The organism is Streptomyces sp. NPDC048002, from assembly GCF_040653275.1.
In the GTDB taxonomy this organism is placed as follows: Bacteria; Actinomycetota; Actinomycetes; order Streptomycetales; family Streptomycetaceae; genus Streptomyces.
Genome location: NZ_JBEZNL010000009.1, coordinates 170,544 through 227,816, shown reverse-complemented (window position 1 = coordinate 227,816; position 57,273 = coordinate 170,544). Strand labels below are relative to the sequence as shown.

Here is a 57,273-nt window from a genome sequence, read left to right as displayed (position 1 = left end):
CTCGGCTTCCTGGCCCTGGTGGTCCTGGTCGCGGTGTGCGCGCCGCTGCTGGCTCCGCACGATCCGCTGGAGCAGTTGCCCCCGGTGGACGGCACCGGGCACCCCTCGGCCGCGCACTGGATGGGGCAGGACAGCCTGGGCCGGGACATCCTCAGCCGGCTGATGTACGGCGCCCGCTGGTCCCTGGCGATCGGCCTCGGCGCCACCTCGCTGGCGCTGCTGGCGGGCGCCCTGATCGGCGCGGTCGCCGCGACCTCCCGCAAGGCGCTGGACGAGACGCTGATGCGCTGCCTGGACGTGGTGATGGCGTTCCCCGGTATCGCGCTGGCGGCCGTCCTGGTCGCGGTGTTCGGCGGCGGGATCACCGTGCTGATCTGCGCCATCGCGTTCCTGTTCACCCCGCCGGTGGCCCGGGTGGTGCGGGCCAACATCCTCGACCAGTACGGCGAGGACTACGTGACGGCGGAACGGGTGATCGGCGCGCGCACCCCGCACATCGTCGGGCGACACGTGGCCGTCAACTGTGCCGCGCCCGTGCTGGTCTTCTGCACGGTGCAGGTCGCCGAGGCGATCGTGTTCGAGGCGTCGCTGTCCTTCATCGGCGCGGGGGTGCGGCCCCCCGACCCGTCCTGGGGCAGTGTGATCGCCGACGGCAAGAACATGGTGCTGACCGGGGGTTGGTGGGCGACCGTCTTCCCCGGGCTGGTGATCCTGTTCACGGTGCTCTCGCTGAACATCCTCTCCGAGGGCGTGTCGGACGCCTGGGCCGCACCGGCCGCCCGGGAGGTGGAGGTGCCCGCGGAGGCCGGACCGGCGCGGGCGGTGGCGACCGGGGACGGCGAGGTGGTGGCCGGGACCGGGGACGGCGAGGTGGTGGCGCTGCCCGGTCTCGCCGAGGCCGCCCGTCGGCTGCGGGAGCGGGCCCGCCCGCTCCCCTCGGGGCCGCCGGTGCTGGCGGTGGAGGACCTCGCCGTCGGCTTCGAGGGCCGGCACGGGGGCGTGGACATCGTCGACGGGGTCGGTTTCGAGGTGCGGCCCGGTGAGGTCCTGGGCCTGGTCGGGGAGTCCGGCTGCGGCAAGTCGCTGACCGCGCTGACCGTCATGGGCCTGCCGCCGCGGGGCGCCCGGCTGCGCGGCCGGGTCCTCTTCCGGGGACGGGACCTGCTCACCGAGCCGCCCCGGGCCCGGCGCCGGCTGCTCGGGCACGAGATGGCGATGGTCTTCCAGGACGCCCTGTCGTCCCTGAACCCGGCGATGACCGTCCGCGCCCAGCTCCGGCAGGTCGTGCGGCGCGGCGGCCGCCGCAGCCCCGGGGAACTGCTCGCGCTGGTCGGGCTCGACCCGGAGCGGACCCTGCGGAGCTATCCGCACGAGCTGTCCGGAGGCCAGCGCCAGCGGGTGCTCATCGCCATGGCGCTCTCCCGGGACCCGAGTCTGATCGTCGCCGACGAGCCGACGACCGCGCTGGACGTGACCGTGCAGGCGCAGGTCATGGCGCTGCTGCTGCGGCTGCGCGAGGAGCTGGGGTTCGCGCTGATCCTGGTCTCGCACGACCTGGCGCTGGTCGCGGACGTCACCGACCGGGTGGTGGTGATGTACGGCGGACAGGTCGTCGAGGCCGGGGTGACCGCCGACGTGCTCCGGGCGCCGGCCCACCACTACACGCGCGGACTGCTGGGCAGCGTGCTGTCGCTGGAGGGGGCGGCCGAGCGGCTGACCCAGATCAGGGGCGTGGTCCCGGCCCCGGCCGACTTCCCCGGGGGCTGCCGCTTCGCCGACCGCTGTCCGCGCGCCGCCGAGGACTGCCGTACGGTCCGGCCGGTCCCGGCGGGGCCCCCGGAACACCTGGTGGCCTGCCATCATCCGGCCGTCGAACCGGTGCCGACGGAGGCCGTGCGGTGAACGCGATCGTGGAGCTGCGCGACGTCCATGTCGTCCACCGGGCCCGCGGCGGCGGGCTGTTCCCCCGGGACCGGGTGCACGCGCTGACCGCGGCGGACCTGACCGTGGCGCCGGGTGAGACCGTCGGCGTGGTGGGCGAGTCGGGGTGCGGGAAGTCGACGCTGGCGAAGGTGCTCGTCGGGGTGGAGCGCCCCGCCGCCGGCACGGTGCGTCACCTCGGGCGGGACCTGTGGGCCATGGCGCCGGAGGAGCGCCGGGCCACCGTGGGCCGCTCCATCGGCATGGTCTTCCAGGACCCCGCCACGGCCCTGAACCGGCGGCTGCCGGTGCGGCGGATCCTGCGGGACCCGATGGACGTGCACGGGGAGGGCACCCGGAGCGGGCGCGAGGACCACGTACGCGAGGTGATGTCCCTGGTCGGGCTGCACCGGGGGCTCGCCGACGCCCTGCCGGGGCAGTTGTCCGGCGGTCAGCGGCAGCGCGTCGCCATCGCCCGCGCGCTGGTCCTCGACCCGGACCTGGTGGTGGCGGACGAGCCGACCAGCGCGCTCGACGTCTCGGTCCGCGCCCAGATCCTCAACCTGCTGCTGGACCTGCGGGAGCGCCTGGGCCTGGCGATGGTCTTCGTGTCGCACGACATCCAGACCGTCCGGCGGATGAGCGACCGGGTGATCACCATGTACCTGGGGCGGATCGTGGAGGAGGCGCCCGCCGACCGGGTGACCGAGCACTCCCGGCACCCCTACACCCGCGCCCTGTTCTCCGCCGCGCCCGGTCTGCTGCGTGCCGTCGACCCGATTCCGCTGGTCGGACCGGTTCCGTCGGCGGTCCGGCCGCCGAGCGGCTGCCCCTTCCGGACCCGCTGCTGGAAAGCGACAGAAGTGTGCGCGCGGGAGATGCCGGAATTTTCCGACGCGTCCACACCGGGGCACCGGTACCGCTGCCACCATCCTGTCGAGGAGGACCGGTCGACCCACGACCTGGCACAGTCCGCGAGGGAGCCTTCATGAACACGCTCACCGGTGTCGTCCCGCCCGTGTGCACGCCCCTGACACCGGAACGCGAGATCGACGTCCCCTCGCTGACGAGACTCGTCGACCATCTGACGGACGGCGGGGTGCACGGCCTGTTCGTGCTCGGCTCGACGTCGGAGGCGGCCTTTCTGACGGACCGCCAGCGTCGCCTCGTCGTCGAGACGGTGACCCGGCACGTGGACGGCCGGCTGCCGGTGCTGGCCGGGATCATCGACATGACGACGCCCCGGATGCTGGACCAGGCGCACGCGGCGGCCACGGCCGGCGCGGACGCGGTGGTGGCGACGGCCCCGTTCTACGCGGCCACCCACCCCGCCGAGATCGCCCGCCACTACCGGCTGCTCGCCGCCGGGAGCCCGGTCCCCGTCGTCGCCTACGACATCCCGGCCGCCGTGCACACCAAGCTGCCCGCCGCCGTGCTCCTGGAGCTGGCCGCCGAGGGCGTACTGGCCGGGCTGAAAGACTCCAGCGGCGATCTGGCGGGCTTCCGCGAGGTGGTCGCGGGCGTCCGCGCCGACCCCGGCATCACCGGGTTCAGCCTGCTCACCGGCTCCGAGCTGTTCGTCGACGCGGCCCTGGCGCTGGGCGCGGACGGGGCGGTGCCCGGCCTCGCCAACGTCGACCCGCACGGCTACGTCCGTCTCGACCGCCTCCACCGGTCCGGTGAGCTCGGCCGGGCCCGCGCCGAACAGGAGCGGCTGTGCGCCCTGTTCGGCATGGTCCGGGTCGGCGACCCCGCCCGGACGGGCCCGAGCGCGTCGGCGCTCGGTGCCTTCAAGGCGGCCCTGCACCTGCGCGGAGTCATCGACTGCCCGGTCACGGCACACCCCCAGACACCGCTCGCGCCGGGCGAGGTCGAGCAGGTGGGCAAGTTCCTGGCCTCGGCGGGGCTGCTCTGAGGTACCCGCCGGTGGACCGCGGGTGAAGTACGTACAACCATTCGGTTTCATCGAGGGTCCTGTGGTGCGTGAGGGGCGGATCTGACGCCCTGTCACAGATTCGCACCCCGAGCAGGAGGCCCTGTGCGACAGCGCACACTTCGTACGACGGTGGCCGTCGCCGTCGCCATGGCGGCGTCGGCCGCCCTCGCGCCCGTGGCGCAGGCCGCCCCGGCCGCGGCGGCCGCCTCCACCGGCCTCGCCGAGGCCGACTTCAACGGCGACGGTGTCCCCGACACGGCAGCGGCCGCGCCCGACGGCACGGTCAGCGGTCACCAGCGCGCCGGGTACGTCGCCGTGACGTACGGCAGCCGCACCCTGGCCCTGAAGGACCAGACCCGCAAGGTCTACCAGCAGAACACCGCCGGGGTACCGGGCACGGCCGAGTCCCAGGACCGGTTCGGCTCCTCCGTGACCGCCACGGACCTGGACGGCGACGGTTTCACCGACCTGGTCGTCGGCTCGTCCGGCGAGGCCGTCGGAACGCTCGACGGGGCGGGCTCGCTGACCGTCCTGTGGGGCGGCGCGGGCGGCCTCTCCGGCGGCACCGTCGTCAAGGGCACGTCCTACCGTGAGAACCTCGGCGCGATGCTGACCGCCGGGGACTTCGACCAGGACGGCCACCAGGACCTGGCCACCGGCAGCACCGTCTCCTACGGCCCGTTCGGCCGGTCCACCGGTGCCGCCCGCACCGAGACGATGGACCTCCTGGGCGAGCACGCGGACGAATACACCCAGGGCTGGAACCCGTGGGACAACCCCGCGCTGTCCACGGGAGACGTCAACGGCGACGGCATCAGCGACGTCGTGGGCGTCGTCTCGACCGGTTCGGGCGAGATCGCCGACCACGGTCCCCGCGTGGTGCGCTGGTTCGCGGGCGGGCGGGACGGGCTGCAGCCCGGGACGACCCTCAAGGACGCGAGGACCGGCGAGCTCCTGGACGGCGGTACCGACGTCGCCGTGGGCGACCTCGACCGGGACGGCTACGCCGACATCGTGCTCGGCCGGAGCGACGCGCAGGACCGGCCCGGCGTCCGGGACGTCAACGAGGTGGGCGGCGGCGTCGAGATCGTGCGCGGCGGCGCGTCCGGCCCGGACACGGCGGGCCCGCGCGTCCTGCTCCACCAGGACAGCGCGGGCGTCCCCGGCACCGCCGAGAAGGGCGACGGCTTCGGGACCACCGTCACCCTCGGCGACGTCAACGGCGACGGCCGTCCCGACCTCGCGATCGGCGTCCCCCGCGAGGACGTCGGCACCCTGACCGACGCCGGTCTGGTGACCGTCCTGCTCGGCGGCGCCCACGGGCTCACCACGTCGGGCGCGCGCTCCTTCACCCAGGACACCGCCTCGGTGCCCGGTACCGCGGAGAAGGGCGACGCCTTCGGCACCGCCGTGCACCTGGCCGACACCACCGGCGACGGTCGCGCGGAGCTGTTCACCGGCGCGGCCGGCGAGAACGGCTCCTCCGGCGGCGTCTGGGTCCTCAAGGGCACCTCCGCCCAGGTGACCGGCGCGGGCTCGGTCTCCTTCGGCCCGTCGAAGTTCGGCCTGACCGCCGCGCCGGGCCGGCTGGGCGCGTCCTTCGACCGCTGACACCCGACGGCTGCCGGTCCGGCCGGAAGGTCACTGCTGGAGCTGCCCGGCCGGCAGCCGGCGGAACTCGATCGTCTCGTAGGGGTTCGCCGTGCCCGTCTCGTACAGGACGCCGACCGTCTCCTGATCGACCCGGACCAGGTCGGAGTAGGCGGCGCGGTCGGTGGAGAGGGTCACCGCCCTGGTGAAGGTCACCCCGCCGTCGTCGCTGCGCCACAGCGCCATCGACTGCCGGGCGGTGGGCACGGACGGGCCCGAGAAGAGCAGGGGGGCGCCCGCGCCGGGGAGTTGCAGGACGCTCGCCTGGACCACCGGGACCTCGTCGAGCGTGGGCTGGACCTCGTAGGGGCGGGTCAGGGACCGGCCGCCGTCGGCGGACCAGCTGTCGAGGCGGGTGCCGGAGCTGCTGCCGTGCTGGTCACGGGAGTTGAAGTAGATCCTGCCGTCGGGGAGTTCGGCGGCGGTGGTCTCGTTGGCGTTGTTCCGGCCGTCGTAGGCGTCGTCGACGAAACCGAGGTGCCAGGTGGTGCCGCCGTCGTCGCTGTAGATGGCGTGCCCGCCGTAGTACCGGGACTCCTGGCCGGTGTCGGCGGAGCCGGGCGGCGGGGCGGCCGAGTGGTTGGAGGGCACCACGAGCCGTCCGGCGTGCGGGCCCTGCCGCAGGGCGACGGCGTGCCCGGGACCGGTGGCGTACCAGCGCCAGTCGGGCCGCTTCACCTGCCCGGTGATGTCCTGCGGCGCGCTGAAGGTCCGGCCGTCGTCCCAGCTGCGCTGGACGAAGACCCGGCGGCTCTGCTCCGGTGTCACCTCGCCCCGCATGATCTGACCCTCGGTCACCGCCCCGCTGTTGTAGGAGGTGACCAGCACGATCGCGCCCGTAGCGGGATCGACCACCGGGGCCGGATTGCCCCGGGTGTCCCCGTCCCCGGCGGCCACCACGGTCAGCGGGCCCCAGGTGCAGCCGCCGTCGGCGGAGCGCCTGAGGACGACGTCGATGTTCCCGGTGTCGCCCGCGCCGTCGTGCCGGCCCTCGGCGAAGGCCAGCAGGGTGCCGCGGCCGGTGGTGACCGCCGCCGGGATGCGGTACGTGTCGTAGCCGCCCTCCCCCGAGACGAACGGGACGGAGGACGCGCAGTCGGCGACGGCGGCGGCCCGGCCGGTCGCGGTGAGCGGGGTCAGGAGGACCGCGGTGACGAGCAGGGTGCGGCTCAGAAGGGCCATGGGACTCCCTTGACGGAGTGTCGGACGGGGACCGATCCGTCACATGGTTCCCGGAGCCACCAGACCCGACTCGTACGCCACGATCACCAGCTGGGCCCGGTCCCGCGCTCCCAGCTTGCCCATGATCCGGCTGACGTGGGTCTTCGCGGTGAGCGGGCTGAGCCCCAACGCCTCGGCGATCTCTGCGTTGTTGAGCCCGCGGGCGACCAGGGAGAGCACCCCGCGCTCCCGCTCGGACAGGCCCTCGGGACCGCCCAGCGGGGGTACCGAGGGGCTGCGCAGAAATCGCGCGATCAGCCGTGCCGTGGCGCCGGGCGACAGCAGCGCCTCCCCGGCGGCGACCGTGCGGATCGCGTCCAGCAGTTCGGCCGGACGGGTGTCCTTGACCAGGAAGCCGGACGCCCCGGCCCGCAGCGCCTCCACGATGTGCTCGTCGGTGTCGTACGTCGTCAGCACCAGGACCCTGACCCCCGCGAGGTCCTCGTCGGCGGCGATCAGGCGGGTCGCCTCGATGCCGTCGAGGTCGGGCATGCGGATGTCCATCACGACCAGGTCGGCCCGCTCGGTGCGGGCCAGTTCCAGCGCCTGGCGGCCGGTGCCGGCCTGTCCGACGACCTCCATGTCGGGCGCGGACTCGACGAGCATGGCGAACGCGGCCCGGACCAGGGTCTGGTCGTCGGCGAGCAGGACGCGGATGGTCACGTGGCTTCTCCCAGGGGCGGTACGACGGTCGGGGGCGGCGTGCCCGGCGGCGGTACGGCGGCGTGGGTACCGCCCGTCGGCGGCGGGACGGTGGCCGGGATGCCACCCGTCGGCGGCGGGGCGGTGGTCGGGGTGGCGGCCAGCGACGGCGGGACGATCGCCGGGGTGGCGGCCAGCGACGGCGGGACGATCGCCGGGGTGGCGGCCAGCGACGGCGGGACGGTCGCCGGGGTGGCGGCCAGCGGGAGTACGGCGGTCACCCGGAAGCCGCCCCGTTCGTGCGGCCCGGCGTCGAGTGTGCCGCCCACGCTGCGGGCGCGCTCACGCATGCCGACCAGTCCGAACCCCGGCGCGTGTCCGGCGGCCCCCGCGGCCGGTCCGGTGCCGTCGTCGGTGACGGCGAGGTGCAGGGCGCCGTCCGTCTCGTGCAGTTCGACCCGGACAGCCGGTTCGGGTCCCGCGTGCCGTACGGCGTTGGTGAGCGCCTCCTGGACGATGCGGTAGGCGGCGGCGCCGACGGCCGGGGACGCCTGCCGGATCCGTACCGTCTGCTCGACCCGGGCGCCCGCGATACGGGCCGCCTCCACCAGGCCCGGCAGGGAGTCCAGGCCGGGCAGTGGGGCGCGGGCGTCGGCCGGCCCGTCCTCGCGCAGCACCTCCAGCGTGGTGCGCAGTTCGCCGCGCGCGGTGCGGCAGGTCTCGGCGATGTCGTCGAGGGCCTTGGCGACCGTCTCGCGGTCCAGCCGCTCGGGGTCGGCGGCCAGCACATGGGCGGCGACCGAGGTCTGCACACCGATCAGGGTGATGCTGTGGGCGAGCAGGTCGTGCAGGTCGCGGGCGATCCGCAGACGTTCCTCGGCGACCCGGCGGCGGGCCTCCTCCTCGCGGGTGCGTTCGGCGCGCTCGGCGCGTTCGAAGACCGCGGCGATGTACCGGCGGTAGTAGCGGACGTCGATGCCGACGAAGATGACGGCGAAGACCCAGCCGTAGATGCGCAGCAGTTCGACGGCCTGCTTGTCGCCGCCGAAGCTGAGCATTCCGGCCAGCGAGAGCGCGAGTCCCGCGGCGGACACCACGAGGGTGCGGACGGGGCGTTGGGTGACGGTGACCGTGTACAGCGCGATGAACGAGGCGGGCACGGGCGCGGTGTGGTTGTTGTCGAGCACGTGGTACGGCAGGACGCACGCGATCACCACCGCGAACACCAGCAGGGGCCGGCGCCGCCGCCACACCAGCGCCGCGTGGGCGGCGGTCAGCAGCGTCCAGCCGACCGCGTCGGGCCGGCGGCCGGCGTCGGTGACCAGGCCCAGGCACAGGGCCAGGAGGGCCGCCACGGTGGTGAGCAGGACGTCGTTGCGGGTGCCGTGGGGCGCGGTCGTCGGGTCCCGGTTGATCGCGGCCATGATCCGCTCACCGATCCGGGGCCGCACCGCTGTGTCGGTTGGCTGCACGGGTTCATCTTCCGATGGAGGGGCGCCCCTCCGGGAGACCGCGAAGGAGCGCCGGTTCGGTCAGTGCGCGTCCGCGGTGACGCGCTCCGGTTCCTTCGGCGGTACGGGGGCGACGGGCTCCCGGGACAGGGCTCCCGGCCACCACACCTTGCGGCGCAGGGCGACGCTCGCGCTGGTCACGAGGTAGGTGCGGACCAGGAAGGTGTCGAGGAGGACACCGACGGCGATGACGAAGCCCAGCTCGACGAGCTGCACCATCGGCATGCTGGTGAGCACCGCGAAGGTGGCGGCGAGCACCAGTCCCGCGGAGGCGATGACCCCGCCGGTGGTGCGCAGCGCGGTGAGGGCGGCGGCGACGGGTTCGGCGCCGTTGAGGGACTCCTCGCGCATCCGGTGCATCAGGAAGATGCCGTAGTCGACGCCGAGGGCGACCAGGAAGACGAAGGAGAGCAGTCCGAGTCCCGGATCGGTGCCCTCGAAGCCGAACACCGGCCCGAAGACCAGGCCGCCGATGCCGAGGGAGGCGCCCCAGACGGCGACCACCGCGGCCACCAGGAGCAGCGGCGCGACCAGGGAGCGCAGCAGGGCGACCAGGATGAGCAGCACGGACAGCAGCACGATCGGCACCACGATCAGCCGGTCGCGTGCGTTGGTGTCCTTCAGGTCGATCTGTTCGGCGCTCGGTCCGCCGACGTAGGAGCCGTCGAGCCGGTCGCGCAGGTCCTCGATGGTGGCGGTCTCCCCCGCCGACTGCGGGGCCGAGGTGGCGAGTACGGAGATCTCGGTCCAGCCGTCGCCGGTGCGGCCCGCCTCGGCGCTGTCGACGCCCCGGGTGTCGCGGATCTCGGCGAGGGTGGCGTCGGCGCGGTCGGCCGGGGTGATGACGGTGACGGCCTGGGTGCCGCGTTCGGGGTAGGCGGCCGCGAGGGTCTGCAGGGCGGCGACCGCGTCGGGCCTGCTGGTGAAGGAGTCCTCCTGCTTGAGGTCGCCGGGCAGGTTGAACATGCCGAGCGCGAGCGTGCCGAGCAGCAGGCCGCCGCCGAGGAGGACGGCCACCGGACGGCGTCCCGCGGAGCTGCCCATCGCGGCGAACAGGGACCGGCGGGCCTTGGGGGTGCTGCCGTACCGCGGGATCAGCGGCCAGAACACGCGCCGTCCGAGCAGCACCAGGACCACGGGCAGCAGGGTCAGCATGGCGAGCAGCGCGCACAGCACGCCGACGGTGCCGAGCGGGCCCATGCCGCGGCTGGAGTTGAGGTCGGCGGCGAGCAGGCAGAGCAGCCCCGCGGCGACGGTCCCGGAGGAGGCGAGGACGGCGGGCCCGCAGCCGCGCAGGGCGGCCGTCATGGCGTCGTAGGGGCGTTCGACGCGGCGCAGTTCCTCGCGGTAGCGGGAGACCAGCAGCAGGGCGTAGTCGGTGCCGGCGCCGAAGACGAGGATGGTCATGATGCCGGAGCTCTGGCCGGACACGGAGGTGCCGAACCCCTGGTTGAGCCCGTAGGCGACGGCCATGGACAGGTAGTTGGCGACGCCCGCGACGGCCAGCGGGACCAGCCACAGGAACGGGCTGCGGTAGATGACGATCAGCAGCAGGGCGACCACGGCGACCGTGGTGTAGAGCAGCGGTCCGTCGAGCGAGTTGTAGACCTCGGAGGCGTCGGTGGCCAGCGCCCCCTCGCCGCCGACCTCCACGCTCAGCCCGTCGCCGCCGCGTGCGACGTCCCGGACCTCGTGGACGAGTTCGTCGCGGGCGTCCTCGTCCGTGCCGGGCTCGTTGCTGGCCACCGGGTACATCAGGGTGGTGCCGTCCTTCGACGGGATCCCGGCCGGGTCGGCGGTGAGCCGGTGGGCGCCGGCGATCTCGGCGATCTGCTCCTCGGCGGTGGCCCGGTCGGCCGCGGTCAGCCCGCCGTCGCGGTGGTAGACGACGACCATCTGCGTGGTCTCACCGCCGGGCAGCCGATCCTGGATCCTGGCGACCTGCGTCGAGTCGGCGCCGGCGGGCAGGTAGTCGACGGCCCGGTCCCGCTGCACGTCGGCGAGTTTCGAGGCGAACGGCGAGGCGATCACCAGCACGACGATCCACAGCCCGAGCACCCCCCAGGGCACGGCGATCCGGCGTCGCCGGTCAGATGTCCTTGCGGCCCCCATGAGACGGGCCTCCCTCCGCTTCGGTTGTCCGGTACGGGTTCCAGACTTCCGGCAGAAGGGAGGGTGTTCGTCGGGCGGAAGGGCGAGCCGGGCGCTACTACCGGGGGCGACCGGCGGGGCCGGTTACTCCCGCGGGAGTACTGAGGCGTGTTCGGAAAGTCCCGCCTGCCCTACGACGGCGTACGGGCCGCCGCGAGGAGGCGGGTGACGTCCTCGCCGCAGATCGTCAGCGCGGCGCCGACCGTGCTGAGGACCTCCCGTTCGGCCGGGGTGTACGGGCCGTCGGCGAGGGCGATGCGGGCGCCCTGGAGGAGGATCGACTCGCGGCCCGCCGGGGCGAGGTGGGGGGCCAGGGGGTCGAGGGCCTCGTGGAGCTCTATGGCGAGGCCCGCTCCGCAGGGCTCGCCCAGGACGCGGCCGGTGTCGGCGGCGAGGGCCTCCACGAGGGCGTCGAGCCCTTCCTCGGTGCAGTCGTCGAAGCCGGACGCGCGGACGGCCGCGGCGGCGGTCTCCAGGGCCGCTCGGGCACAGGTGCCCCCGGCGGCGAGGACCGCGAGGGCGACGGTGTGGACGGCGTCGCGGAGCATCGCGGAGAAGCGGGTGGTGGTGGGGTGGTCCAGGACGTCGGTGCCGAAGTGGCGGCGGCAGGCCGCGCATTCCACCACCGGCCCGGTCTCGCCGCGCGGCAGCACCGGTACGCCCAGGAGGGTGAAGCGGCGGTGGCCGGTCAGCCGCTGGTAGTTGCGGTCGCCCCCGCAGCCCGGGCAGAAGAACTCGCCGTCCCCGACCGCCGTCCACGCGGTGCGCGTGCCCAGGATGCGGGCAGGCCTCGCGGCACGGCCGTTTCGTCCCCGTCCTGGCAGCACGTCGCACCTCCGCGTGACCTCGCGGCAACATCGCCGCGCTTGCGTGATGTTAGCCACATCACCCAGGCCTAGTCAGCACCTTGGACGAGACCTTTCCGTGACCTCCACGAGGAATGGCCGGTATACGACGATCCCCGCCCCCTGAAGAACAGGAGGCGGGGACACCCACCCAGGGCTCGCCCAGGGGCGCGGGGAACTGCGCGACAAGCCACGACGACGCAGCACCGGACCACCCCACGGCCAGCCCCACTCACCCAGGGGCGCGGGGAACTGCGCGACAAGCCACGGCGCACGCGCGGCCGACACACAGCCCCCGCGGGCACCCCCGTGGTCGAAAGACCTACCGCGCGGCCCGGTTGACCGCCGAGACGACCGCCTTCAGCGAGGCACGCGTGGTGTTCGCGTCGATGCCGATCCCCCACAGCACCTTGCCGTCGATCGCGCACTCGATGTACGAGGCGGCCTGCGCGGAGGCCCCCTCGCTCATGGTGTGCTCCTGGTAGTCCAGCAGGCGTACGTCGATGCCGATGGACTGCAGGGCGTCGAAGAAGGCCGAGATCGGACCGTTGCCGGTACCCGACAGCACGGTGTCCTCGCCGTCGACGGTGGCCTCCACGCGCAGCGAGTCCACGCCGTCGGTGTCGGTGGTCGACTGACCGTTGCGGACCTGGATGCGGCCCCAGGCGTTGTCCGGGTTGGGCAGGTACTCGTCCTGGAAGACGGACCAGATGGCGGCGCCGGTGACCTCGCCGCCCTCGGCGTCGGTCTTGGCCTGGATCAGCTTCGAGAACTCGATCTGCATCCGGCGCGGCAGGTCCAGCTTGTGGTCGTTCTTCAGGACGTAGGCGATACCGCCCTTGCCGGACTGGGAGTTGACCCGGATGACCGCCTCGTAGGAGCGGCCGACGTCCTTGGGGTCGATCGGCAGGTAGGGGACCGCCCACTCGATGTCGTCGACGGTGACGCCCTTCGCGGCCGCGTCGGCCTCCATGGCGTCGAAGCCCTTCTTGATGGCGTCCTGGTGGGAGCCGGAGAAGGACGTGTAGACCAGGTCGCCCACGTACGGGTGGCGCGGGTGGACCTCCATCTGGTTGCAGTACTCCCACGTACGACGGATCTCGTCGATGTCGGAGAAGTCGATCTGCGGGTCGACGCCCTGGGAGAACAGGTTCATGCCCAGGGTGACCAGGTCGACGTTGCCGGTGCGCTCGCCCTGGCCGAACAGGCAGCCCTCGACGCGGTCGCCGCCGGCCATGACGGCCAGTTCGGCGGCGGCCACCGCGGTGCCGCGGTCGTTGTGCGGGTGGATGGACAGGCACACGTACTCACGGCGCGACAGGTTGCGGCTCATCCACTCGAAGCGGTCCGCGTGCGTGGACGGCGTCGAACGCTCCACCGTGGCGGGCAGGTTCAGGATGATCTCGCGGCCGGGACCGGGCTGCCAGACGTCCATGACCGCCTCGCAGACCTCCAGCGCGAAGTCCAGCTCGGTGTCGGTGAAGATCTCGGGGCTGTACTGGTATCCGAACTCGGTCTCGGGGTCCAGCAGCTTCTCCGCGTACTCCATCACCAGGCGGGTGCCGTCGACGGCGATCTGCTTGATGTCGTCCTTGGAGCCGCGGAAGACCACCCGGCGGAAGACCGGCGCGGTGGCGTTGTACAGGTGCACGGTGGCCCGCTTGGCGCCCTTCAGGGACTCCACGGTGCGCTCGATCAGGTCCTCGCGGGCCTGGGTCAGTACGGAGATGGTGACGTCGTCGGGGATCGCGCCGGGCTCTTCGATGATCGACCGTACGAAATCGAAGTCGGTCTGGCCGGAGGCGGGGAAGCCGACCTCGATCTCCTTGTAGCCCATCTTGACCAGCTGGTCGAACATCCGGCGCTTGCGCTCGGGCGACATGGGGTCGATCAGGGCCTGGTTGCCGTCCCGCAGATCGGTGGACAGCCAGCGGGGTGCCTGCGTGATGCGGCGGTCCGGCCAGGTGCGGTCCGGGATGTCGACCTGGTCGTAGCGACCGTACTTGTGGATCGGCATGGAAGTGGGCTGCTGGCGGTTTGCCATGATGCTTCGGGCTCCTCAAGGTGTCCGGAAGGACGGCCGACGACGCAACGCCAAGCACCGCGGGGAGGGGGTCGGCCTCGACTACAGGCCCTCGCCGCGGCAGCTAAGGAGAAGCAGCCCGAAAAGCATGATGCTCCGCATGCTAGCCGAGACGCCCACGATGCGACGGTGCGTATCAGTATGCGGGACCGTGCGGACGAAACGGGCGAAACGTGTGCCATACCACTTCACGGACGCCCCGCGGGCGGCTTGTCGTCCTATTTCACCAATCATGGTGGCGGGTAGTGACAGCGGCATAACGCAGTGCGAGGGTGCCGGGCATGACGAACCACGGGGGCCCTGTGCCCGTCTTCTGCACCGTCGTACCGCCGCACGTCCTCGACAAGCTCGCCCAGGCCGACGACCCCGCCCTGGCCGACCCCGCTCGCCGGACCCTCCAGCGCGACGCCTACGAGCGCACCCACCGCCGGCTGACCACCGTCCTCGGCGCGCCCGCCGTCGCCCCGCCCGCCGGCGCCGAGCCCGGCCGGCCGCGGCGCACGGTCCACGACGCCGGACACGGCACCGACCTGCCCGGCGAGCAGGTCCGCGGGGAGGGCGAGGAGCCCGGCAAGGACGCGACCGTCAACCGGGCGTACGCGGGCCTCGGCGCCACCTTCGAGCTGTTCCTGAAGGCGTTCGGGCGCGACTCGATCGACGGGAGCGGCCTGCCGCTCGACGCCACCGTGCACTACGAGCGGGACTACAACAACGCCTTCTGGAACGGCGAGCAGATGGTGTTCGGCGACGGCGACGGCGAGATCTTCCTCGACTTCACCATCCCCATCGACGTCATCGGCCACGAACTCGCCCACGGCGTCACGCAGTACACCGCGAACCTCACCTACTTCGGGCAGCCGGGCGCCCTCAACGAGTCGATGTCGGACGTCTTCGGCGCGCTCATCAAGCAGTACACGCTCGGCCAGACCGCCGCCGAGGCCGACTGGCTGATCGGCGCCGGGCTGCTCGCCCCGCGGGTGACCGGCAAGGCGCTGCGCTCCATGAAGGAGCCGGGCACGGCCTACGACGACGACGTCCTCGGCAAGGACCCGCAGCCGGGGTCCATGGACGACTTCGTGCGCACCGGCCGCGACAACGGCGGCGTCCACATCAACTCCGGCATCCCCAACCGCGCGTTCCACCTGGCCGCCACCGCCCTCGGCGGGTACGCCTGGGAGCGCGCCGGGCAGATCTGGTACGACGTGCTGACCGGCGGCGAGCTGTCCTCGCAGGCCCTGTTCACCGACTTCGCGGCCCTGACGGTCGCCGCCGCGGGGGCCCGCTACGGCGACGGCGGCGAGGAGTTCCAGGCGGTGCAGAAGGCCTGGGAACAGGTCGGGGTGCGCTCCCTGTAGATCCGTACTAGACAGGTCCCCATGCGGATTCAGGTGAGACGGACCGGCGGCTTCGCGGGCATCGAGCGGTCCGCCGAGGTGGAGACCTCGGGACGGCCCGACGCCCGGGAGTGGCGGTCGCTGGCCGAACGGGCGGTCGCCGACGGCCGGGACGAGCCGCCCGTCGGGGTGCCCGACGGCTTCGGCTACGAGATCACGGTGGACGGACGGACCGTGTACTGCGCCGATCCCCGGCTGACCGGAGAACAGCGCGAACTGGTCAGCAGAGTACTGAAGGAAGGCGCGTAACGGCGTGTTCACGCCCGGCCGTTGACTTGGCCCGCGCCGGGTCCGAAGATCCGGCGCATGGCGACGCAACCGATACCTCAGTTCCCGGCGGGCTTCCTGTGGGGCGTGTCGACGTCCGCCCATCAGATCGAGGGCGCGGCCGACCTGCGCGAGCCGTCCGTGTGGGACGTCTTCGGCGGCCGGCCGGGGCGGATCAAGGACGGCTCGACGGCGGCGGTGGCCTGCGACCACTACCACCGCTACCGCGAGGACGTGGCCCTGCTGGCCGGGCTCGGGGTGGGCGCGTACCGCTTCTCCGTCTCCTGGCCTCGGGTGAACTCCCCCGGCGGCCTGGACTTCTACGACCGCCTCGTGGACGAGCTGTGCGCGGCCGGCGTCCGCCCGGTCCCCACCCTCTTCCACTGGGACCTGCCGGTGGGCCTTGACTGGCTGGAGCGGGACACCGCCGCCCGGTTCGCCGAGCACGCCGGGCGGGTCGCCGAGCGGCTCGGTGACCGCGTGCACAAGTGGATCACGCTGAACGAACCCGCCGAGCACACCCTGCTGGGGCACGCCCTCGGTGTCCACGCGCCCGGCGGGCAGCTGCTGTTCGACGCCCTGCCGGTCGCCCACCACCAACTCCTCGCGCACGGCCTGGCGGTTCGGGCGCTGCGCGCGGCCGGGGTGGCGGACATCGGCATCGCCAACTCGCACGGGCCGACCTGGCCGGCTTCCCCGGACCCGGCCGACGTGGAGGCGGCGGAGTTCTACGACGTCCTGCTCAACCGGCTGTTCGCGGACCCCGTCCTGCTGGGCGCATACCCCGCGGGGCTGGGCGAGTTGATGCCCGGCGACGTCGAGGCCGACCTGAAGGTGATCGGCGAGCCGGTCGACTGGTACGGCGTCAACTACTACGCCCCGACGAAGGTGGGCGCCCCGCAGGGCGCCGAGATCGAGTTCGGCGGGGTCACCATGCCCGCCGACCTCCCCTTCTCGGTGCGGGAGATCGAAGGTGTGCCGGTCACCGACTTCGGCTGGCCGGTCGTTCCCGAGGCGCTCACCGAACTGCTCACCGGCTTCCGCGAGCGCTACGGCGACCGGCTCCCGCCCGTCGTCATCACCGAGAACGGCTGCTCCTACGAGGGCCTCGACGACCAGGACCGGATCGCCTACCTGGACGGCCATCTGCGCGCCCTGCACCGGGCGACGGAGGCCGGGGTGGACGTGCGCGGCTACTTCGTCTGGTCGCTGCTGGACAACTTCGAGTGGGCCGAGGGGTACGCGCGCCGGTTCGGCCTGGTACACGTGGACTTCGACACCCTGGAACGGACCCCGAAGGCCTCGTACCACTGGCTGCGGGACGTGCTGCGGGCCCAGGGATGACGACGACGGCCTCCGCCCTGGCGGAGCCCGCCGACCGGGTCGGCCGGGGCTGGACGACGGCGCTGGCGGTCGCCAACTGGGCGATCTGGGTGGGCTGGTACGGCCCGCTGCAGATCCTGCTGCCCGAGCAGGCGGAGGACTTCGCGCCCGGCACCGGTATGTCCAAGGAGACCCTGCTGGCCTGGGTGACCGGCGTCGGCGCGGTCGTCTCGCTGCTGGCGAACCCGTTCTTCGGCGCCCTGTCGGACCGGACGACGGCCCGCTGGGGGCGGCGCAGGCCGTGGATCGTGGCCGGGGCGGCCGGAGGCACGCTGTCCTTGCTGCTGCTGGCCGGCGCGGGCGGACTGTGGACGATGCTGGCCGGATGGTGCCTGGTGCAGCTCACCCTGAACGCCGCGTTCGCCGCCGTGACGGCCGCCGTGCCGGACCGGGTGCCGCGGCTGCAACGCGGCTCGGTCGGCGGCTGGCTGGGCGCGGCCCAGATCCTCGGGGCGGTCGCCGGGACGGGGCTCGCGACGGCGCTCGGCGGGGTCGCGGCGGGATACGCGGCGTGCGCGGTGTTCGTGCTGCTGGGCGTCGCGCCGTACGTGCTCGGGTCGGGTGACCAGCGGCTGCCGGCCGCGGACCGGCCGGTGTGGTCGGGGCGGGAGTTCGTCCAGGGGTTCTGGGTGAGCCCGCGCCGGTATCCGGACTTCGGCTGGGCGTGGCTGACCCGCTTCCTGATCAACCTCAGCAACGCCCTGGTGATCCTCTACCTGCTCTACTACCTGCGCGACCGGCTGGAGCGCGCCGAGCCGGAGGAGGGCGTGCTGGTGCTGACCGCGGTCAACAGCGCGACCCTGCTGGCCACGGTCGTGGTGGCCGGGGTCTGGTCGGACCGGGTGGGCCGGCGCAAGCCGTTCGTACGCTGGTCCGGGGCGCTGATGGCGGCGGCGACCGCGCTGCTGGCCCTCTGGCAGACCTGGCCCGGCGCGATCGTGGTGGCGGCGCTGCTCGGGATCGGGCTCGGGGTGTTCATGTCGGTCGACTTCGCGCTGATGACCGATGTGCTGCCCGAGGCCCGCGACCGGGGCAAGGACCTCGGCGTGATCAACGTGGCGAACACCCTCCCCCAGGTCGCCGCCCCCGCGCTGGCCGCCCCGGTCGTCACCCACTTCGGCGGCTACCGAGTGCTGTACCTGGCGGCGGCGCTGATCGCGGTGGCGGGGGCGGTGCTGGTGGGGCGGATCAGGAGCGTGGACTGAGCCGCGCCGGGCGAGCGGCCCGGCCGGGGCTCAGAAGCCCAGGCGGCGCAGCTGCTTGGGGTCGCGCTGCCAGTCCTTGGCGACCTTGACGTGCAGGTCGAGGAAGACCGGGGTGCCCAGCAGGGCCTCGATCTGCTTGCGGGACTTGATGCCGACCTCCTTCAGGCGCTTGCCCTTGGGGCCGATGATGATGCCCTTCTGGCTCGGGCGCTCGATGTAGACGAAGGCGTGGATGTCCAGCAGCGGCCTGTCGGCGGGCCGGTCCTCGCGGGGCAGCATCTCCTCCACCACCACGGCGATGGAGTGCGGCAGCTCGTCGCGGACGCCCTCCAGGGCCGCCTCACGGATCAGCTCCGCGATCATGACCTGCTCGGGCTCGTCGGTGAGGTCGCCCTCCGGGTAGAGCGCCGGGCCCTCGGGGAGCATCGGGATCAGCAGGTCCGCGAGCAGGTCGACCTGCTTGTTCGCGGTCGCCGACACCGGCACGATCTGCGCCCACTCGATGCCCAGCTCCTTGCCGAGCTGGTCGATGGCGATCAGCTGCTCGGCGAGGCGCTTGGAGTCGACGAGGTCGGTCTTGGTGACGATGGCGATCTTCGGGGACTTCTTGATCCCGGCCAGCTCCTTGGCGATGAAGCGGTCGCCGGGGCCGATCTTCTCGTTGGCGGGCAGACAGAAGCCGATCACGTCGACCTCGGCCCAGGTGGTCCGCACGACGTCGTTGAGGCGTTCGCCGAGCAGGGTGCGCGGCTTGTGCAGGCCGGGGGTGTCCACCAGGATCAGCTGGGCGTCCGGGCGGTGCACGATGCCCCGTACCGTGTGCCGGGTGGTCTGCGGCTGGTCGGCGGTGATCGCCACCTTCTGCCCGACCAGAGCGTTCGTGAGGGTGGACTTGCCCGCGTTGGGGCGGCCGACGAAGCAGGCGAAGCCGGCCCTGTGGGGTGCCTCGGCCGGCTGCTCGGATGACTGGCTGCGAACGCTCATGGCGCCCATTCTCCCTGATCCACAGGCGCCCGCCGTACAGCAGTCCGCACATCCCCGCGCCGGTGAGCTTCCGGAAACCCCGGCGCAATGAAACGCGCCCGAAACACATCGGTACGCATCCGGAAACCAGCGGCCGTGAACCTCTGACGAACCCCCCACCCCGTTGGAGACCCCGTGACCCTCGCCGCGCAAGGACTCGACACCGGTGACACCGCCTGGCTGCTCGCCGCCACCGCCCTCGTCCTGCTGATGACCCCGGGCCTGGCCCTGTTCTACGGCGGCATGGTCCGCACGAAGAGCGTCCTGAACATGCTGATGATGAGCTTCGTGTCGATCGCCCTGGTCACCGTGGTGTGGCTGGCGGCCGGCTACTCCCTGGCGTTCGGCGAGGACGCGGGCGGCGGCCTGATCGGCGGCCTCGACCACCTGGGCATGGCCGGCATCGGCCCGGACAGCGTCCACGGCACGGTCCCCACCCTGCTCTTCGCCACCTTCCAGCTCACCTTCGCGATCATCACGGCGGCCCTGGTCAGCGGCGCCGTCGCCGACCGCACCAAGTTCGGCGCGTGGCTGGTCCTCGTCCCGCTGTGGGCGCTGCTGGTATACGTTCCGGTGGCGCACTGGACCTGGGGTCCCGGTGGCTGGATCCTCGACGGACTCGGCGCCCTGGACTTCGCGGGCGGTCTGCCCGTCGAGATCACCTCCGGCGCCTCCGGTCTGGCGCTCTGCCTGGTCCTCGGCCCGCGGCTGGGCTTCGGGAAGGACGCGATGCGCCCGCACAACCTGCCGATGGTGATGCTCGGCGCCGGTCTGCTGTGGTTCGGCTGGTTCGGCTTCAACGCCGGCTCGGCCCTCGGCGCCAACGGGCTCGCGGCCGCCGCCTTCCTCAACACCCTCGCCGCCGGCTGCACCGGCCTGCTGGGCTGGCTCTTCGTGGAGCAGCGGCGCGACGGCCACCCGACCACCCTGGGCGCCGCGTCCGGCGCGGTCGCGGGACTGGTCGCCATCACCCCGTCCTGCGGCTCGGTCTCGCTGCTCGGCGCGCTGGTGATCGGCCTGACCGCGGGCGCCGTCTGCTCCTGGGCGGTGGGCTGGAAGTTCCGCTTCGGCTACGACGACTCCCTGGACGTGGTGGGCGTCCACCTGGTCGGCGGTGTCATCGGCACCCTGCTGATCGGCGTCTTCGCCGTCGAGGAGATGACCGGCGGCGTCGAGGGCCTGCTCTACGGGGGCGGACTCGCCCAGCTCGGCAAGCAGCTGGTAGCGGTGGCGGCCGTCGGGGCGTACGCCTTCGCCGTCACCTACGGCCTCGCCAAACTGGTCGACAGGGTGCTGGGCCTGCGCGCGAGCGAGGAGCAGGAGCGGACCGGCCTGGACCTTACGGTGCACGCCGAGAGCGCATACGATCACGGCGTCCTGGGCCACGGCGCCCCGGTCAGCTCCTCCGTCGTCCCCGCCGCCCGGAAGGTCGAGAGCCAGGCATGAAGCTCATCACCGCGATCGTCAAGCCCTACCGCCTCGACGAGGTGAAGTCGGCGCTCCAGGAGCTCGGCGCCCACGGTCTGACCGTGACCGAGGCGAGCGGCTACGGCCGGCAGCGCGGCCACACCGAGGTGTACCGCGGCGCCGAGTACCAGATCGACCTGGTGCCGAAGGTCCGGATCGAGGTGGTCGTGGAGGACGCCGTCAGCGACGACGTGATCGACGCGATCGTGCGGGCCGCGCAGACCGGGAAGATCGGCGACGGCAAGGTCTGGGCGCTGCCGGTGGAGACCGTCGTACGGGTGCGGACGGGCGAGCGCGGCCCCGACGCGCTCTGAGGCGCCGCGCCCGCCCGCCCCGCGCTGTCAGTCGAAGACGAACGGGCCCGGTGACTGCGGCCCGGTCGCCGTGCAGGTGATGGTGATGCCGAGGACGGTCATCGTCAGTGAGCCGCCGTAGGCCTCCAGGCTGTCGCCGGTGGCGACGGTGCCGGGCAGCGGGCCCACCCGCACCGGGTCCCCGGCGGCCATCGCCGGGTTCTCGGTGGCGGTGAAGACGGTGGTGCCGCCGCCCGCCTTCACCAGGGTGAGGGTCGAGGCGATGGAGTCCGCCCCGAGGGCGATCGGCGCGGTGATCGCCGAGGAGTCGAGCGTCAGGGTGGCGGACGTGCCGTCCTGCGTGGCCGTGAGCGTGGCCGCTCCGCCGCCGAAGAAGCCGCAGTCGGCGTCGATGGTGGCGGTGGTGGGGCTGACGGCGGCGGCGCTCGGCGCGAGGACGAGTCCGGTCACGGCGAGCGCCCCTGCGGCGACGGCCGCACCGGTGCTCAAGCGGGTGCCTCTCATGGGATCGCGGTTCCCTTCGGGAGTGGGGGGACCGGCGGCCCGTCCTCGGCAGGTGGGTGCGGACACACTGCGGGAGGACCGAATCTGACGGACCGTCGGAACTTGTGGTCCCATTGATGCGCGAGAGGCGACGCGCGGCAAGGATGAATTCCGGACGACTCCGGCGGCGGCCGTAATCCGACGGTCCCCCGCTCCCCCGCCGCTACGCGGTCACCGTCTCCCGCACACTGCCGTCGGCCCCGGCGAGCAGCACCGGGGTCCCGGCCCCGCCCAGGTCCCGTACGGCCGCCAGGTCCTCGGCCGACAGGCCCTCCGCCTGCGTCACGACCGCCGCGGCCTCCAGGGACTTCGCCCCGGACGCCACCGCCATGGCCACCGCGGTGCGCAGCGCGCTCAGCTTCAGCGAGTCCAGGTCCACGGTCCCCGCGACATACGTACGGCCCGTCTCGTCGCGTACGGCGGCACCCTCGGGCACGCCGTTGCGGGCCCGCGCGGAGCGGGCCAGGGTGACGATCTTGCGGTCCTCGGGGTCAAGCGCGTTGCTCTCGGTCATGCCCCGAGCATACGAAGTGCCCGTCAGGGCCGGTCCAGGCGGAGTCGCTCGGCGCGCGGCAGACCGGCCACGACCAGGTCGTAGGAGTCCTCGACCAGCTCGCGGACGAGCCGGTCGGGCAGGCCGCCGTCGACCGTGACGGTGTTCCAGTGGCGCTTGTTCATGTGCCAGCCGGGGACGATCAGGCCCGGGTGCTCCTCGCGCAGCCGGACCGCGTCCTCGGGGTCGCACTTGAGGTTGACCGTCAGGGGCCGCGCGTCCAGGGCCGTCAGCGCGAAGAGCTTGCCGAGGACCTTGAAGACGGACGTCTCCGGGTTGAACGGGAAGTCCTCGACCGTCGCGTTGAACGACAGACAGAAGGCGCGCAGCTCCTGCGGGGTCACCGCTCCTCCGACTCCTCCTCGACGGCGCCCAGTGGCTCCACCAGCACCGTCACGATCTTGTTCCGGCGGCCGGCCGCGGCCTCCGCGGTCAGCCGCAGCTCCCGGTCGTCGGGCAGCTTCACGACCGCCGAGGCACCGGCGATCGGCACCCGGCCGAGGGCCTTGGCGAGCAGTCCGCCGACGGTCTCCACGTCCTCGTCGTCGTACTCGTCGAGGCCGTACAGCTCGCCGAGGTCGGTGATGTCCAGGCGGGCGGTGACCCGGTGGCGGCCCTCGCCCAGCTCCTCCACCGGCGGCAGCTCCCGGTCGTACTCGTCGGTGATCTCGCCGACGATCTCCTCCAGGATGTCCTCGATGGTGACGATCCCGGCGGTGCCGCCGTACTCGTCGATGACGACGGCGACGTGGTTGCGGTCCTGCTGCATCTCGCGCAGCAGGTCACCGGCGTTCTTGGTGTCGGGCACGAAGGCGGCGGGCCGCATCGCGGTGGAGACCAGCTCGCTCTCCGCGTCCCGGCTGATGTGCGTCTTGCGGGCGAGGTCCTTCAGGTACACGATCCCGACGACGTCGTCCTCGCTCTCCCCGGTGACCGGGATGCGCGAGAAGCCGGAGCGCAGCGCCAGGGTGAGCGCCTGGCGGATGGTCTTGTAGCGCTCGATGACGACGAGGTCGGTCCGCGGGACCATGACCTCCCGGACGAGGGTGTCGCCGAGCTCGAAGACGGAGTGCACCATGCGGCGCTCCTCGTCCTCGATCAGGGACTCCTTCTCCGCGAGGTCGACCAGCGCGCGCAGTTCCGCCTCGGAGGCGAACGGGCCGCGGCGGAAGCCCTTGCCCGGGGTGAGGGCGTTGCCGATGAGGATCAGCAGCGGCGGGATCGGGCCCATGATCCGGGCCAGCGGCAGCAGCACGTACGCGGCCGCCGTGGCGGTGTTCAGCGGGTGCTGGCGGCCGATGGTGCGCGGGGAGACCCCGACCGCGACGTAGGAGACCAGCACCATCACGCCGATCGCGGCGAGCAGCGCCTGGGTGGTGCTGTCGATCTCCCGCAGACAGGCGTAGGTGACGAGGGCGGCGGCGGCCATCTCGCAGGCCACGCGGACCAGCAGCGCCACGTTCAGATAGCGCGTCGGGTCGGCGGCGACCTGCGCGAGCCTGGCGCTGCCGCGCCGCCCGGACCGGACGGCCTCCTCGGCGCGGAAGCTGGAGACGCGGGCCAGGCCCGCCTCCGCGCAGGCGGCGAGCCAGGCCACGACGACCAGTGCGACGGCGCCGAGGACGAGTTGCGGACTCATGAGACGGTCGGAGCCGGGGAGGGGCCGGTCAGGCCCTTCTCCGCGCGCCAGCCGTCCACGATGGCGGCCTGGAGGCCGAACATCTCGGCCTTCTCGTCCGGCTCCTCGTGGTCGTAGCCGAGCAGGTGCAGCACACCGTGGACGGTGAGCAGCTGGAGCTCCTCGTCCATGGTGTGCCCCGTCGGCGCGTCCTGCCCCTGCTTCAGGGCGACCTCCGGGCAGAGCACGATGTCACCGAGCAGGCCCTGCGGCGGCTCGTCGTCGTCCTTGGACGGCGGCCGGAGCTCGTCCATGGGGAAGGACATGACATCGGTCGGCCCGGGCAGGTCCATCCACTGGATGTGCAGCTGCTCCATGGCGTCGGAGTCCACGACGATCACCGAGAGCTCGGAGAGCGGGTGGATGCGCATCCGCGCGAGCGCGTAGCGGGCGATGTCGAGGATCGCCTGCTCGTCTACCTCGGTGCCGGACTCGTTGTTGACGTCGATCGACATGGTGCTGGTTGGTCTCTACTTCCGCTTCTGGCGGCTGCCCTTGTGGGTGCCGTTCTCCGTGCCGTGATGGCTGTCGTACTTCTCGTACGCGTCGACGATACGGCCCACCAGCTTGTGCCGGACGACGTCCTGGGAGGAAAGCCGGGAGAAGTGGACGTCGTCGACGCCCTCCAGGATCTCCTGCACCTGCCGCAGACCGGACTTGGTGCCGGACGGCAGGTCGACCTGGGTCACGTCACCGGTGATGACGATCTTCGAGTCGAAGCCGAGCCGGGTGAGGAACATCTTCATCTGCTCGGGGCTGGTGTTCTGCGCCTCGTCCAGGATGATGAAGGCGTCATTCAGGGTACGGCCGCGCATGTACGCCAGCGGTGCCACCTCGATCGTGCCGGCCGCCATCAGGCGCGGGATCGAGTCCGGGTCCAGCATGTCGTGCAGCGCGTCGTACAGCGGGCGCAGGTACGGGTCGATCTTCTCGTACAGGGTGCCCGGCAGGAAGCCGAGCCGCTCGCCCGCCTCGACCGCGGGGCGGGTCAGGATGATGCGGTTGACCTGCTTGGACTGGAGGGCCTGGACCGCCTTGGCCATGGCGAGGTAGGTCTTGCCGGTACCGGCGGGGCCGATGCCGAAGACGATCGTGTGCTTGTCGATCGCGTCGACGTACCGCTTCTGGTTGAGGGTCTTTGGGCGGATCGTGCGTCCGCGCGAGGAGAGGATGTTCTGGGTGAGCACCTCGGCCGGGGTCTCGGCCGACCCCTCGCCGTTCTCGCTCGCCCGGAGCATGGCGATCGAGCGTTCCACTGCGTCCTCCGTCATCGGCTGTCCGGTGCGGAGCACCAGCATCATCTCGTCGAACAGGCGCTGGACGAGGGCGACTTCAGCCTTGCCGCCGACCGCGCTGATCTCATTGCCCCGGACATGGATGTCGACCGCCGGGAAGGCCTTCTCGATCACACGCAGGAGGGAGTCGCCGGACCCCAGCACGGTCACCATGGGGTGCTGGGCGGGGACGGTGAACTGTGCTCTCGCCTGCCCCTGCGCGGGTGTGTGGGCTGTGGGTGTCTGAGTCATGGGCCGGCTCTGTGGCCTTGCTCGTCCTCCTCGAAACGGTGCGCCCGCCCCAGGGGCGGTCTGGCGCTTCCAGGGTACGCCGCACGACTGACAAGCCCGTAGGCCTTTTCCGCTCAGGCGGAGCGGCCGAAGCCGATGGTCGGCACCGCCCGGCGCAGCGGCCAGGGGCGGGCCGGGGCGGCCGGGACCAGCTCGGTCAGGAAGGCGTACCGGCGCAGGGCCGCCGGGTCCTGGTCCTCGTGGGACTGGATCTCGCGCCACCAGGCGCCGATCTCCGCCCAGCCGGGGGCGGAGAGGGAGCCGCCGAACTCCTGGACGGAGAGGGCGGCGGTGAGGCCGGCGAAGGCGAGGCGGTCGGCGAGCGGCCAGTCGGCGAGGGTGCCCGCGACGAAGCCGGCGACGAAGACGTCCCCGGCGCCGGTGGGGTCGAGGGCCTCCACGGCGATCGCCGGGACCTCGGCGCTCTCGCCGGTGCGCCGGTCCACGGCGTAGGCGCCGTCCGCGCCGAGGGTGACGACGGCGAGCGGGACGTGCGCGGTGAGGGCGTGGGCGGCGGCGCGCGGGCAGGTCGCGCCGGTGTAGCGCATGGCCTCCTCGGCGTTGGGCAGGAAGGCCTCGCAGTGGGCGAGGTCGGCCAGCCCGGCGAGGTCCCAGGCTCCGGTCTCGTCCCAGCCGACGTCGGCGAAGACCCGGGTGCCCTTGGCGGCGGCCTGGGCGATCCAGGGGGCCTGCCGGCCCGGTTCCAGGGAGGCGACGGCGGCGCGGGCGCGGGGCGGGCAGTCGGGGGCGGGTTCCTCGGGGGGCGGTTCGTGGCCGTGGGAGACCATGGTGCGCTCGCCCTCGTAGGCCATGGAGACCGTCACCGGGGAGTGCCAGCCGGGGACGGAGCGCGAGAGGGCGAGGTCGATGCCCTCGCCCTGCTCCAGCGCGTCCCAGCAGTACTCGCCGTAGTGGTCGTCGCCGAAGGCCGCGGCCAGCGAGGTCCTGAGGCCGAGCCGGGCCAGCGCGGTCGCCATGTTGGCGACGCCGCCGGGGCTCGACCCCATTCCGCGCGCCCAGGACTCGGTCCCGCGGACCGGGGCGGAGTCGAGGCCGGTGAAGACGATGTCGAGGAACACGGTGCCGGTGAGGTAGACGTCCCACGGCGGGTCGTCGGGGGTGCGCAGCGCGGCCAGCGGGTCGACCCGGGCCGGACGGTGCGGCCCCCCGGCGACGGAGGAAGAGGGTCCCTTTCCGGTGGACGCGGTGGACGCGATCACGGTGCGCTCCCTGACGTGGTGCGGATCAGGCCAGTGTGCACCACGCCACCGACAACACGCCGTCGGTCACGCCCGGACCGTCCGTCGCGTCAGGGCACCGCTGGTCCCGGGCGTGCGGTCCGTGCCGCCCCGGGGGTCGCGCGGGCCGCGGCGGCCCCGGGCGCTCCGGCCGCACCCGTACTGATCCGGTCAGGGCGCACGCGGTGAGGGGAGCGCGCCGGGGTCACCAGCGGGGAACGGCCGGGGTGGTCCAGCCGGGGTCGGCGACGCGCATCGCGGCCGCGTCGTCGCGCTCGCGCAGGGTGCCGTCGTCGTCGAGCCAGCGCCGGTGCAGCGCGTCCAGCCGGTCCCGGTCGAGTGCGACGCCGAGGCCGGGGGCGTCGGAGACGGCGACCCGGCCGTCCCGGAAGGTGAGCCGCTCGGTGAGGACGTCCTCCGACTGCCAGGGGTAGTGGGAGTCGCAGGCGTGGTGGAGGTCGGGGACGGTGGCCGCCACGTGGGTCATCGCGGCCAGGGAGATGCCGAGGTGGGTGTTGGAGTGCATGGAGATCCCGACGCCGAAGGCGCGGCAGACCGCGGCGAGCCGGCGGGTGTTGTGCAGTCCGCCCCAGTAGTGGTGGTCGGAGAGCACGACCTGCACGGCGTCCCGGGTGAACGCCTCCCTGATCTCGTCGAACGTCGTCACGCACATGTTGGTGGCGAGCGGTACTCCGGTCGCCGCGGACACCTCGGCCATCGCCGGGGTGCCGAGCGCGGGGTCCTCCAGGTACTCCAGGACCTCGCCGAGTTCCGTCGCGACCTTCAGCGAGGTCTCCACCGACCAGGCGCCGTTGGGGTCGAGGCGCAGCGGGTGCCCGGGGAACGCCTCGGCGAGGGCCCGTACGGCGGCGATCTCCTCGTCCGGCGGGAACACCCCGCCCTTGAGCTTGAAGGAGGTGAAGCCGTGGCGTTCCTTGAACCGGCGCGCCTGCGCGACGACTCCGGCCGGGTCCAGGGCGGCCCCCCAGTCGTCCCGCTCGGCGGGGACGCCCTCGGGGTGCGCGGCCCATTTGTAGAACAGGTAGGCGCTGTACTCGACGCTGTCGCGGACCTTGCCGCCGAGCAGGGCGTGCACGGGCAGTCCGGACGCCTTGCCGAGGGCGTCCAGACAGGCCACCTCGAAGCCGGAGACCACGGACAGGCGCAGCTTGTCGGCGGTCTGCACGCCGCGCAGCCCGCCGACGTCGACCCGTCCCGAGACCCGGGAGCCGTCCACGGCCACGTCCTCGGCGAGGGCGAACAGGCCGTTGAGGTCGCTCACCCGACGGCCGACCATCCGCTCGGCGAAGGGCCGGGCCAGCTCCAGGTACTTGGTGTCGCCGTAGGTCTCCCCCACTCCGGTGATCCCGTCGGCGGTGACGACCTCCACGATCAGCCGGGGGGTGTAGGGCTGGTGGACGCCCTGGGTGTTGAGCAGCGGCGGGTCGGCGACGAGGATCGGCGTCAGCCGGACGTCGGTGACGGTCAGGTTCACAGGGCTGCTCCTACGAGGTCGAGTCCGGTGCCGAGCAGGGACCTCAGCTCGGCCAGGTCGGCGGCCGAGGGGTCGGTGAGCGGGGCGCGTACGGGCCCCACGGGCTCGCCGCGCAGCCGGGCCGCCGCCTTGACCAGGGACACGGCGTATCCGGGCACCCGGTCGCGGAGTTCGACGAGCGGGACGTAGAAGTCGCGCAGCAGCCGGTCGGCCGTCTTGTCGTCGCCGTCGCGCAGGGCGGCGAAGAAGTGGTCGGCGATCTCGGGCGCGAAGGCGTGCACGGCGGAGGAGTAGGCGGGGACGCCGACGGTGGCGTAGGCGCGGGCCTGGATCTCGGCGGTGGCCGCGCCGTTGAAGAACAGGAAGTCCTCGGGGGCGGCGAGGGTGAGGCGCTGGAGCCGGTCGAGGTCGCTGTGGCCGTCCTTGAGCCCGATGACGTTCGGCAGGGCGGCGATCCGGCGCAGCGAGTCGGGGGTGAAGGAGACCTGGCCGCGCTGGTAGACGACGAGCGGCAGCCGGGTGCCCGCGGCGATGTGTTCGACCTGCCGGACGAGGCCCTCCTGCGGGGCCGCGACCAGGTAGTGCGGCAGGACGAGCAGGGCGTCGGCGCCCTCGTCCTCGGCGATGCGCGCGAAGCGCAGGGCCTGTGCCCAGCCGTAGCCGATGCCGGCGACGACGGGGAGGCGTCCGTCCGCCTCCCGTACCGCGATGCCGACCACGGTCCGGTACTCGTCCTCGTCCAGGGAGAAGAACTCGCCCGTGCCGCAGGCGGGGAAGACGGCGCCGGGTCCGGCCGCGACGCGGCGGGCGACATGGGTGCGGAAGCCGTCGGGGTCGAGCGTGCCGTCGGCGCGGAAGCTGGTCAGCGGGAAGGACAGCACACCGCCCGCCATGCCGTCCCGCAGTCTCCGCAGCAAGGCCGTGTGGGTGTCGAGGGCCACCTTCGCCATCTCCCTACATAGACGTCATACACATATGTAAATGGAGGCTAGATACACGAACAGCGACCGTCAATGGCCCCGGCCCTTCCGGGCCCGCGAGGGACGCCCGTTTACCCGACACTTCCGGGGCCAAACTCAATGTGACTCGGATCACACCGTCCCCCCTTCTTCGCGCCTGTCCCCGCTTGATACAAATTGCCCGCGCGTTCCTGTCCGTCGACGGTCGTCGCCCAATCCCCCTTTTGAGCCGCTCCTTTCGCATGCCCTGGGAACGCCCGTGTCCGCCCGCACCACCACCCTGCCCTGGCCCCTCGTCGCCCTTTTCACGGCCGGGTACCTCGCTCCGTACCTCCTGCCGACCACCGTCGGACGCCTCGCCTCGGGGCTGGCGCTCACCGCCACCCAGGCGGGTGCCGTCGGCAGCGCGCTGCTGCTCAGCTCGGCCTCGGCCGGGTTCCTGCTCGCCTCCCGCGTCGACCGCTTCGGCCCGCGCCGGCTCGCCCGGACCGGCCTCGCGCTGGCCGTCCTCGGCTACGGCGGCGCCGCCCTCACCCACTGGGTCCCGGCCGTCGTGGCCGGCGCGACGCTCGGCGGCTTCGGCTCCGGTACCGCCACGGCGGTCGCCGCCACCGGTATCGCCGGGCGGCCGGACCCGCACCGCGTCACCACCTACGGGCTGCTCGGCGTCTCCGCCCTCGCGGGCGTCGTCTATCTGACCGTCCCGCACCTCGGCCCCGGCCACGGCCTGCCGCTCGGCGCGATCGCGCTCACCGCGCTCGCCGTCTGGCCGCTGACCGGTCGGCTCGCCGGAGCGGGACCCGTCGCACAGAGCCGGCCCGACTCCGGCCGGCTCCCCCACGCACGCGCCGGAATCGTCCTCGCCGCCGCCCTGATGTGCTGGTCCCTCGCCCAGAACTCCCTGTGGGGGGTCAGCGGACGGATCGGGCTGCTCCAGGCGCACCTGAGCGAGGTCACCGTCGGCGCGGTGTTCGCGGTGGCGCTGGGCGCGGGACTGCTCGGTGTGGTCGCGGCCGGCGCGATCGGGCCGAGGCTCGGCCTCGCCGTTCCCGTCGGCGCGGGGACGGCCGTCATCGCCGGCTGCATCGCGCTGAGCGCGTCCGCGCGGGACCTCGCCACGTTCGCCACCGGCGAGATCGCCTGGAACGCCCTCTACCCGATCGTCCTGTCGTACGTCATCGGCCTCGCCGCCTCCCTCGACGGGCGAGGCCGCTGGGCGGTCCTGGTCGGCTCCGCGTCCTCACTGGGCACGGCGGCGGGCCCCCTGACCGGCAGTCTCCTGTCCGCCCAGGCGGGATTCCCGGCGATGGGCGCGATCCTGGCGACGGGCCTGCTGATCGTCGCGATACCCATGACAGCGGTCGCGAGAGGCGCGGGCCGCCGCCCCCTCCCGGTCATCGAAATCCCGGTCGACACCCCCACCTACGCCCCAGCAAAGGCAGCCTGATCCCCCACCCACCCCAGAGGCGCCCCCCCTGGGGCGCCCCCCAGGGGCGCGGGGAACTGCGCGACCAGCCACCACGGCGCCGCACCCGAACCCGACTCCGCTAGAACACGTACGCCTCCACCTCGGCGAGATACCGCGCCCGACGCGGCTCGTCGTCCTCCAGGAAGCTGGCCAGGAAGGAGTTCCGGGCCAGCGTCCGCAGATCGTCCTCGCTCAGCCCCAGCGAAGAACGCACCGCGTCGAAGTTGTCCCCCGCGTACCCCCCGAAGTAGGCGGGGTCGTCGGAGTTGACCGTGCACACCAGCCCCGCCCGCAGCATCGCCGGCAACGGATGATCCGCCAGCGTGTCCACCGTACGCAGCCGCACGTTCGACAACGGGCACAGCGTCAGCGGCACGCGCTCCCGCACCAGCCGCGCCACCAGCTCCGCGGACTCCACGCACCGCAGCCCGTGGTCGACGCGCTCCACCCCGAGCACGTCCAGCGCCTCGGTGATGTACTCCGGCGGCCCCTCCTCCCCGGCGTGCGCCACCCGGCGCAGCCCGAGCGCCGCGGCGGCCTCGTACACCTCGCGGAACTTCACCGGCGGATGCCCGACCTCGGCGGAGTCCAGGCCCACCCCGGTGATCCGGTCCAGGTACGGCTCGGCCGCCTCCAGGGTCGCGAGGGCCGACTCGGCGGACTCGTCGCGCAGGAAGCACAGGATGAGCCGGGTGGAGATCCCGTGGTCCGCCTCGCTGCGGTCCAGCGCGCGGCCGAGCCCCTCGACGACCGTGCCCATGGACAGCCCCCGCGCCAGGTGCGCCTGCGGGTCGAAGAAGATCTCCGCGTGCCGGACGCCCTGCGCGGCGGCCCGCGCGAGGTAGGCGTCGGCGAGGTCCTCGAAGTCCCGCTCGGTGCGCAGCACCGCCATCAGCTCGTAGTACAGGTTCAGGAAGGACTGGAGGTCCTCGAACCGGTACGCCTCGCGGAGCGCCTCGGTGTCGGCGTAGGGCAGCTCGACGCCGTTGCGCGCGGCCAGCCGGAAAGCCAGCTCGGGCTCCAGCGTGCCTTCGATGTGCAGGTGCAGTTCAGCTTTGGGGAGGGGCATCAACGCATCGTACGGCCGTTTCACCGTCGCTTCGGAACCGGCACCCTCAGCAGGTCGTGCGCCACGGTCAGCTCTCCCTCGAACCCGGCCGCCCGCGCCTGCCGCTCGAACTCCTCGGGCTCGGAGTAGCGCTGGCTGAAGTGCGTGAGCACCAGGTGCCGTACGCCCGCCTCCCGGGCGACCCGGGCGGCCTGCCCGGCGGTGAGGTGGCCGTGCTCGACGGCGAGGGAGGTGTCCTCGTCGAGGAAGGTCGACTCGATGACCAGCAGGTCGCAGCCCTCGGCGAGGGCGTACACGCCGTCGCACAGCCGGGTGTCCATGACGAAGGCGAACCGCTGCCCCCGGCGGACCTCGCTGACGTCGTCGAGCCGCACCTCCCCGAGGGCGCCCTCGCGCTGGATCCGCCCGACGTCCGGGCCCCGGACCCCGAGCGCGGCGAGCCGCTCCGGCAGCATGCGCCGCCCGTCGGGCTCGACGAGACGGTAGCCGAAGGACTCCACGGGGTGCGAGAGCCGACGCGCTTCGAGGGTGTACGAACCGGTCGTGGCGAGGACGCCGTCCTCGGCGACCGGGGCCTGCCGGAGGTCGGCCGTCTCCCGGTACGCGGTCGCGTACCGCAGGCGGTCGAAGAAGTGCTGTCCGGAGGCCGGGTAGTGCGCGGTCACCTCGTGCGGCACCCGGTCGAGGTTGATCCGCTGGATGACCCCGGAGAGACCGAGCGAGTGGTCGCCGTGGAAGTGCGTGACGCAGATCCGGTTGAGGTCGTGGGCGGCGACCCCGGCACGCAGCATCTGCCGCTGGGTGCCCTCGCCGGGATCGAAGAGGATGCCCTCGCCGTCCCAGCGGAGCAGGTAGCCGTTGTGGTTGCGGTGCCTGGTCGGCACCTGGCTCGCGGTGCCGAGCACCACCAATTCACGTACGGACACGGCTCGTTACCCGGGGGGCCACTGCATGCCACGGCCGCCGAGGACGTGCGCGTGGGCGTGGAAGACGGTCTGCCCGGCGCCGGCGCCGGTGTTGAAGACGACACGGTAGGAGTCGAGCTTCTGCTCCTCGGCCACCTCCTTGGTCTCCTTGAGGACGGCGGCGGCGATCTCCGGTGCCCCGGCGGCGAGTTCGGCGGCGTTCGCGTAGTGCGCCTTCGGAATCACCAGGATGTGGACCGGGGCCTGGGGGTTGATGTCCCGGAAGGCGATGGCGTCGTCCGTCTCCCGGACGATCGTCGCCGGTACCTGGCCCGCCGCGATCTTGCAGAACAGACAGTCGTCCTGCGCTTCTCCGGCCATTGCGGGTGCCTCCTGACAGGGGTGATCGGTACGCGGGGAATCGTATCGCCGTCGCGGCGGGGGCTCGGGCGGGCGGCTCCGGCCCCGCGGCTCGGGCGGCCGGGTCAGGCCGGCGGCTCGGGCGGGGTCCGCGCGGGCCGTTCCGCCAGCGCCTCCAGGGCCAGGCGCACGGCCTCGTCCAGTTGGGCGTCCCGGCCGGCGGCGTGGTCCTGGGGCCGCTGCACGACCTCCACGTCCGGCTCGACACCGTGGTTCTCCACGCCCCAGCCGTGACCCTCCAGCCAGATCGCGTACTTCGGCTGGGTGATGAGGGTGCCGTCGACCAGGCGGTAGCGGTTGTCGATGCCGATCACGCCGCCCCAGGTGCGGGTGCCGACGACGGGTCCGATGCCCAGCGCCTTGATGGCCGCGTTGACGATGTCGCCGTCCGAGCCGGAGAACTCGTCGGCCACGGCCACGACGGGTCCGCGCGGCGCGTCCTCGGGGTAGCTGGTGGGGCGCATGCCGCGCGGGACGTTCCAGCCCGCGACACGGCGGGCCAGTTTCTCCACCACGAGCTGGGAGGTGTGGCCGCCCCGGTTCTCCCGGATGTCGACGATCAGCCCCTCACGGGCGACCTCGATCCGCAGGTCCCGGTGGATCTGGGCCCAGCCGGGCGCCTGCATGTCGGGGACGTGGAGGTAGCCGAGGCGGCCCCCGGAGCGCTCGTGGACATGGGCCCGGCGGCCGGCCACCCAGTCGTGGTAGCGCAGGGGTTCCTCGTCGGCGACGGGGACCACGACCGCGTGCCGCAGTTCGCCGCCGTCGGCCGGGGACACCGTCAGTTCCACGGGCCGGCCCGCGGTGCCCACGAGCAGCGGGCCGGGACCGGTCACCGGATCCACCGCGACCCCGCCGACGGCGACGATCGCGTCACCCGGGCGGACCGCCACCCCGGGCGCGGCGAGCGGGGAGCGGGCCTGGGGGTCGGAGGTCTCCGAGGGGAGGACGCGGTCGATGCGCCACGTACCGTCCTCACGGCGGGAGATGTCCGCGCCGAGCAGGCCCTGCCGGGTGCCGCCGGAGCCGCCGCGCGGGACGACGTAGGCGTGCGAGGTGCCCAGTTCGCCCTGGACCTCGTAGAGGAGGTCGACGAGGTCGTCGCGGGTGGCGACCCGCTCCAGCAGCGGACGGTAGCGGTCGAGGACGCCGTCCCAGTCCACTCCGCCCATGTCGGCGCGCCAGAAGTGGTCCCGCATGACGCGGCCGCTCTCCTCGTACATCTGGCGCCACTCGGCGGCCGGGTCGACGGTCTGCCGGACCCGGCCGAGGTCGACGGTGATGTTGGAGTCGCTGTCCTCGTCGCCGGAGGCCCGCCGGTCGCTGGGGACGACCTTCAGCCGGCCGTCGGTCCACAGCAGCACCCGCTTGCCGTCGCCGCTGACCTCGAAGTGGTCGGCGTCGGCGGCCAGATGCTCCACCCGCTGCTGCACCAGGTCGTAGCGCTCCAGCTCGGTCTTGGGCTCGGGGTCGTCGGGGGCGGCCCGGGAGGCGCCGAGTTCACCGGTGACGGGGTGGCGCAGCCAGAGCACCCCGTCCTTGGCGGCGCGCAGACCGGTGTAGCGGGCGGCCTCGACCGGGAACGGCACGATCCGGTCGGCGAGTCCTTCGAGGTCGATGCGGGTGGCCGGGGTGCCCTCGCTGTCGGGCGTCTCGTCCCGGTCCGGGGCGTCGGAGCGCCGCCCGTGCCGCTGCGGCCCGAACGGCGAGGGTGTCGTCGCGGCCAGCGTGATCAGGTACGGGCGGGAGCCGGCCACGAAGGCCAGGTCGAAGACGTGCTCGTCGTAGACCGGGTCGAAGGAGCGGGCGGAGAGGAAGGCCAGGTGCTTGCCGTCCTGGGTGAACGCCGGGGCGTAGTCCTGGAAGCGCAGCGGGGTGGCCTCGGTGACCGACAGGTCGGTGGTGTGGGCCAGGCGCAGTTGGCTGAGCGGGCGCGGGCCGGGGTGCGACCAGGCCAGCCAGGCCGAGTCCGGGGAGAAGACCAGTCCGCCGGCGTCGCCGTCGGCGCTGCGGTCCACCTCGCGGACCTCGCCGGACTCCCGTTCCACCAGGAGCACCCGGCCGTCGTGCGAGGCGACGGCGGCCCGGCTGCCGTCGGGGGCCATCGCGAGGTCCAGGACCCGGCCGAGCCGGCCGGCGGCGAGCCTGCGCGGGGTGGCGCCCGGCGCGAGTCCCGTCGCGGGGGCGAACTCCAGGGCGTCGTCGCCCTCGGCGTCGGTCACCCACACCACCCACTCCTCCCCGTCGATCCGGAAGGTGCGGGGCTTGCGGGCCCGTACGCCGGGCTCGGCGGCGAGCGCGCGGGCCGGGCCCGAGCGGTGGGTGACCCAGTGGACGCTGCCGCGCACCAGGACGGCGCTGCCGCGCGCGCTGCGGTCGGGAGCGGCCGCGCCGAACCAGCGGGCCGCGTTGACCGGGCGCGGGCGGCGGTCGGTGCGCTGCCCGCCGAGGCGGATGTCCAGGCGGCGCGGTTCGGCGCCGTCCAGGTCGTCCAGCAGCCACAGTTCACCGGCCGAGGCGTACACGACCCGGGTGCCGTCGCCGGCGGCGTGGCGGGCGTAGAAGCCCCCGAGCGGGGTGTGGCGGCGCAGGTCGGAGCCGTCGGCGAGGGAGGAGTACAGCGCGCCGACGCCCTCGTGGTCGCTGAGGAAGGCGAGACGCTCCCCGGCCCAGACGGGGTACTCGATGTTGCCGTCCAGTTCCTCGTGGATCCGGACGAACTCGCCGTCGCCCTCCCGGTCGATCCACAACTTGCCCGCCAGGCCGCCCCGGTAGCGCTTCCAGTGCGCCGCCTCCAGGCTCAGGGCCGACCGCAGCACGGTGTGCGGCCCGTACGCCACGTCGCCGACGATCCCGTAGGGCAGGGTCGTCGCCGGTCCGCCGTCGAGCGGGACGGCGTGGGCCCAGGTGCGGTCCCGGCTCGCCCGGCCCCGGTTGCTGGTCACGAGGACGTGCCCGTCGGGGGTCCAGCCGCGGACCCGGGTGCGGGCGCCCCAGTACGTCAGGCGGGTGGCGGGGCCGCCGTCCACGGGGGCGGTGTGCACCTCGGGGGCGCCCTCCCGGGTGGAGGTCCAGGCGACGGTGGTGCCGTCCGGCGAGATCCGGGGCAGGGTGACCGGCATGTTGTCGGCGCTGACCCGCCAGGCCCGGCCGCCGTCCAGGGGGGCGAGCCAGACGTCGTCCTCGGCGGTGAAGGCGACCGACTCGCCGTGCACATGGGGGAACCGGAGATACGCGGCAGGCTGGGTCACCCGCTCACCCTACGCAGACGGGTGAGCGGTGTACGGGGTTTTCCGATCACTCGCGCCGACGCGGATCACTTGCCCTCCGGCCAGCACTGGGGCTTCTCCTGGCAGTACACCGTCCTGGTGACCGTCACCGTGACGGTGGCCCCGGGCTGCGCCCCTCCGCTGGGCGGGGCGACCGGTGACGGGGTGCCCTCGCAGTCGCCGAGACCGTCGACCTCGAACCACGTCCTGCCGCCCACCTTCGCGGTGACATGGCCGCGCACGCACTTGCCGTCGATGGCGCGGGTCACGACGCCGTCGACGGTGATGTCCTTGCCGTCCTTGGTCTTTCCGGTGCAGTCGACCTCGGCGACGGTCTGCTCGCCCGCGGTCGGTGTCGAGTCGCCCTCGCCGCCGTCGCCGTAGGAGGCGGTGCAGGTGAGCCACTGGACGTCCGCTTTCCGGCGCTCCAGTTCCCGGGTCACGGTCTGGTCGGTGGTCCACGCGATGGACGCGGTGCTGATGCCGGTGCCGTCGCAGGCGGCGACACCGCCGACGGCGAGCACCACCAGTCCCGCCGCACCCGCCGCTCTCGCCCCTCGCGGGTGACGCCAAATCCGCCTCAATGCCCCCATGGAGGGCAGCCTGCCACTGTCCGGCCCGTCGCGGTAGGGCGCGTACGGTCACTTCAGCCTTCCCGCACGTCACGCCGGGCGCCCCGGACTGGCGGTCAGGAGGGTTCGGCCGAGGGGAAGTTGGCCCCGGGTCAGCCCCAGCGGCCGGTACGGCCCAGCAGCAGGGCGGCCGCCGCGGTCCCGGCGGTCGAGGTGCGCAGCACGGTCGGCCCGAGCACGTGGGCCCGCGCCCCGACCTCCTCGAAGAGCGCCAACTCCTCGGGGGAGACGCCGCCTTCGGGGCCGACGACGAGCACGATGTGCCCCTCGGCGGGCAGTTCGGCGGCGGCCAGCGGCCGGTGGCCGCTCTCGTGGAGCACGGCGGCGAAGTCGGCCTCCGCGAGCAGCGCGGCGACCTGCTTGGCGTTCGCCGCGTCGGCGACCTCGGGGAAGCGGACCCGCCGGGACTGCTTGCCGGCCTCGCGAGCGGTGGCCCGCCACTTGGCGAGCGCCTTCAGGCCGCGCTCGCCCCGCCACTGCGTGATGCACCGGGACGCCGACCACGGCACGATCCCGTCGACGCCGACCTCGGTCATCGTCTCGACGGCGACCTCCCCGCGGTCGCCCTTGGGCAGGGCCTGTACGACGGTGATGCGCGGGCTCGGCTCCGCCTCCTCGCCGACCGTGTCGACGCGGACGGTCAGCCGGTCCTTGCCCTCGGCGGCCAGCACCACGCACCGCGCCCAGCGCCCGGCGCCGTCGGTCAGGACGACGTCCTCACCGGCGCGCAGCCGCTTCACGGAGACCGCGTGCCGCCCCTCGGGGCCTTCGAGGACGTACGGTCCGCCCTCGGCCGTTTCGAGGCGCTCGACCACGAACACCGGTGCCGTCATCGTCCCGCACCGCCGATCTGACGCTCCGACAACGCTGTCCCGGCGGCCGCGAGTTCGGCGGCCAGGACCTCCACCAGCTGTCCGGCGGGCAGTTCCCGCGCCATCCGGTGCCCCTGGCCCGCCCACAGCGCCATGCCCTGCGCGTCGCCCGCCTTGGCGGCCGCCTTGCGCAGCGGCGAGGTGAGGTGGTGGACCTCGGGGTAGGCGGCGGGCGCGTACGGGCCGTGCTCGCGCATGAACCGGTTGACCAGTCCGCGCGCGGGGCGGCCGGAGAAGGCCCGGGTCAGCCCGGTGCGCGCGAACAGGGGGTTGGTCAGCGCCTGCTTGTGCACGGGGCTCGCGCCGGACTCGGGGGTGACGAGGAAGGCGGTGCCGAGCTGGGCGGCACTGGCCCCGGCGGCGAGGACGGCGGCGATCTGGCTGCCGCGCATCAGGCCGCCGGCGGCGACGACCGGGATGCCGACGCTCTCGCGGATCTGGCCGATCAGCGACAGCAGTCCGATGCCGGTGCCGTCGGTCTCGGGGTGGTCCCGGTGGGTGCCCTGGTGGCCGCCGGCCTCGACGCCCTGCGCGATCACCGCGTCGGCGCCGGCCCGCTCGACGGCGCGGGCCTCCTCGGAGGTGGTCGCGGTGACCAGGGTGAAGGTGCCGGCCCGGCGCAGCGAGTCGAGCACCTCGGCGCTCGGCACCCCGAAGTGGAAGGAGACCACCGGGACCGGGTTGTCCAGCAGGACGGCGAGCTTGGCCTCGTAGCCGTCGTCACGGCCGCTGTCGGGGTCCCCCAGCTCGGTCTCGTACCAGCCGGCCTCCCCGGCCAGCTGATGGGCGTAGACGTCCACGGCCGCCGCGTCCGCGTGCTCGGGCTGCGGCATGAAGAGGTTCACGCCGAACGGGCGGCCGGTGAGCCCCCGCAACTGCTTGATCTCCTGGTACATGCCGTCGGCGGTCTTGTACCCGGCGGCGAGGAAGCCGAGCCCGCCGGCCTCGGCCACGGCCGCGGCGAGCGTCGGTACGGAGACGCCGCCCGCCATGGGGGCCTGCACGATCGGAAGGGGAAAGAGATCGGTCAGTGCGGAGGACATGACGGCATGTTGTCACGTCCTCCGAACAAGTCCGAATCCACCCGCCCTGTGGCATAGACCACGGGCAGGAGCCGAGCCGGAGGGCCGTCGAAGCGCCTCCGGCCCACCCGTTTCAGCGACCGTTGAACGCGTCCTTCAGGCGTGAGAACAGCCCCTGCTGCCCCGGCTGGAACTGGCCCTGGGGCCGTTCCTCGCCGCGGAGCTTGGCCAGTTCGCGCAGGAGGCGCTCCTGCTCCGGGTCGAGCTTGGTCGGGGTCTGCACCTCGACGTGGACGATCAGGTCGCCCCGGCCGCCGCCGCGCAGGTGCGTGACGCCCCGGCCGTGCAGCGGGATCGACTGGCCGGACTGGGTGCCCGGCCGGATGTCGACCTCCTCCATGCCGTCCAGGGTCTCCAGCGGGACCTTCGTGCCCAGGGACGCCGCCGTCATCGGGATCGTCACCGTGCAGTGCAGGTCGTCGCCGCGCCGCTGGAAGGTCGAGTGCGGCAGCTCGTGGATCTCCACGTACAGGTCACCGGCGGGACCGCCACCGGGCCCGACCTCGCCCTCGCCGGCCAGCTGGATCCGGGTGCCGTTGTCCACACCGGCCGGGATCTTGACCGTGAGGGTGCGCCGCGAGCGGACCCGCCCGTCGCCCGCGCACTCCGGGCACGGGGTGGGCACCACGGTGCCGAAGCCCTGGCACTGGGGGCACGGCCGCGAGGTCATGACCTGGCCGAGGAAGGACCGCGTCACCTGCGACACCTCACCGCGGCCGCGGCACATGTCACAGGTCTGGGCCGAGGTTCCGGGCGCCGCGCCCTCGCCGCTGCACGTGTTGCAGACGACGGCCGTGTCGACCTGGATGTCCTTGGTCGTGCCGAAGGCCGCCTCGTCCAGCTCGATCTCCAGCCGGATCATGGCGTCCTGGCCGCGGCGGGTGCGCGAGCGCGGACCGCGCTGCGAGGCCGTGCCGAAGAACGCGTCCATGATGTCGGAGAAGTTGCCGAAGCCACCGGCCCCGAAGCCGCCCGCGCCCGCGCCGCCGCCCTGCGAGAGCGGGTCGCCGCCGAGGTCGTAGACCTGCTTCTTCTGCGGGTCCGACAGCACCTCGTAAGCGGCGTTGATCTCCTTGAACCGCTCCTGGGTCTTCGGGTCCGGGTTGACGTCCGGGTGCAGCTCGCGAGCGAGCCGCCGGAAGGCCTTCTTGATCTCATCCTGCGACGCGTCGCGGCGCACGCCGAGAACGGCGTAGTAGTCCGTGGCCACTTACGACTCCGCCAGGATCTGTCCGACGTACCGTGCCACCGCTCGTACCGCTCCCATCGTTCCCGGGTAATCCATGCGGGTCGGTCCGACCACGCCGAGCTTGGCTACTGCCTCGCCGCCCGAACCGTAGCCGACCGACACGACGGACGTGGAGTTGAGTCCCTCGTAGGCGTTCTCGTGCCCGATGCGCACGGTCATGCCCGAATCTCCCGCCTCGCCCAGGAGTTTGAGGAGGACGACGTGCTCCTCCAGTGCCTCCAGGACGGGCCGGATGGTGAGGGGAAAGTCATGTCCGAAGCGGGTGAGATTGGCGGTGCCGCCGATCATCAGCCGCTCCTCGTTCTCCTCGACCAGCGTCTCCAGCAGGGTGGAGAGGACGGCCGAGACCGTGCCGCGGTCCTCGATGTCGAAGCCCTCGGGGAGGTCCTCGACGAGCGGCGGCACATCGGTGAAGCGCCGGCCCGCGACCCGGCTGTTCAGCCGCGCCCGCAGATCGGCCAGGGACGTCTCGCCGAACGGCGCCGGGCAGTCGACCATCCGCTGCTCGACCCGTCCGGTGTCCGTGATCAGCACGAGCATCACCCGCGCGGGCGCCAGCGAGAGCAGCTCGACATGGCGCACCGTGGACCGGGTCAGCGAGGGGTACTGCACGACGGCGACCTGGCGGGTGAGCTGGGCGAGCAGCCGGACCGTGCGGGCGACCACGTCGTCGAGGTCGACGGAGCCGTCCAGGAAGTTCTGGATGGCGCGCCGCTCCGGCGCGGTCATCGGCTTGACGCCGGCCAGCTTGTCGACGAAGAGCCGGTAGCCCTTGTCCGTCGGGATGCGTCCGGCGCTGGTGTGCGGCTGGGCGATGAAGCCCTCGTCCTCCAGCGCCGCCATGTCGTTGCGGACGGTCGCCGGGGAGACCCCGAGGTTGTGCCGCTCGGTGAGGGCCTTGGAACCCACCGGTTCCTCGGTGCCCACGTAGTCCTGGACGATGGCGCGCAGTACTTGCAGCCTGCGTTCACTCAGCATCCGCGCACACCTCCAGAAAGTCGTCCCCCAGTCCCCCGGGGCTCCTCGCCTGGCACTCTGTCCGTCCGAGTGCCAGCAGTCCCGGCCCCAGTGTACGGCGGTGGGGTACTCCCCGGGCAAGGTCGGACCGAGGCGGCGGCCTGTGGAGCTAGCGTCGCCGGTATGACGGTGACTTGGGAAGAGCTGGGGTGGGAGCGGGTCGCGCCCGGAGTGGGGCGCTGCCGGCTGCCCGGCTGGGACTGTACGGCCGGTGTGGTCCTCGGAGAGGCTACGGCGCTGGTGGTCGACGCCGGGTCGAGCCTGGCGGAGGGGGCGCGGCTGCGGATGCGGGCGGAGGCGCTCGCCGGTCACCGTGTGACCCATCTCGCGCTGACCCATCCGCACTTCGACCATGTCTTCGGCGCGGCGGCCTTCGCGGGCGCCGAGGTGTACGGCGCGGTCGGCGTCGACGCCGTGTACGGGCCGCACGGCCGGGCGGAGCTGCGGGCCGACGCGGTGCGCCACGGTCTGGAAGCGGCCGCGGCGGACGAGGCGGTGGACGTGCTCACCCCGCCCCGCCACCACGTCTCGGGCGAGTGGACCCTGGACCTCGGCCCCGGCCGCCAGGTCCTCCTCGCCAACGTGGGTCCCGGGCACACCGCCCACGACCTGGTGGTCCTGGTTCCGGGCAGCCCGGAGGTGGTGTTCTGCGGGGACCTGGTGGAGGAGTCGGGCGAGCCGCAGGCGGGCCCGGACGCGGTGCCCTCGCGGTGGCCGGCGGCTCTGGACCGGCTGCTGTCGCTGGGCGGCGAGGACGCGCTGTACGTGCCCGGTCACGGAGCGGTGGTGGACGCCGCGTTCGTCCGGGCCCAGCGCGACGTGCTGGCGGCGCGCTTCGGCGTGTCGTAGGACCTGGCGGGGCGGTTCTCCTATCGTCATCCGAATGCGCCAGTACTCGCCGGACCTGACCCCGCCGTGGAAGAAGCCCAAGCCGGTTCCCGAGGTCGAGGCGGAGCCCGGTCTGGTGGTGGAGGAGCCCGGCACCGGTTTCTGCGGGGCGGTGATCCGCTGCGAGGCGGGCACGGTGACGCTGGAGGACCGCTTCGGCAAGCACCGGGTGTTCCCGCTGGAACCGCGGGGCTTCCTGCTGGAGGGCAGGGCCGTGACACTGGTCCGTCCCTCGTCCGGAGGTCCGGCCCGGCCCGCCCGGACGGCGTCCGGTTCCGTCGCGGTCCCCGGTGCCCGGGCCCGGGTGGCACGCGCCGGGCGCATCTACGTCGAGGGCCGGCACGACGCGGAGCTGGTGGAGAAGGTCTGGGGCGACGACCTGCGCATCGAGGGCGTGGTGGTGGAGTACCTGGAGGGCGTGGACGACCTGCCGGCGATCGTCGCGGAGTTCGCCCCCGGCCCGGACGCGCGGCTCGGGGTGCTCGTGGACCACCTGGTGCCGGGGTCCAAGGAGTGGCGCATCGCACAGGAGGTGACCGGCGAGCACGCCCTGGTGGTGGGCCATCCCTACATCGACATCTGGGAGGCCGTGAAGCCCGCCTCCCTGGGCATCGCGGCCTGGCCGAAGGTGCCCCGCGGACAGGACTGGAAGACCGGCGTGTGCCGGGCGCTCGGCTGGCCCTCGGAGAACACCGGCGCGGTGTGGCAGGCCATCCTGGCCCGCGTCAGTTCCTACAAGGACCTGGAGCCGGAGCTGCTGGGCTCCGTGGAACACCTGATCGACCACGTGACGGCCCCCTGACCCCGGCCCCGGACCACGATCTCGGCCCCGGACCACGTGACGGCCCAGGACCACGCCCTCGGCGCAGGACCGCGCGCCCCGGTCGCCCCCACCGCACGACGGTCACCGCCGCACCACTCGCCCCACGGCCACCAGGCACCGGCCCGCACCCGCCGGTGACCCACGCCACCGCGGGCGGACACCCCGCCGGGCGCACCGCACCCCCGCCGCCACGACCACGGTCGCCGCGCGACGGACCGGTGCGGGGCCGCGCGCGCCGGGGCCCGAGGCGCCCCGCACCGGCCTCCGCGGCACCGCCGCCGGTCCGGTGTCAGTCGACCAGGTCGCGGACCACCGCGTCCGCCAGCAGGCGTCCGCGCAGGGTCAGTACGGCTCGGCCCCCGTCGTAGGGGCCCGGCTCCAGCAGGCCGTCGCCGAGGGCGCGGTGGGCGGCCGCGAGGCCCGCCTCCCGCAGCAGGGACAGCGGTACGCCCTCCCGCAGCCGCAGCTCCAGCAGGATCCGCTCGACGCGCCGGTCCTCGTCCGACAGCAGCTCGCGCCCGGCGCCCGGGGACCGGCCGGAGGCCAGCGCCGCCGCGTAGGCGCCGGGGTGCTTCACGTTCCACCAGCGGACCCCGCCCACGTGGGAGTGGGCGCCGGGGCCCGCACCCCACCAGTCGGCGCCGCGCCAGTACAGCTCGTTGTGCAGGCACCGGCCGGCCGGGGAGGTCGCCCAGTTCGAGACCTCGTACCAGTCGAAGCCGGCCCGGGCCATGACCTCGTCCGCGATCAGATAGCGGTCGGCGTGCACGTCGTCGTCGGTCATCGGGACCTCGCCGCGCCGGATGCGGCGGGCCAGCTGGGTGCCCTCCTCGACGATCAGGGCGTACGCCGAGACATGGTCCGGCCCGGCGCCGATCGCGGCCTCCAGGGACGCCCGCCAGTCGTCGTCGGACTCCCCGGGGGTGCCGTAGATCAGGTCGAGGTTGACGTGCTCGAACCCGGCGGCCCGCGCCTCCGCCACGCACGCCTCGGGGCGGCCCGGTGTGTGGGTGCGGTCCAGCACCTGCAGCACATGCCGCTTCGCGCTCTGCATGCCGAAGGAGATCCGGTTGAAGCCGCCCTCGCGGAGGGTGGCCAGATAGGCCGGGTCCACCGACTCCGGGTTCGCCTCGGTGGTGATCTCCGCGTCCGGGGCGAGCCCGAACTCGTCGCGGATCGCGCCCAGCATCCGCACCAGGTCCTCCGCCGCGAGCAGGGTCGGCGTACCGCCGCCCACGAAGACCGTACGCACCGCCCGCGGGTCGTCGCCCAGCACCTTCCGGGCCAGGCGGACCTCGTCGGTGAGGGTGTCCGCGTAGTTGTCGCGGGAGGCCAGGACGCCGCCGGTGCCGCGCAGCTCGGTCGCCGTGTAGGTGTTGAAGTCGCAGTACCCGCAGCGGGTCGCGCAGTAGGGGACGTGCAGGTAGAACCCGAGCGGGCGGTCGGCCGCGCCGGCCAGCGCGGAGGCGGGGAGCGTGCCGTCGTCGGGGACCGGCTCGCCGTCGGGGAGTGCGGAAGGCATGCCTTCCATTGTCCAGCACCCGGAGGGTCACTCGGCCTGGAGCACCAGCAGCGCCAGGTCGTCCTCCGGCGGGCGGCCCCCGAAGTCGTGGACCAGCCGCCGGATCCGCTCGGCGATGGACTGCGCGCCGAGGCCCGCGCAGCCGGCCAGCGCGGCGGCGAGCCCGTCGCCGTCGTCGAACTGGCGGGTGCCGCTGCGCCGCTCGGTGACCCCGTCGGTCACACAGAGCAGACTGTCCCCGGCCCGCAGCTCCAGCGTCTCGCTGGTGTACGTGGCGTCCTCGACGACGCCGAGGAGGGTCTGCGGCTGCGCGGCGGTACGGACGCCGCCGCGCGCGTCCAGCAGCAGCGGCAGCGGATGCCCGGCGGAGGCGAGGGTGCAGCGGACGCCCCCTTCGAAGGGGGCCAGCTCCCCGTAGAGCAGGGACAGGAAGCGGGTCTGCGGACCGTCTCCCGGGGCGGCGGGACCTACGAGGGCGCGGGCCCTGGCGTCGGCGGCCTCCGTGGCGTCGTCGAGGAGGAGCTGGTTGAGGCGGTCCAGGACGTCGGCGACGCCGTACCCCTCCCGGGCCAGCAGCCGCAGCCAGGGGCGGGCCAGGCCGATCACCACGGCCGCCTCCGGGCCCTTGCCCTGGACGTCGCCGACCGCGAAGCACCAGCGGCCGTCACCGGCCGGGAAGAGGTCGTAGAAGTCACCGCTGGGCCCGCCCTGGACGCAGGGCTCGTAGACGAGGGCGCTGGCCAGGCCGGGGATCTCGGCGACGGCGCCGGGCAGCAGTCCGCGCTGGAGGACGGCGCTGATGGTGGCCTGCCGGGCGTACTGCCGGGCCGCGCCGATGGCGAGGGCCACCCGGCGGCCGAGGTCCTCCACCAGCCCGGTGACCTCGTCGGGGAAGCCCTCGGGGCCCGCCCGCCCGATCACCAGCGTGCCCAGCGGGCGGCCCCCCGCGACCAGCCGGTACGCCAGCGCCGTGCCGTCGGGGTCCCGCTCCCCCAGCGCCTCCTTGGGCCAGGGGTACGGCACCGGGCCCGAGCGCAGGTCGTCCGACGGGCGCGGCGGGTCCGCCTCCAGCGCCCGGCGCAGGTCCTCGATGAGGTGCTCGCAGGCGTGCCAGACCCGGGCCGGCGGCGGGCCGGCGCCCTCGGTGCCGGGCAGGGTCCAGCCGCGCCCGCCCACCTCGTCCTCCAGCCACACCGCGCACCAGTCGGCGAGCCGGGGTACCAGCAGCTGTCCGGTGAGGGAGGCGACCAGGTTCTCGTCGAGCTGCCCGGCCAGCAGGTCGGAGGCCTCGGCGAGGAAGGACAGCGCGCCCCGGTTGAGCCAGGCCCGGTCGTGTTCGGGACGGCGCGGGACGGGGTCCGGTATCGCCCAGGGGCGCGGCCCCTCCTCCTCGACGGCGCCCTCCTCGGCGGGCAGCCGGGCCCAGACGGTCTTGGTGCCGGTGCGGTAGGTGACGCCCCAGGACTCGGAGAGCCGGGCGACGAGGCCCAGTCCGCGGCCGTACTCCGGGGTGCCCCGGTCCGGTTCGGCCGCGCCGTCGCGCGGGGCGCGCCCGGGGTGGCGGTCGCCGACCTCGACGACGATCGCGCCGGTGCCCTCCTCCATCCGGCAGACCAGTTCGACATCGGTGCCGGCGTGGACGACGGCGTTGGTGACGAGTTCGCTCACGACCAGGACGGCGTCGTCGACGAGGCGGTCGGTGTGCCGTTCGGTGCCGGGCAGGTCGAGTTCGGCCCAGGCGGCGAGCCCGGCGCGTAACAGGGCGCGGGCGGACCCCGGCGCCACGGGGCTTCCGGGCAGGGTCGCGCGGCTCAGGGCGCGCGGCCGGCCGCTCTCGTGCGCGAGCGGGCCGACGGGCCCGTCGAGTGCGTCAACGGGCACATCGGAGGCACGGAAGACGGTCTCCCGTTGCGTCGGAATGGCCCCCATGGACAGCTCCCCGAGCGGTTGGACGAAGTCGCCTCTGTCGACGCGGACAGAGTGACAGACCGACCACGCTCATAAGCGCCGAGTTACCGAAGTGGGCCGCCATGGGTGAGAACAGTGGTACACGCGCGCTCGAAGACGGTCGGATTCGCGCAAACCGCGGCACCGCGAACCGTTGACCAGGTCCCCCGGGGACCTGGTCGACGAGGCTTCGAACGGCGGGCGCCCCAGGGGCGCGGGGAACCGCGCGACCGGCCACTACGGCGATCCGGCCGCACACGCTCCCCGGCACCCCCTGCCCGCGCCGGGGCCTTACGCCTCGCGCGTGCCCTCGTACATCTCCTCCAGCAGGTGCGCGTACTCCCGCTCCACCACCGGCCGCTTCAGCTTCAGCGACGGGGTGATCTCGCCGTGCTCCACATCGAGGTCACGCGGCAGCAGACGGAACTTCTTGATGGTCTGCCAGCGCTGGAGCCCCTCGTTCAGCTCCTTCACATAGCCCTCGACCATCGCCACCGTCTCCGGCGCGGCGACGACCTCCGCGTACGGCTTGCCGCCGAGGCCGTTCTCGCCGGCCCAGCCCATCAGCGCGACCTCGTCCAGCGCGATGAGCGCGGTGCAGAAGTTCCGGTCGGCGCCGTGCACCAGGATGTTGGAGACGAACGGGCAGACGGACTTGAAGGAGCCCTCGATCTCGGTCGGCGCGACGTACTTGCCGCCGGAGGTCTTGAACAGGTCCTTCTTGCGGTCGGTGATGCGCAGGTACCCGTCGGGCGACAGCTCGCCGATGTCGCCGGTGTGGAACCAGCCGTCCGCCTCCAGCACCTCGGCGGTCTTCTCGGGCAGTCCGTGGTAGCCCTCCATGATGCCGGGGCCGCGCAGCAGGATCTCCCCGTCCTCGGCGATGCGCACCTCGCAGCCGGGCAGCGGCTTGCCGACCGTGCCGGTGCGGTACGCCTCGCCCGGGTTGACGAAGGAGGCCGCCGAGGACTCGGTCAGGCCGTAGCCCTCCAGGATGTGGATGCCGGCGCCGGCGAAGAAGAAGCCGATCTCCGGGGCCAGCGCGACCGAGCCGGAGACACAGGCCCGCAGCCGTCCGCCGAAGGCGTCGCGGAGCTTGGAGTAGACGAGGGTGTCGGCGACCTTGTGCTTGGCGCCGAGCGCGAAGGGGACGGACGCGGTGCCGGTGCGCCGGAAGTTGTCCTGGCTGACCTTGGCGTACTCGCGGGCCACCCCGGCCGCCCACTGGAAGATCTTGTACTTGGCCGCGCCGCCCGCGCGGGCCTTGGCGGCGACGCCGTTGTAGACCTTCTCGAAGATGCGCGGCACGGCGGCCATGTACGTCGGCTGGACGACCGGCAGATTGTCGATGATCTTGTCGACGCGGCCGTCGACGGCGGTCACATGGCCGACCTCGATCTGGCCGGAGGTGAGGACCTTGCCGAAGACGTGCGCCAGGGGCAGCCACAGGTACTGCACGTCGTCGGCGCCGACCAGGCCGGTCGCGGCGATGGCCTTGGCCATGTACGACCAGTTGTCGTGCGGCAGCCGCACGCCCTTGGGGCGGCCGGTGGTGCCGGAGGTGTAGATCAGCGTGGCGAGCTGGTCCTTGGTGATGGCACCGACCCGCTCCTTGACCAGGTCGGCGTCCTTCTCCAGCCGGGCGGCGCCGCGCTTCTCCAGCTCGTCCAGGGTCAGGATCCAGTCGGCGCCGCCGTCCTTGTCCATGCCGGTGGGGTCGATGACCACGACATGGGTGAGGTCGGGCAGCTCGGCGCGCTTCTCGACCGCCTTGGCCAGCTGTGCCGCGTCCTCGGCGATCAGCACCCGGCTCGCGGAGTCGGAGAGGATGAACGCGGACTCGTCCGCGTTGGTCTGCGGGTAGATCGTGGTGGTGGCCGCGCCGGCGCACATGATGCCGAGGTCGGAGAGGATCCACTCGATCCGGGTCGAGGCGGCGAGCGCCACCCGCTGCTCGGGCTGCACGCCGAGTTCGATCAGCCCGGCGGCGATCGCGTAGACCCGCTCGGCGGCCCGGCCCCAGGTGAGCGACTTCCACTCGTCCGGGCCCTCACCGGCCGAGGGCGGCACCGGATAGCGGTACGCCTCGGCGTCCGGCGTTGCCGCCACGCGCTCCAGGAAGAGGGCCGCCACACTCGGCGGACGGTTCTCGATCAAAGTCTGTGCGTCGCTCACGACATCCTCCGGGGCCCGCGACAGTGCGGCTGGCTCAGGGTGCGGCTGGTTCCACTCGCGCGCCTTGTTTAACTCGCGAGTAACTATCGAGCAGGGATCAGGGTAAGGCGCGACCGGCCGGTGCGTAAGAGTCCGCGCCCTGTCACTTCCTACAGAGACCCGGTTCCGACATGCACGGAGGCCCGCCGCACTTTCGTACGACGGGCCCCTGAGCGTCCGCTTTGACCGGGTGAGCTGGCGTAACCGGCGGTTACTTCTTGCCCTTGCCCGACCCCGCGCTGTCATCACTGCTCAGCACGGCGATGAAGGCCTCCTGCGGAACTTCCACGGAACCCACCATCTTCATCCGCTTCTTGCCCTCCTTCTGCTTCTCCAGCAGCTTCCGCTTCCGGGAGATGTCACCGCCGTAGCACTTGGCGAGGACGTCCTTGCGGATGGCGCGGATGGTCTCGCGGGCGATGACCCGGGAGCCGATGGCCGCCTGGATAGGCACCTCGAAGGCCTGCCGCGGGATCAGCTCGCGCAGCTTGGCGACCAGCCGCACGCCGTAGGCGTACGCGGCGTCCTTGTGGGTGATCGCGGAGAAGGCGTCCACCTTGTCGCCGTGCAGCAGGATGTCGACCTTGACCAGGCTGGAGGTCTGCTCACCGGTTGGCTCGTAGTCCAGCGAGGCGTAGCCGCGGGTCTTGGACTTCAGCTGGTCGAAGAAGTCGAAGACGATCTCGGCGAGGGGCAGGGTGTAGCGGATCTCGACCCGGTCCTCGGAGAGGTAGTCCATGCCGAGCAGGGTGCCGCGCCGGGTCTGGCACAGCTCCATGATCGAGCCGATGAACTCGGTCGGCGCGAGGATCGTGGCGCGTACGACCGGCTCGTAGACCTCCTGGATCTTCCCCTCGGGGAATTCGCTCGGGTTGGTGACGGTGTGCTCGGTGCGGTCCTCCATCACGACCCGGTAGACCACGTTCGGCGCGGTCGCGATCAGGTCGAGCCCGAACTCGCGCTCCAGCCGCTCACGGATCACGTCGAGGTGGAGCAGGCCGAGGAAGCCCACGCGGAAACCGAAGCCGAGCGCCGCGGAGGTCTCCGGCTCGTACACCAGCGCGGCGTCGTTGAGCTGGAGCTTGTCCAGCGCCTCGCGCAGCTCGGGGTAGTCGGAGCCGTCCAGCGGATAGAGGCCGGAGAAGACCATCGGCTTGGGGTCCTTGTACCCGCCGAGGGCCTCGGTGGCACCCTTGTGCTGGCTGGTGACGGTGTCACCGACCTTGGACTGGCGGACGTCCTTCACACCGGTGATCAGGTAGCCCACCTCGCCGACACCGAGGCCGTCGGCGCCGAGCATCTCGGGCGAGTTGGTGCCGATCTCCAGCAGCTCGTGGGTCGCGCCCGTGGACATCATCCTGATCCGCTCGCGCTTGTTGAGCTGACCGTCGATGACCCGGACGTAGGTGACGACGCCACGGTAGGAGTCGTAGACCGAGTCGAAGATCATGGCGCGCGCGGGCGCGTCCTTCACGCCGACCGGCGCGGGGACCTCGGCGACGACCTTGTCGAGCAGCTGGTCGACACCGACACCGGTCTTCGCGGAGACCCGGAGCACGTCGGACGGATCGCAGCCGACCAGGTTGGCGAGCTCCTCGGCGAACTTCTCGGGCTGCGCGGCCGGCAGGTCGATCTTGTTCAGCACCGGGATGATCGTGAGGTCGTTCTCCATCGCCAGGTACAGGTTGGCGAGGGTCTGGGCCTCGATGCCCTGGGCGGCGTCGACCAGCAGGACGGTGCCCTCGCACGCGGCGAGCGACCGGGACACCTCGTACGTGAAGTCGACGTGGCCCGGGGTGTCGATCATGTTGAGGATGTGCGTGTTGCCCGGGTCCGTGGTGGGCGCCCACGGCAGACGCACGGCCTGGGACTTGATGGTGATGCCGCGCTCGCGCTCGATGTCCATGCGGTCGAGGTACTGAGCGCGCATCTGCCGCTGCTCGACCACACCGGTCAGCTGGAGCATCCGGTCGGCGAGCGTGGACTTGCCGTGGTCGATGTGCGCGATGATGCAGAAATTGCGGATCAGAGCCGGGTCGGTTCGGCTCGGCTCGGGCACATGGCTAGGGATCGCGGGCACGCAGGGTCCTGATTCTTGAGGTGTCCGCAGCCGTCTGCGGTCTCGGGTCGGAACGATCGGGTCTATACGCAGGCTCCATGGTCCCACGGGTGGCGACCGGAGACCGGTTTGGGCCGTCCACCGGCCCACTGGTAGTCTGGGTGGCTGTGTCTCATGCCCTCTCAGCGCGAGGCACACCCCAAGAAATCACCTGGCAGGGGTCCCTCGCGGTCCCGTGCCTGAACCTGAAAAGGCTCAATCAGTGGCGAACATCAAGTCCCAGATCAAGCGGATCAAGACCAACGAGAAGGCCCGGCTGCGCAACAAGGCCGTCAAGTCCTCCCTGAAGACCGCGATCCGCAAGGCCCGCGAGGCCGCTGCCGCGGGTGACGTCGAGAAGGCCACCGAGTACCAGCGCGCTGCCGCGCGTCAGCTCGACAAGGCCGTCTCCAAGGGCGTCATCCACAAGAACCAGGCCGCCAACAAGAAGTCGGCGCTTGCTTCGAAGGTCGCCGGCCTCAACGGCTGAACCTCTTATCTGGTCTGATCGCCGGCGGGACTGAGGGCGGGCCCTCTCTCATCCGCCCCCGGCCGGCACCCCGGATCCGCACGCGGCCTGCGTTCGCCACGCGGGTGCGGATCCATCTGCTTCGACCGAAGGCCCCGGCGCCTCGCCCTTCCCCAGGGCGGGCGGCGGGGCCTTCGGCATCCCGGCGTCCGTGTCGCTACGACCAGAACTCATCGGCCGCGTCGATGTCCGCCACGCATTCGTCCAGGTCGGTGGCCTTCTCCCCGACGATCCGGAAGACGATCGCGCCGTCCTCCTCGATGTGCCTGCCCTTGCGGTCCGCGGTGAAGCGGTGGACGGCGACGACATGGCCCCGGCCGTCGACCATCACGGAGCGCAGCTCGGCCCGCATGCTGCCGCCGGTCTCCTCCGCCATGCGCGCGTACATGTCGATGATCGCGTCCGCGCCCTTGTAGTCCCCGGACATCGGATGGCTGCCCGGTACGTGCTGCGTGCAGTCCGAGGCCATCAGACCGCGCAGGGCGTCCATGTCACCGCGCTCGAAGGCCTCGTAGCCCTTGCGGACGAGTTGCGCGTGGGGGTGTTCAGCCATGACGACCGCCACCTTTCGTGTTCCGGCGGATGAACGGCTGACACGACCGATTTTCCTCCCCCCGACGGCTACCGTCCTCTGGAACGGGCCGCCCGCGCGATGGCCACCACGGCCTTCTCCAGGGCGTACTCGGGGTCGTCCCCGCCGCCCTTGACCCCGGCGTCGGCCTCGGCGACGGCCCGCAGCGCCACGGCGACCCCGTCGGGCGTCCAGCCGCGCATCTGCTGACGCACCCGGTCGATCTTCCAGGGCGGCATGCCCAGTTCACGGGCGAGGTCGGCGGGCCGTCCGCCGCGGGCGGAGGAGAGCTTGCCGATGGCCCTGACACCCTGCGCGAGGGCGCTGGTGATCAGGACGGGGGCCACTCCGGTCGACAGCGACCAGCGCAGCGCCTCCAGCGCCTCCGCCGTACGGCCCTCGACCGCGCGGTCGGCGACGGTGAAGCTCGACGCCTCGGCCCGCCCGGTGTAGTACCGCCCGACCACGGCCTCGTCGATGGTCCCCTCGACATCGGCGACCAGCTGCGACACCGCGGAGGCCAGCTCCCGAAGATCGCTGCCGATGGCGTCCACGAGGGCCTGGCAGGCCTCGGGGGTGGCGGAGCGTCCGGTGGTCCGGAACTCCTGCCGCACGAAGGCCAGCCGGTCGGCGGGCTTGGTCATCTTCGGGCAGGCGACCTCGCGCGCCCCGGCCTTGCGGGCGGCGTCGAGCAGTCCCTTGCCCTTGGCTCCGCCCGCGTGCAGGAGCACCAGGGTGATCTCCTCGGCGGGCGCGCCGAGGTAGGACTTCACGTCCTTGACGGTGTCGGCGCCGAGGTCCTGCGCGTTGCGCACGACGACGACCTTGCGCTCGGAGAAGAGGGAGGGACTGGTCAGCTCGGCGAGCGTCCCCGGCTGGAGCTGGTCGGGGTTCAGGTCCCGCACGTCGGTGTCGGCGTCCGCCTGCCGGGCGGCGCGCACCACCTCCTGCACGGCCCGGTCCAGCAGCAGGTCCTCCTGGCCCACGGCGAGCGTCACGGGGGCGAGCGGGTCGTCTTCAGCAGTCTTCCTGGCCATCGCGACAAGGATGACACGGGGCACTGACAGGGAGGACCGGCGATGGGAGGGCGGCCGCTCCCCGGGCGGGGAGCACGTCGGGGCCGGGCGGCGCGTCGGGGCGCCGGAACGCCGGCTCCGGCGAACGGGGCGCCGGCGAACGAGGGGCCTCCGGGCGGGACCCGCCGGAGATCGAGGTGCCGCCGAGCGGGACGGCGACGGGGACCGGAGAGATCGAGGTGCCGCCGAGCGGGACGGCGACGGGGACCGGAGAGATCGAGGTGCCGCCGAGCGGGACGGCGACGGGGACCGGAGTGGTGGTGGAGGGGTGCCCGCGGGCGTTCCGTCGGCGGCCGGGGCTTCGGCGTCGTTCCGTCAGCGCGCCGGGGAGGTCTCTACGGCTCCTCGCGCCAGCCGTCCCACTCCCCCGCCAGCTCGTCCAGGGCGGCGGGGTCCAGGACGCCGCGCTCGTCGCGGAGCACCACCAGCCACTGCGCGTCCTCCGCGTCGTCCTCCCCGGCCAGTGCGTCCCGCAGGATGCGGGGCTCCTCGTCCACCCCGAACCGCTCGCCGAGCGCCTCCACGGCCTCCTCGGCCGCGTCACGGTCGGGCAGCACCAGCACATGTCTCACATCGCTCACGGAGTCATTCTCCAGCCCCGGCGGGACGCCCTCGGCCGGGCCCCCTCCGCCGGGCCGCCGGGACCTCCCGGATCACCCCTTGGGCACGATCTGCACGTCCAGCTCGACCGTGATGCTCGGCCCCACCACGGCGATGCCCCGGGCCAGCATCGTCTGCCAGCTCACGGTGAAGTCGTCCCGGTGCAGCTCGGTCCGCGCCCGGCAGGCCGCCCGCACCTCCCCCTCCATGCCGTTACCGAGGCCCAGGTACTCCGTGTCCAGCGTCACCGTCCGCGTCACCCCGTGCAGCGACAGCGCACCGGTCACCCCCCACCGGTTGCCGCCCCTGGGCACGAACCGCTCGCTGTAGAACTCCAGGGTCGGGAAGCGGGCCGCGTCCAGGAAGTCTCCCGAGCGCAGATGGTCGTCGCGCATCCGCACCCCGGTGTCGATGGAACTCGCGTCGATCACCACGTGCATCGCCGAGGCCTCGACCTCCTCGGCGATCCGCACCACACCCGCGAACGAGTTGAACCGCCCGTGGATCCGCGCCAGCCCGATGTGGCGCGCGGTGAACGCGATCGAGGAATGCGTCGGCTCGATCTCCCAGTCCCCGGGCGCCGGCAGCTCCGGCGGCTGCGCGGCCTGGAGCGTCACGTCCCCCATCGGGGCGAGCGTGTTCTCCGCCACCATCGCCGTCGCCCGGTACGGCGCGTACCCCTCGGCGGACACCGCGAGCCGGTACTCACCGGCCGGAACGGTCGCCATGAACGAACCGAAGGGATCCGCGCCCCCGCTCACCACCTTGCGCCCCATGGCGTCACTGACCGCGAACTCCGCGTGCCGCACCGGCTCGTTGACCGCGTCGAGCACCCGGCAGGTGAGAACCCCCGCACTGGGAGGAGTCGGCACCGCCGCCAGGGGACTCACCCGGTTCACCCGGTTCGTACGGTTTCCCAGCCAGCGGCCGATCATCTCCGACACCTCTGCACGACTCGACATCAATCCGTTATCGAAGACGTATTCGATCACTGTTGAGGCTTTCGAGGCAACACGGGCCCACATCGCGGGAATCCAGCACAAGTGCTGGAACTGCGCACAAGTCGCCGGTTACGCCCGCTATGCCACAGCCTTCCGCACCTCCGGCACCCGCTCCAGCTCGATACCGAACCGCTCCCGATACACCGTCAGCACCTCCTCGTCCGTGCCGAGTTCCCGCTCCTCCTTGGTCCCGTCGGCCGCCGTCGTCTTGAAGGTGCGCCCGCTGAGCGTGATCCGTCCCCCGTCCTCCGTCACCCGCGAGCACACGAGCGACCGCGTGAAGTGCGAGGCGGGCGAGGTGCTCTGCCACCAGGCACCGGCCACGAAGTCCCGCAGCACCCGGGGGCGGGTCTCCAGCCGGTACTCCGGCCTGCCGTTCATCTCGACGTCCAGGTCCGCCGCCTCCGGCACCTGGTGCCCGCCGCGCACCCCGGCCTCGTCCGGCCCCGCCTCCACGATCCGGAACACGCCCCCGGGATCCTCCTGGGCGCCCCGCGCCTCCAGCGCCAGCGGGAAGTGGCTGTGCGCCCCGAACCCGACGTCGGCCAGCCACTCGCCCCCGTCGACCGTCCGTACCCGCAGCGCCAGATGGTCGTACGGGATCCCCAGCCGCCCGTCACCGCCGTACACCCGGCCCGCCAGCAGAGCGACCTCGTACCCGAGCGCCCCGAGCAACGCCCCGAAGGCGCCGTTCAGTTCGTAGCAGAACCCTCCCCGGCGGGCGCCCACCACCTTGTCCAGCAGCCGCTTCTCCTCCAGCACGATCTCCTCGCCCAAGTGGATCGACAGGTTCTCGAAGGGCACGGTCTGCAGGTGGCGCACATGCAGTTCGCGCAGGACGTCCACGGTGGGCCACGCCGGACGGTCCACCCCGAGCCGGTTCAGATAGGCATCAACCTCAGCGGAATTCATGCCCTCAGTCTCCCGCCACTCGCAGGTCCCCGCCCTCCCCCAGGACGGCCAGCGCCCCGTCCCGGTCCGTCCGCAGCACCACCGCGCCACCGGCCCGCAGCGCCGCGACCGTGCCGGGGGCCGGGTGCCCATAGGGGTTGTCCTCCCCCGCGGAGATCAACGCCAGCCTCGGGGCCGCCCTGCGCATCAACTCCGGGTCCTGGTACGCCGAGCCGTGGTGGGCGACCTTCAGCACATCCACACCGTCCAGCAGGGCGCCCGCCGGTGAGGCCAGCAGCGCCCGCTGGGCCGGGGGTTCGAGATCCCCCAGCAGCAGCACCCGCACCCCGGCCACCTCGGCGAGCAGCGTGACGCTGGTGTCGTTGGGCTCCTCCGGGCGCGCCGCGGGACTCGCCGGCGGCCACAGCACCCGCCAGGACAGCGCCCCCGTACGCCGCCGCTCCCCCGCCGCGGCCCGCGTCACCGGCACCCCGCGCGCCGAGGCTGCCCTGCGGACGAACTCCGCCTGCTGCACGGGCTCCTCGTGACCGGTCGTCTGGATCGCCCCCACCTGCCGACCTCTGAGCACGCCCGGCAGGCCCGCCACATGGTCGGCGTGGAAGTGGGTCAGGACGACCAGCGGGACGCGGGTGACGCCGAGGGAGCGCAGGCAGTGGTCGACGAGCTCCGGGTCGGGCCCGGCGTCCACCACCACACCGGTGCCCGCGCCCGCCGCGAGCACCACCGCGTCGCCCTGGCCCACGTCGCACATCACCAGCCGCCAGCCCGGCGGCGGCCAGCCGCCGATCACCCGCACCAGGGGCGGCGGCTGCACCACGAACAGCACCAGCAGCACCGCCCCGACCGCGCACCACCAGGGGTGCCGCACCAGCCGCCGTCCCGCCGCGAGCCCTGCCACCGTGACGAGCAGCAGCAGTCCCGCGCCGGCCCAGCCGCCCGGCCAGTCGATGCCCGCGCCGGGCAGCGCGGCCCCGGTCCGGGCGATGTCCGCGATCCAACCGGCGGGCCAACTCGCTCCCCAGGCGAGCGCCTTGGCCACCGGTATCGCCACCGGTGCCGCCGCCAGCGCCGCGAACCCGAGGACCGTGGCGGGCGCGAGCGCGCACTCCGCCAGCAGATTGCACGGCACCGCCACCAGGCTCACCCGCGCCGACAGCACCACCACGACCGGCGCGCACACCGCCTGGGCGGCCGCGGCGGCCGCCAGCGCCTCGGCCGTCCTCGGCCCCACCCCGCGCCGCCGCAACGCGGCGCTCCAGCGCGGGGCGAGCACCAGCAGGGCGCCCGTGGCGAGGACCGACAGCAGGAATCCGTAGCTGCGGGCCAGCTCCGGGGCGAACAGCACCAGCAGCAGCACCGCGGCGGCCAGCGCGGGCAGCAGGGACCGGCGCCGCCCGGTCGCCAGGGCGAGCAGGACCACGGCTCCGCAGGCCGCGGCGCGCAGCACACTCGGGTCCGGTCTGCACACGACGACGAAGGCGAGCGTGAGCGCGCCGCCGCACAGCGCGGTGGTGCGCAGGGAGAGCCCCAGCCGGGGTGCCAGACCCCGGCGTTCGGCGAGGTGGGCCGTGCCCGGCGGGCCGATGAGCAGCACCAGGATGATGGTCAGGTTCGATCCGGAGACGGCGAGGGTGTGCGCGAGGTCGGTCTCCTTGAACGCCTCGTCCAGGTCCGGGGTGATCCGCGAGGTGTCCCCGACGACCAGCCCCGGCAGCAGCGCCCGTGCGTCCGCCGGCAGCCCGTCGGTGGCCTCCCGCAGCCCGGCCCGCAGCCGCCCGGCGACCCGCTGCGCCGCCGACGGCGGCGCCACGACCTCCGGCGCCCCTTCGCCCCGCACCCGCAGCACGGCGGCGATGCGGTCGCCGTCGGCCATCGGGGGCGCCGCACGGGCGGTCACCCGGAGCCGGGTGGACGGCAGCAACCCGAGCCAGGGGGATCCCGCGGACGCCCGCACCACCATCAGCACCGGCGTCCGGGTCACCACGGCCGCTCTCCCGCCCGCCTCGACCCGGCGCACCTCGGCGTCGACCAGGACGGCGGGCGGGGCGAGGCGGTCCCCGCTGATC

The 57,273-nt window shown here is 73.1% G+C and carries 49 protein-coding genes (2 of these 49 running past the window's edge); 14 read left to right on the top strand and 35 right to left on the bottom strand.

The genetic code is table 11. From position 1 onward, the window contains the following. The 4 genes from AB0E07_RS15285 to AB0E07_RS15270 all read left to right on the top strand — a co-directional run. Positions 1–1,902, top strand: the 3' portion of a protein-coding gene (locus tag AB0E07_RS15285) for a dipeptide/oligopeptide/nickel ABC transporter permease/ATP-binding protein (RefSeq protein ID WP_362250788.1). It extends 96 nt beyond the left edge of the window; 1,902 of the gene's 1,998 nt are visible here — the last part of the coding sequence; its start codon lies beyond the left edge, outside the window; its stop codon occupies positions 1,900–1,902. Further along, entirely contained in the window at positions 1,899–2,912 is a 1,014-nt protein-coding gene (locus AB0E07_RS15280) for an ABC transporter ATP-binding protein (RefSeq protein WP_362250785.1), read from the top strand. Before AB0E07_RS15285 ends, AB0E07_RS15280 begins: the two co-directional genes overlap by 4 nt. Beyond that, positions 2,909–3,835: a dihydrodipicolinate synthase family protein gene (locus tag AB0E07_RS15275; protein WP_362250782.1), complete on the top strand. Its 927-nt coding sequence runs from the start codon at positions 2,909–2,911 to the stop codon at positions 3,833–3,835. The genes AB0E07_RS15280 and AB0E07_RS15275 overlap by 4 nt, the downstream gene beginning before the upstream one ends. Before the next feature lie 123 nt (positions 3,836–3,958). Continuing rightward, complete coding sequence (locus tag AB0E07_RS15270; protein ID WP_362250779.1) at positions 3,959–5,467, top strand: FG-GAP-like repeat-containing protein; 1,509 nt, start codon at positions 3,959–3,961, stop codon at positions 5,465–5,467. 30 nt (positions 5,468–5,497) lie between these two features. On the opposite strand, the gene AB0E07_RS15265 is transcribed toward AB0E07_RS15270, so the two are convergent. The 6 genes from AB0E07_RS15265 to leuA all read right to left on the bottom strand — a co-directional run bounded on the left by AB0E07_RS15265 (position 5,498) and on the right by leuA (position 13,920). Next, positions 5,498–6,688 (bottom strand): sialidase family protein, encoded by a 1,191-nt coding sequence (locus AB0E07_RS15265; protein WP_362250777.1) that lies wholly within the window; start codon positions 6,686–6,688, stop codon positions 5,498–5,500. 39 nt (positions 6,689–6,727) lie between these two features. After that, positions 6,728–7,390: a response regulator transcription factor gene (locus AB0E07_RS15260; RefSeq protein ID WP_362250774.1), complete on the bottom strand. Its 663-nt coding sequence runs from the start codon at positions 7,388–7,390 to the stop codon at positions 6,728–6,730. Further along, positions 7,387–8,841, bottom strand: coding sequence for a histidine kinase (locus tag AB0E07_RS15255; RefSeq protein ID WP_362250771.1), 1,455 nt, complete (start codon positions 8,839–8,841; stop codon positions 7,387–7,389). The genes AB0E07_RS15260 and AB0E07_RS15255 overlap by 4 nt, the downstream gene beginning before the upstream one ends. Positions 8,842–8,901: 60 nt before the next feature. Next, positions 8,902–10,992, bottom strand: a complete 2,091-nt coding sequence (locus AB0E07_RS15250; protein ID WP_362250768.1) for an MMPL family transporter — start codon at positions 10,990–10,992, stop codon at positions 8,902–8,904. Between the two features lie 170 nt (positions 10,993–11,162). Further along, the gene (locus AB0E07_RS15245; protein WP_362250765.1) at positions 11,163–11,858 is read right to left on the bottom strand and encodes a TerB family tellurite resistance protein; all 696 of its coding nucleotides are present in this window, start codon (positions 11,856–11,858) and stop codon (positions 11,163–11,165) included. Positions 11,859–12,198: 340 nt separating this feature from the next. Beyond that, on the bottom strand, positions 12,199–13,920 hold the full coding sequence (gene leuA, locus AB0E07_RS15240; RefSeq protein WP_362250762.1) for a 2-isopropylmalate synthase: 1,722 nt from the start codon (positions 13,918–13,920) through the stop codon (positions 12,199–12,201). Positions 13,921–14,240: 320 nt separating this feature from the next. On the opposite strand from leuA, the gene AB0E07_RS15235 reads away from it, so the two are divergent. The 4 genes from AB0E07_RS15235 to AB0E07_RS15220 are packed head-to-tail and all read left to right on the top strand — an operon-like array spanning position 14,241 to position 18,208. Continuing rightward, complete coding sequence (locus AB0E07_RS15235; protein ID WP_362250759.1) at positions 14,241–15,314, top strand: M4 family metallopeptidase; 1,074 nt, start codon at positions 14,241–14,243, stop codon at positions 15,312–15,314. Between the two features lie 21 nt (positions 15,315–15,335). After that, positions 15,336–15,602, top strand: coding sequence for a protealysin inhibitor emfourin (locus AB0E07_RS15230; protein WP_362250756.1), 267 nt, complete (start codon positions 15,336–15,338; stop codon positions 15,600–15,602). 57 nt (positions 15,603–15,659) lie between these two features. Beyond that, positions 15,660–16,964, top strand: coding sequence for a GH1 family beta-glucosidase (locus tag AB0E07_RS15225; protein WP_362250753.1), 1,305 nt, complete (start codon positions 15,660–15,662; stop codon positions 16,962–16,964). Next, positions 16,961–18,208, top strand: a complete 1,248-nt coding sequence (locus tag AB0E07_RS15220; RefSeq protein WP_362250751.1) for an MFS transporter — start codon at positions 16,961–16,963, stop codon at positions 18,206–18,208. Before AB0E07_RS15225 ends, AB0E07_RS15220 begins: the two co-directional genes overlap by 4 nt. 30 nt (positions 18,209–18,238) lie before the next feature. Here AB0E07_RS15220 and era read toward each other — a convergent pair whose 3' ends face one another. Next, on the bottom strand, positions 18,239–19,201 hold the full coding sequence (era, locus tag AB0E07_RS15215) for a GTPase Era (RefSeq protein ID WP_362250747.1): 963 nt from the start codon (positions 19,199–19,201) through the stop codon (positions 18,239–18,241). Between the two features lie 165 nt (positions 19,202–19,366). Between era and AB0E07_RS15210 the strand changes: the two genes are divergently transcribed. Next, complete coding sequence (locus AB0E07_RS15210) at positions 19,367–20,677, top strand: ammonium transporter (RefSeq protein ID WP_362250744.1); 1,311 nt, start codon at positions 19,367–19,369, stop codon at positions 20,675–20,677. Beyond that, positions 20,674–21,012: a P-II family nitrogen regulator gene (locus AB0E07_RS15205; protein ID WP_362250741.1), complete on the top strand. Its 339-nt coding sequence runs from the start codon at positions 20,674–20,676 to the stop codon at positions 21,010–21,012. Before AB0E07_RS15210 ends, AB0E07_RS15205 begins: the two co-directional genes overlap by 4 nt. Positions 21,013–21,039: 27 nt before the next feature. On the opposite strand, the gene AB0E07_RS15200 is transcribed toward AB0E07_RS15205, so the two are convergent. From AB0E07_RS15200 to AB0E07_RS15160, 9 genes are all read right to left on the bottom strand, one after another. Next, the gene (locus tag AB0E07_RS15200; RefSeq protein ID WP_362250738.1) at positions 21,040–21,516 is read right to left on the bottom strand and encodes a hypothetical protein; all 477 of its coding nucleotides are present in this window, start codon (positions 21,514–21,516) and stop codon (positions 21,040–21,042) included. Between the two features lie 202 nt (positions 21,517–21,718). Continuing rightward, positions 21,719–22,069 carry a cytidine deaminase gene (locus tag AB0E07_RS15195; RefSeq protein WP_362250735.1) on the bottom strand — a complete coding sequence of 117 codons (351 nt, stop codon included), beginning with the start codon at positions 22,067–22,069 and terminating at the stop codon, positions 21,719–21,721. A gap of 23 nt (positions 22,070–22,092) precedes the next feature. Then, positions 22,093–22,452: an MmcQ/YjbR family DNA-binding protein gene (locus AB0E07_RS15190; protein ID WP_362250733.1), complete on the bottom strand. Its 360-nt coding sequence runs from the start codon at positions 22,450–22,452 to the stop codon at positions 22,093–22,095. Beyond that, positions 22,449–23,747 (bottom strand): hemolysin family protein, encoded by a 1,299-nt coding sequence (locus AB0E07_RS15185; protein ID WP_362250730.1) that lies wholly within the window; start codon positions 23,745–23,747, stop codon positions 22,449–22,451. The genes AB0E07_RS15190 and AB0E07_RS15185 overlap by 4 nt, the downstream gene beginning before the upstream one ends. Beyond that, positions 23,744–24,241: an rRNA maturation RNase YbeY gene (gene ybeY, locus AB0E07_RS15180; protein ID WP_362250727.1), complete on the bottom strand. Its 498-nt coding sequence runs from the start codon at positions 24,239–24,241 to the stop codon at positions 23,744–23,746. Before ybeY ends, AB0E07_RS15185 begins: the two co-directional genes overlap by 4 nt. A 15-nt stretch (positions 24,242–24,256) precedes the next feature. Continuing rightward, the gene (locus AB0E07_RS15175; protein WP_362250724.1) at positions 24,257–25,312 is read right to left on the bottom strand and encodes a PhoH family protein; all 1,056 of its coding nucleotides are present in this window, start codon (positions 25,310–25,312) and stop codon (positions 24,257–24,259) included. Positions 25,313–25,425: 113 nt separating this feature from the next. After that, positions 25,426–26,571, bottom strand: a complete 1,146-nt coding sequence (locus AB0E07_RS15170; protein ID WP_362250722.1) for a PfkB family carbohydrate kinase — start codon at positions 26,569–26,571, stop codon at positions 25,426–25,428. A 223-nt stretch (positions 26,572–26,794) separates the two neighbouring features. Further along, positions 26,795–28,084 (bottom strand): glucarate dehydratase family protein, encoded by a 1,290-nt coding sequence (locus AB0E07_RS15165; RefSeq protein ID WP_362250719.1) that lies wholly within the window; start codon positions 28,082–28,084, stop codon positions 26,795–26,797. Further along, positions 28,081–29,034, bottom strand: coding sequence for a 5-dehydro-4-deoxyglucarate dehydratase (locus AB0E07_RS15160; RefSeq protein ID WP_362250716.1), 954 nt, complete (start codon positions 29,032–29,034; stop codon positions 28,081–28,083). The genes AB0E07_RS15165 and AB0E07_RS15160 overlap by 4 nt, the downstream gene beginning before the upstream one ends. 268 nt (positions 29,035–29,302) lie before the next feature. Between AB0E07_RS15160 and AB0E07_RS15155 the strand changes: the two genes are divergently transcribed. Further along, positions 29,303–30,490 carry an MFS transporter gene (locus AB0E07_RS15155; protein ID WP_362250713.1) on the top strand — a complete coding sequence of 396 codons (1,188 nt, stop codon included), beginning with the start codon at positions 29,303–29,305 and terminating at the stop codon, positions 30,488–30,490. Between the two features lie 100 nt (positions 30,491–30,590). Here the strand turns inward: AB0E07_RS15155 and AB0E07_RS15150 are convergent, their stop codons facing one another. From AB0E07_RS15150 to hrcA, 9 genes are all read right to left on the bottom strand, one after another. After that, positions 30,591–31,580, bottom strand: a complete 990-nt coding sequence (locus AB0E07_RS15150) for an adenosine deaminase (protein ID WP_362250711.1) — start codon at positions 31,578–31,580, stop codon at positions 30,591–30,593. Between the two features lie 20 nt (positions 31,581–31,600). Then, on the bottom strand, positions 31,601–32,506 hold the full coding sequence (locus AB0E07_RS15145; protein WP_362250709.1) for a ribonuclease Z: 906 nt from the start codon (positions 32,504–32,506) through the stop codon (positions 31,601–31,603). A 6-nt stretch (positions 32,507–32,512) separates the two neighbouring features. Next, on the bottom strand, positions 32,513–32,866 hold the full coding sequence (locus tag AB0E07_RS15140) for a histidine triad nucleotide-binding protein (protein ID WP_362250707.1): 354 nt from the start codon (positions 32,864–32,866) through the stop codon (positions 32,513–32,515). Positions 32,867–32,970: 104 nt separating this feature from the next. Further along, the gene (locus AB0E07_RS15135; protein WP_362250704.1) at positions 32,971–36,156 is read right to left on the bottom strand and encodes a S41 family peptidase; all 3,186 of its coding nucleotides are present in this window, start codon (positions 36,154–36,156) and stop codon (positions 32,971–32,973) included. A gap of 65 nt (positions 36,157–36,221) precedes the next feature. Beyond that, positions 36,222–36,767 carry a hypothetical protein gene (locus tag AB0E07_RS15130; RefSeq protein WP_362250701.1) on the bottom strand — a complete coding sequence of 182 codons (546 nt, stop codon included), beginning with the start codon at positions 36,765–36,767 and terminating at the stop codon, positions 36,222–36,224. A 131-nt stretch (positions 36,768–36,898) separates the two neighbouring features. Continuing rightward, positions 36,899–37,639 (bottom strand): 16S rRNA (uracil(1498)-N(3))-methyltransferase, encoded by a 741-nt coding sequence (locus tag AB0E07_RS15125; protein WP_362250698.1) that lies wholly within the window; start codon positions 37,637–37,639, stop codon positions 36,899–36,901. After that, positions 37,636–38,721 carry a nitronate monooxygenase gene (locus AB0E07_RS15120; RefSeq protein ID WP_362250695.1) on the bottom strand — a complete coding sequence of 362 codons (1,086 nt, stop codon included), beginning with the start codon at positions 38,719–38,721 and terminating at the stop codon, positions 37,636–37,638. Before AB0E07_RS15120 ends, AB0E07_RS15125 begins: the two co-directional genes overlap by 4 nt. 112 nt (positions 38,722–38,833) lie before the next feature. Continuing rightward, the gene (gene dnaJ / locus AB0E07_RS15115) at positions 38,834–39,970 is read right to left on the bottom strand and encodes a molecular chaperone DnaJ (RefSeq protein ID WP_362250692.1); all 1,137 of its coding nucleotides are present in this window, start codon (positions 39,968–39,970) and stop codon (positions 38,834–38,836) included. Then, the gene (gene hrcA / locus AB0E07_RS15110; protein ID WP_362250688.1) at positions 39,971–40,987 is read right to left on the bottom strand and encodes a heat-inducible transcriptional repressor HrcA; all 1,017 of its coding nucleotides are present in this window, start codon (positions 40,985–40,987) and stop codon (positions 39,971–39,973) included. A gap of 162 nt (positions 40,988–41,149) precedes the next feature. Between hrcA and AB0E07_RS15105 the strand changes: the two genes are divergently transcribed. Both AB0E07_RS15105 and AB0E07_RS15100 read left to right on the top strand, forming a co-directional pair. Further along, positions 41,150–41,875 carry an MBL fold metallo-hydrolase gene (locus AB0E07_RS15105; RefSeq protein WP_362250685.1) on the top strand — a complete coding sequence of 242 codons (726 nt, stop codon included), beginning with the start codon at positions 41,150–41,152 and terminating at the stop codon, positions 41,873–41,875. A gap of 34 nt (positions 41,876–41,909) precedes the next feature. Continuing rightward, a complete protein-coding gene (locus AB0E07_RS15100) occupies positions 41,910–42,716 on the top strand; it encodes a DUF3097 domain-containing protein (protein WP_362250682.1) in 807 nt (268 codons plus the stop codon). A 310-nt stretch (positions 42,717–43,026) separates the two neighbouring features. On the opposite strand, the gene hemW is transcribed toward AB0E07_RS15100, so the two are convergent. The 4 genes from hemW to lepA all read right to left on the bottom strand — a co-directional run bounded on the left by hemW (position 43,027) and on the right by lepA (position 50,500). Then, positions 43,027–44,259 (bottom strand): radical SAM family heme chaperone HemW, encoded by a 1,233-nt coding sequence (hemW, locus tag AB0E07_RS15095; protein WP_362250679.1) that lies wholly within the window; start codon positions 44,257–44,259, stop codon positions 43,027–43,029. A 27-nt stretch (positions 44,260–44,286) separates the two neighbouring features. Then, entirely contained in the window at positions 44,287–46,188 is a 1,902-nt protein-coding gene (locus AB0E07_RS15090) for a SpoIIE family protein phosphatase (RefSeq protein WP_362250676.1), read from the bottom strand. Between the two features lie 309 nt (positions 46,189–46,497). After that, positions 46,498–48,381, bottom strand: coding sequence for an AMP-dependent synthetase/ligase (locus tag AB0E07_RS15085; protein WP_362250673.1), 1,884 nt, complete (start codon positions 48,379–48,381; stop codon positions 46,498–46,500). A 250-nt stretch (positions 48,382–48,631) separates the two neighbouring features. Continuing rightward, a complete protein-coding gene (gene lepA / locus AB0E07_RS15080; protein ID WP_362250670.1) occupies positions 48,632–50,500 on the bottom strand; it encodes a translation elongation factor 4 in 1,869 nt (622 codons plus the stop codon). Between the two features lie 241 nt (positions 50,501–50,741). Between lepA and rpsT the strand changes: the two genes are divergently transcribed. Further along, positions 50,742–51,008 (top strand): 30S ribosomal protein S20, encoded by a 267-nt coding sequence (gene rpsT, locus AB0E07_RS15075; RefSeq protein WP_059191727.1) that lies wholly within the window; start codon positions 50,742–50,744, stop codon positions 51,006–51,008. Between the two features lie 196 nt (positions 51,009–51,204). On the opposite strand, the gene AB0E07_RS15070 is transcribed toward rpsT, so the two are convergent. The 6 genes from AB0E07_RS15070 to AB0E07_RS15045 all read right to left on the bottom strand — a co-directional run. Continuing rightward, complete coding sequence (locus AB0E07_RS15070) at positions 51,205–51,600, bottom strand: nuclear transport factor 2 family protein (protein ID WP_362250667.1); 396 nt, start codon at positions 51,598–51,600, stop codon at positions 51,205–51,207. Between the two features lie 68 nt (positions 51,601–51,668). Further along, a complete protein-coding gene (gene holA / locus AB0E07_RS15065; RefSeq protein WP_362250664.1) occupies positions 51,669–52,655 on the bottom strand; it encodes a DNA polymerase III subunit delta in 987 nt (328 codons plus the stop codon). A gap of 374 nt (positions 52,656–53,029) precedes the next feature. Continuing rightward, positions 53,030–53,275 carry a hypothetical protein gene (locus AB0E07_RS15060; protein WP_362250661.1) on the bottom strand — a complete coding sequence of 82 codons (246 nt, stop codon included), beginning with the start codon at positions 53,273–53,275 and terminating at the stop codon, positions 53,030–53,032. A gap of 72 nt (positions 53,276–53,347) precedes the next feature. After that, positions 53,348–54,229 carry a YceI family protein gene (locus tag AB0E07_RS15055; RefSeq protein ID WP_362250811.1) on the bottom strand — a complete coding sequence of 294 codons (882 nt, stop codon included), beginning with the start codon at positions 54,227–54,229 and terminating at the stop codon, positions 53,348–53,350. A gap of 144 nt (positions 54,230–54,373) precedes the next feature. After that, positions 54,374–55,207 carry an arylamine N-acetyltransferase gene (locus AB0E07_RS15050; RefSeq protein ID WP_362250658.1) on the bottom strand — a complete coding sequence of 278 codons (834 nt, stop codon included), beginning with the start codon at positions 55,205–55,207 and terminating at the stop codon, positions 54,374–54,376. A 4-nt stretch (positions 55,208–55,211) separates the two neighbouring features. Further along, positions 55,212–57,273, bottom strand: the 3' portion of a protein-coding gene (locus tag AB0E07_RS15045; protein ID WP_362250809.1) for a ComEC/Rec2 family competence protein. 362 nt of this gene lie beyond the right edge of the window; 2,062 of the gene's 2,424 nt are visible here — the last part of the coding sequence; the start codon falls outside the window, past its right edge; its stop codon occupies positions 55,212–55,214.

Excerpts from the sequence above, each read along its gene's own strand:
- AB0E07_RS15275 (WP_362250782.1), top strand. The coding sequence starts at position 2,909 with ATGAACACGCTCACCGGTGTCGTCCCGCCCGTGTGCACGCCCCTGACA.
- AB0E07_RS15265 (WP_362250777.1), bottom strand. The coding sequence starts at position 6,688 with ATGGCCCTTCTGAGCCGCACCCTGCTCGTCACCGCGGTCCTCCTGACC.
- AB0E07_RS15250 (WP_362250768.1), bottom strand. The coding sequence starts at position 10,992 with ATGGGGGCCGCAAGGACATCTGACCGGCGACGCCGGATCGCCGTGCCC.
- leuA (WP_362250762.1), bottom strand. The coding sequence starts at position 13,920 with ATGGCAAACCGCCAGCAGCCCACTTCCATGCCGATCCACAAGTACGGT.
- AB0E07_RS15235 (WP_362250759.1), top strand. The coding sequence starts at position 14,241 with ATGACGAACCACGGGGGCCCTGTGCCCGTCTTCTGCACCGTCGTACCG.
- AB0E07_RS15230 (WP_362250756.1), top strand. The coding sequence starts at position 15,336 with ATGCGGATTCAGGTGAGACGGACCGGCGGCTTCGCGGGCATCGAGCGG.
- AB0E07_RS15225 (WP_362250753.1), top strand. The coding sequence starts at position 15,660 with ATGGCGACGCAACCGATACCTCAGTTCCCGGCGGGCTTCCTGTGGGGC.
- AB0E07_RS15220 (WP_362250751.1), top strand. The coding sequence starts at position 16,961 with ATGACGACGACGGCCTCCGCCCTGGCGGAGCCCGCCGACCGGGTCGGC.
- era (WP_362250747.1), bottom strand. The coding sequence starts at position 19,201 with ATGGGCGCCATGAGCGTTCGCAGCCAGTCATCCGAGCAGCCGGCCGAG.
- AB0E07_RS15205 (WP_362250741.1), top strand. The coding sequence starts at position 20,674 with ATGAAGCTCATCACCGCGATCGTCAAGCCCTACCGCCTCGACGAGGTG.
- AB0E07_RS15200 (WP_362250738.1), bottom strand. The coding sequence starts at position 21,516 with ATGAGAGGCACCCGCTTGAGCACCGGTGCGGCCGTCGCCGCAGGGGCG.
- AB0E07_RS15195 (WP_362250735.1), bottom strand. The coding sequence starts at position 22,069 with ATGACCGAGAGCAACGCGCTTGACCCCGAGGACCGCAAGATCGTCACC.
- AB0E07_RS15185 (WP_362250730.1), bottom strand. The coding sequence starts at position 23,747 with ATGAGTCCGCAACTCGTCCTCGGCGCCGTCGCACTGGTCGTCGTGGCC.
- ybeY (WP_362250727.1), bottom strand. The coding sequence starts at position 24,241 with ATGTCGATCGACGTCAACAACGAGTCCGGCACCGAGGTAGACGAGCAG.
- AB0E07_RS15175 (WP_362250724.1), bottom strand. The coding sequence starts at position 25,312 with ATGACTCAGACACCCACAGCCCACACACCCGCGCAGGGGCAGGCGAGA.
- AB0E07_RS15160 (WP_362250716.1), bottom strand. The coding sequence starts at position 29,034 with ATGGCGAAGGTGGCCCTCGACACCCACACGGCCTTGCTGCGGAGACTG.
- AB0E07_RS15150 (WP_362250711.1), bottom strand. The coding sequence starts at position 31,580 with ATGCCCCTCCCCAAAGCTGAACTGCACCTGCACATCGAAGGCACGCTG.
- AB0E07_RS15140 (WP_362250707.1), bottom strand. The coding sequence starts at position 32,866 with ATGGCCGGAGAAGCGCAGGACGACTGTCTGTTCTGCAAGATCGCGGCG.
- AB0E07_RS15130 (WP_362250701.1), bottom strand. The coding sequence starts at position 36,767 with ATGGGGGCATTGAGGCGGATTTGGCGTCACCCGCGAGGGGCGAGAGCG.
- AB0E07_RS15125 (WP_362250698.1), bottom strand. The coding sequence starts at position 37,639 with ATGACGGCACCGGTGTTCGTGGTCGAGCGCCTCGAAACGGCCGAGGGC.
- AB0E07_RS15120 (WP_362250695.1), bottom strand. The coding sequence starts at position 38,721 with ATGTCCTCCGCACTGACCGATCTCTTTCCCCTTCCGATCGTGCAGGCC.
- hrcA (WP_362250688.1), bottom strand. The coding sequence starts at position 40,987 with ATGCTGAGTGAACGCAGGCTGCAAGTACTGCGCGCCATCGTCCAGGAC.
- AB0E07_RS15105 (WP_362250685.1), top strand. The coding sequence starts at position 41,150 with ATGACGGTGACTTGGGAAGAGCTGGGGTGGGAGCGGGTCGCGCCCGGA.
- AB0E07_RS15100 (WP_362250682.1), top strand. The coding sequence starts at position 41,910 with ATGCGCCAGTACTCGCCGGACCTGACCCCGCCGTGGAAGAAGCCCAAG.
- hemW (WP_362250679.1), bottom strand. The coding sequence starts at position 44,259 with ATGCCTTCCGCACTCCCCGACGGCGAGCCGGTCCCCGACGACGGCACG.
- AB0E07_RS15090 (WP_362250676.1), bottom strand. The coding sequence starts at position 46,188 with ATGGGGGCCATTCCGACGCAACGGGAGACCGTCTTCCGTGCCTCCGAT.
- AB0E07_RS15070 (WP_362250667.1), bottom strand. The coding sequence starts at position 51,600 with ATGGCTGAACACCCCCACGCGCAACTCGTCCGCAAGGGCTACGAGGCC.
- holA (WP_362250664.1), bottom strand. The coding sequence starts at position 52,655 with ATGGCCAGGAAGACTGCTGAAGACGACCCGCTCGCCCCCGTGACGCTC.
- AB0E07_RS15055 (WP_362250811.1), bottom strand. The coding sequence starts at position 54,229 with ATGATCGGCCGCTGGCTGGGAAACCGTACGAACCGGGTGAACCGGGTG.
- AB0E07_RS15050 (WP_362250658.1), bottom strand. The coding sequence starts at position 55,207 with ATGAATTCCGCTGAGGTTGATGCCTATCTGAACCGGCTCGGGGTGGAC.